Source organism: Rhizobium deserti, assembly GCF_004358025.1.
In the GTDB taxonomy this organism is placed as follows: Bacteria; Pseudomonadota; Alphaproteobacteria; order Rhizobiales; family Rhizobiaceae; genus Neorhizobium; species Neorhizobium deserti.
This window is the reverse complement of the sequence record NZ_SMTL01000001.1, coordinates 55791-110823: the sequence shown is the minus strand read 5'-3', so window position 1 is coordinate 110823 and position 55033 is coordinate 55791. Positions and strand designations below refer to the sequence as shown.

Sequence of the window (55033 nt, the reverse complement as noted above, 5' to 3'; positions counted from 1 at the left end):
CCCAGCTCAACCATCTTACGCACCGCCTCATAGGCATAGGTCTCATTGTCGAAGTCATGATAGGGGTGCTCAATTCCCATGTCGCTGCGTCCATGCGTGGCGAAGGGAAGATTGCGCTCCGTCAGCAGTCGTATGCGGGGATCCTCAGGCTCGATACGTGAGATGATGACGCCGTCCGCCGACCCGGTATCGAGGATATACCGCACCGGACCCATCGCGTCCTTTTGGAAGGAGTGCGGCGTCACCACAAGGTGATATTGGGTGCCGGCCAGCGCTTCCGAAATGCCGTGCACCATCTGGCTCGTAAAGCCCATCAGTTCCTCGTCGATGCCAAGCACGAGCGCGATCACATTGGTCTTTCCCGTCCTCAACCTGACGCCGGCTCTGTTGGGCTGATATCCCAGCTGTTTTGCAATCAGGCGTACTCGCTCTTTGGTATCACTGCCGATATCAGGCGCGTCTTTTAGTGCCCGAGATACGGTGGTGATGCCGAGGCCGGTCATGTAGGCGATGGTTTTCAGGGTAGGGCGCTCCCGCGGTAGCCCGTCTGCAATATGTCTGCCGTCTTCGTCCATCTTGATCTTTCCGGCCTCGCAGTCTTGCGGTCAGCCACCTCTCGAAACATACATATACAGCAAAACCTGTAACGATACAGTACGACTACATAAGCAATTTTCCGGATCTCATTTCGTTTACACATCGTAAGGTTGTAATTGGCGGATCCAGAGTGAACTTTTTCAGCTGCGAGATCGTATCCTTATCTTTTTGCAGATCTCCGGGATCTACAGAGCAACTCGCAGCTTGGATCCGGTGACGGCTGCTGCTGTGTTTGCATCTGATGATTGAATATATCTCTGGCAATAAGAGGTTCGCGCATTTGTGGCTTGCTTGTCCGGCAGGATTGGCCTAGCTTTTTACTGCAACGTTTCAGTGAGGGAGGAGACTCAATGAATATTCGTGCAGTCGCAGCCGTATTGGCCGCAGCCGTCGCCATGCCGCTGGGAGCGGCCCAGGCGACGGATCTTGAAGTGACCCATTGGTGGACTTCCGGCGGAGAGGCCGCTGCAGTCGGAGAGTTTGCTAAAGCGTTCAACGCGACCGGCAACAAATGGGTCGATGGCGCTATTGCCGGCTCCGGCGGCACCGCCCGTCCCATCATGATCAGCCGCATCACCGGTGGCGACCCCATGGGCGCGACACAGTTTAATCACGGTCGTCAGGCCGAGGAACTGGTGCAGGAAGGCCTGATGCGCGATTTCACGGATCTGGCCCAGCAGCAGAAATGGGCAGAGATCGTCAAGCCGACCAGTCTTTTGAAGTCCTGCACTTTCGAAGGCAAGATCTATTGCGTGCCGATCAACATCCATTCCTGGCAGTGGCTGTGGCTCTCCAACGAGGCCTTCACCAAGGTCGGCGTGGCGGTTCCCAAGAACTGGGACGAGTTCGTGGCCGCCGCCCCGGCGCTGCAAAAGGCAGGCCTGGTGCCGCTGGCGATCGGCGGGCAGCCCTGGCAGGTCAACAACCTCTTCAGCGTGCTGGTGATCTCGATCGGTGGCAAGGACCTTTACCAGAAAGTATACGCCGACAAGGATGCCGCGGTGGCCGGCGGTCCGGAGATCGCCAAGATCTTCAAGGCGGCAGACGATGCCCGGCGCATGTCCAAGGGCAGCAATGTCCAGGACTGGAACCAGGCAACGAACATGGTCATCACCGGCAAGGCCGGCGGCCAAATCATGGGTGACTGGGCACAGGGCGAATTCCAGCTTGCCGGCAAGAAGGCGGGCGTCGATTACAGCTGCCTGCCGGGCCTCGGCCTCAATGAGGTGCTAACCACCGGCGGCGACGCGATCTACTTCCCGCTGCTGGAAGATGAAGCGAAGTCGAAGGCTCAGGAGGTGCTGGCATCCACGCTTCTCGACCCCAAGACCCAGGTCGCTTTCAACCTGAAGAAAGGCTCGCTGCCAGTGCGCGGTGACGTCGATCTCGAAGCTGCCAATGACTGCATGCGCAAGGGTCTCGACATCCTCGCCAAGGGCAATGTGACGACCAGCACCGACCAGCTGATCTCGCAGGACACCCAGAAGCAGCTTGAGGATCTCATGGCTCAATTCTTCGCCAGCCCGTCGATGACACCGGAAGCAGCGCAAAAGCGCTTCGCAGAAGTCATCGCCTCGGCGGATTGAGGACATCGCGCCCCGCCAGCCCAAGCATTGGCGGGGCGCCCTCCAACTCTAGTCGTGACGAGAGCTTCAAAGGCTTGCAGTGGTCGCTCGTACAAGCGGCTAGCTAAAAGTCTGCACGTCGCAATCTTCAACCGTTCTTCGCCCATGGGCGCAAGGAGGCGTTCGACGATGACACTTCCCATCAGTATTTCCGCCGCCCAAGGCGCGCAAGTGAAACGGCCAAGCCGCTACCTGCGAAACCTGAATTCGAAGATCGCCTCCATTCCCATGGTGCTAACCGCGGTCGTGGTCTTTCTCGGGGGCACGATCTGGACCATCCTTTATTCCTTCACCAATTCCAGGCTGCTGCCGCGGCTTTCCTTTGTCGGCATCGACCAGTATGAGAGGCTCTGGTCGACGGCACGCTGGATGGTGTCGATCCAGAACCTTGCCACCTACGGGATCCTGTCCCTGATCTTCAGCCTGACGATCGGCTTCCTTCTGGCGGCGCTGATGGACCAGAAGATCCGGTTCGAAAATACCTTCCGGACGATCTTTCTTTATCCCTTCGCCCTGTCCTTCATCGTCACCGGCCTCGTCTGGCAATGGATCCTCAATCCGGAATTCGGGGTCCAGGCGGTGGTGCGCTCGATGGGCTGGACGAGCTTTGCCTTCGATCCGCTCTATGATTCCGACATCGTCATCTACGGCATCCTGATTGCCGCCCTGTGGCAGGGGACGGGACTGGTCATGTGCCTGATGCTGGCGGGTCTGCGCGGCATAGACGAGGATATATGGAAGGCCTCCCGGGTGGACGGTATTCCCATGTGGCGGACCTATATCTTCATCGTCATTCCCATGATGCGGCCGGTGTTCGTCACCACGCTGGTGATCATCGCCAGCGGCATTGTTCGCATCTACGACCTCGTCGTGGCGCAGACCAGCGGCGGTCCCGGCATCGCGTCCGACGTGCCGGCGAAATATGTCTACGACTATATGTTCTTCGCCCAGAACCTCGGCCAGGGCTTTGCCGCATCCACCATGATGCTGCTGACGGTGGCGATCATCGTCGTACCCTGGGCCTATCTCGAATTTGGAGGGCGCAAGCGTGGATAAGTCTCTCACCGCGATGCCAAACCTTGCCGGCGCCGATCGGCTTTCTGCCGGGCCGCAGGGCAAGCGCCCGCGTAAGGTGCTTTCGGGCCGCAATATCATGGTCTATGGCGCCCTGACCTTTGCGGCAATCTATTACCTCCTGCCGCTCTATGTGATGGTCGTGACATCGCTCAAGGGCATGCCCGAAATCCGCATGGGCAATATCTTTTCGCCGCCGATGGAGATCACTTTCGAGCCCTGGGCCAAGGCCTGGGCCAGCGCCTGCACCGGCCTCAACTGCGACGGTCTTTCTCGCGGCTTCTGGAACTCGGTGAAGATCATGGTGCCGTCGGTGATCGTGTCGATCGCCATCGCTTCCGTGAACGGCTACGCGCTCGCCAATTGGAAGTTCAAGGGTGCCGAACTGTTCTTCACGATCCTGATCATCGGCGCCTTCATCCCTTATCAGGTGATGATCTACCCGATCGTCATCGTGCTGCGGGAACTGGGTCTCTACGGCACGATCTACGGGCTGATCCTGGTGCATTCGATCTTCGGCATGCCCATCCTGACACTGCTCTTCCGCAACTACTTCGTGTCGCTGCCGGAGGAACTGTTCAAGGCAGCCCGCATTGACGGGGCCGGATTCTGGCAGATCTATTTCCGGATCATGCTGCCTATGTCGCTCCCCATCTTCGTGGTGGCGATGATCCTGCAGGTCACCGGGATCTGGAACGACTTCCTGTTCGGCGTCGTATTTACCCGCCCGGAAACCTACCCGATGACGGTGCAGCTCAACAATATCGTCAACTCCGTCCAGGGCGTGAAGGAATACAACGTCAACATGGCGGCGACGCTGCTGACCGGTGCCATTCCGCTCATTGTCTATTTTGTTTCCGGCCGGCTTTTCGTCCGCGGTATCGCCGCCGGCGCAGTCAAAGGGTAAGCCATGATGCACAACACTGTTCCCCTTCGCTCCCAGTACAGCGTCTCGATCCGAGAACTCTCGCTCTCGTTTGGCGCGGTCAAGGTGCTGGAAAATCTCAACATCGATATCCATGACGGCGAATTTCTGGTGTTGCTCGGCTCTTCCGGCTGCGGCAAGTCCACGCTGCTCAACTGCATCGCCGGTCTTTTGGAGCCGACCGAAGGTCAGATCTTCATCAAGGACAAGAACGTCACTTGGGAAGAGCCGAAGGATCGCGGGATCGGCATGGTCTTCCAGTCCTATGCACTTTATCCGCAGATGACTGTGGAAAAGAACCTGTCCTTCGGCTTGCGCGTGGCGGGCGTTCCCAAGGACGAGATCGACCGCCGGCTGACCCGAGCTGCCGGGATTTTGCAGATCGAGCCGTTGATGAAGCGCAAACCGGCAGAGCTTTCGGGCGGTCAAAGGCAGCGCGTCGCGATCGGCCGGGCACTGGTGCGCGACGTCGACGTGTTTCTCTTCGACGAGCCGCTCTCGAACCTGGACGCCAAGCTCCGGTCTGAGCTGCGTGTAGAGATCAAGCGCCTGCACCAGTCGCTCAAGAATACGATGATCTACGTTACCCATGACCAGATCGAGGCGCTGACGCTCGCCGACCGTATCGCCATCATGAAGAGCGGAGTGATCCAGCAGCTCGATGATCCCGTGACGATCTACAATCGGCCGAAGAACCGCTTCGTTGCCGGCTTCATTGGCTCGCCGTCAATGAATTTCATGCAGGGCGTGCTGGCAGAGGAGGGCGGCCGCTTCCTCTTCCAGACCAACGGCGTCAGCTTCTCGCTCGAAGGCTATCAGGCGTCGGAGACGCTGATGCCGGGCCGCGCTGTCATCCTCGGCGCCAGACCGGAGCATATCAAGGTCGATGGTGATATCGTCGGCGGCGAAGTCCACGAAGCCATTGTCGATATCGAGGAGCCGATGGGGGCCGACAACCTGCTTTGGCTGAAGCATGCCGGACACACTATGTCGGTTCGAATCGGTGGCGCCCGGCGGTATGCGCCGGGGAGCAAAGTTCGGCTCGCCTTCGACATGACCATGGCATCGCTGTTCGACGCGACCACGGAGGAGCGGATCTGATGATCCGGCAGCGCACGGTTTGACCCATTCGCGGGCACCGCGCCACCATTTTGCATCCACAGGCTCAATTCCTGCCAGCGGCGGGTTGACGATTGATTTCAAGGGAGGATCATCATGACGAAACTTGGTTTTCAGCTTTACTGCGCGCGCAATTTTCCGCCGCTTGCCGAAGTTTTGAGGAAGGTGGCCGGAGCCGGCTATACGGAGGTCGAAGGATATGGTGGCATCTACGGCACCCTGGTCGAACTTTCGCTGAAGACACTGCGCTCCGATCTTGATGCCAACGGGCTGACCATGCCGACGGGCCATTTCGGCATCGATCTGCTTGAAAAGGAGCCGGAGCAGACCCTGCTGATCGCCAAAACACTCGGCATGGAAGCCATCTATTGCCCCCATCTTGCTGCCGACCAGCGGCCAAACGATGCCGCGGGATGGTTTGCTTTCGGCCAGCGGCTAGCGGAAGCGGGCAAGCCGTACCGCGATGCCGGCTATACGTTCGGCTGGCACAATCATGATTTCGAGTTCAAGCCGCTGGAAGACGGTTCGACGCCGCAGGAGCAGATCCTTGCCGGCGGCCCGGACCTTGCTTGGGAAATCGATGTGGCGTGGGTGATCCGGGGCGGGGGGGACGTCAATTCCTGGATCGAAAGCTACGGGAAGCGTATCACTGCCGTGCATGTCAAGGATATTGCACCGGCCGGCGAGAATGTGGACGAGGATGGCTGGACCGATGTCGGTCACGGCACCGTGGCCTGGCCGGAGCTGATGGCGGCGCTACGCAAGACGCCCGCCAAGCATTACGTGCTCGAACATGACAATCCCAAGGATCTCGACCGGCTTCTGTCACGCTCGATGGCTTCCTTCCAGACCTATTGATCACCGCAAATTTTGGAGTTCTCCATGTCCAAGGAACTTGGCGTCGGCATCATGGGATGCGGCAATATTTCCACCACCTATTTCAAGCTGGCGCCGCTTTTCAGGGGACTGAACGTGGTGGCCTGCGCCGACCTCAACGCGGAAGCCGCGGCCCTGCGCGCGGAGGAGTATGGGGTGAAGGCGCAGACCGTCGAGGAGCTGCTTGCCAATGACGAGGTTGACGTCATCGTCAATCTCACCATCCCAGCGGCGCATTTCACCGTCTCAAAAGCCATTCTCGAAGCAGGCAAGCACGTTTATTCGGAAAAGCCCCTAGCGATCACCTTGGAAGAAGGCAAGGCGCTGCAGGCGCTTGCAAAGGAAAAGGGGCTTGCCGTCGGCTGCGCGCCCGATACGTTCCTCGGCGGCTCCCATCAGCTGGCGCGCAAATACATCGACGTGGGCGGGGTAGGGCGCATCACTTCCGGTACCTGCCATGTGATGAGCCCGGGCATGGAAATGTGGCATCCCAATCCAGGCTTCTTTTTCGTGGAAGGCGGCGGCCCGATCCTTGATCTTGGACCCTATTATATCGCCAACCTGATCAACTTCCTCGGTCCGGTTCGGCGGGTCGCTGCGCTGACGTCCATGGCCAATCCGACCCGCACCGTCACCAGCGAGCCGCTCAACGGCCAGACGATCCCGGTCGAGACGCCGACCAATATTCACGCGCTGCTGGAATTCGTGAACGGCGCGACGATTACCCTGTCCGCCAGCTGGGATGTTTGGTCGCACCGCCATGCCAATATGGAACTCTACGGCACCGAAGGCTCGATCTTCGTGCCGGATCCGAACTTCTTCGGCGGGACCGTGGAAGCCAGCGGCCGCGACAAGGACATCCAGCCGCTGGAAGCCTGGGATCATCCCTTCGGCGTCGCGAACCAGGAACATCCGCAGGGGCCGCGCGCCAATTATCGTACCGCGGGACTTGCCGACATGGCTATCGCGATCATCGAAGGGCGCGATGCGCGATGCTCGCTGGATCGCACGCTTCATGCGGTGGACGTAATGACCTCCATCCTGAAATCCGGCAGCGAAGGTCGCTTCATCGAGATGACCACGACATGCACCCAGCCTGCCGCACTTGGCATAGATGAAGCTCTGGCGCTTCTGCGCTGATCCGCTATGACTCCGCCTGGCGCCGAGGTGCGCCAGGCTTTTCATTGGAGGAAATCAAACATGGCATGGCAACCCGCGCAAAACCGCTATGAGACCATGAAGTACAATCGCTGTGGTCAGTCGGGCCTCAAGCTGCCCGCAATCTCGCTCGGCCTTTGGCACAATTTCGGTGACGACACGGCGCATGAGCGCAAGGTCGCCATCTGCCGCAAGGCCTTCGACCTCGGCATTACCCATTTTGATCTCGCCAATAATTACGGCCCGAAGCCCGGCAGCGCCGAGACCGCTTTCGGCCAGATCCTGCGGGAGGATTTTCGAGGCTATCGAGACGAGCTGATCATCTCGTCGAAAGCCGGCTACAACATGTGGCCGGGTCCCTATGGCGAATGGGGCAGCCGCAAATATCTGATTTCGTCCTGCGACCAAAGCCTCAAGCGCATGGGGCTCGATTACGTCGACATCTTCTATTCGCACCGCTTCGATCCGGAAACGCCGCTGGAGGAAACCTGCAGCGCGCTTGACCAGATCGTCCGCTCGGGCAGGGCGCTCTATGTCGGCATCTCGTCTTACAATTCCAGGCGCACCAGCGAGGCGGTGGCGATCCTGAAGCAGCTGGGCACGCCCGTCCTCATCCACCAGCCGAGCTATTCCATGCTCAACCGCTGGGTCGAGGAGGACGGCCTGCTTGATACGCTGGAAGAAGCAGGGGTCGGCTCGATCGTCTTTTCGCCGCTGGCGCAGGGCATGCTGACGTCGAAATATCTGGGCGGAATTCCGGAAGACAGCCGCGCTGCACAGGGCAAGTCGCTGCGCCCGGCCTTCCTCAACGAGAAGAACGTCGAGAACCTGCGCGCCTTGAATGCCATTGCGGAAAAGCGTGGCCAGACCCTGGCGCAGATGGCGATTGCCTGGGTCCTGCGCGGCGGCCGCGTGACCACGGCCCTGATCGGTGCGAGCCGGCCGGAACAGGTGGAAGATTGCGTCAAGGCGCTCGAGCGGCCGGACTTTACCGCAGAAGAGCTGGCCGCGATCGACGTTCACGCCAAGGAGGCGGATATCAATATCTGGGCGGCCTCTGCCGAGCGTGAGGGGCCTTCCCGCAACAAGTAGCCACAGGGCCCGGCCGTCCATCTGCCGGGCCTTTTTTGCCTATCCATCTCGCATATCTACGGGAGAAGATATGATCCGCAACCCGATCCTGCCGGGCTTCAATCCCGATCCATCCATCTGCCGTGTTGGCGAAGATTATTTCATCGCCACTTCGACCTTCGAATGGTTTCCGGGCGTGCAGATCCATCACTCCCGCGACCTCGTCAACTGGACGCTGGTTCGACGGCCGCTCGATCGGCCGAGCCAGCTCGACATGCGCGGCAATCCCGACAGCTGCGGCATCTGGGCGCCCTGCCTTTCCTATGCCGACGGGCTGTTCTGGCTCGTCTACACGGACGTGAAACGCTATGACGGTAGCTTCAAGGATGCCCATAACTATATCGTCACCTCGCCGACGATCGAGGGTGACTGGTCGGATCCGGTCTACGTTAATTCGTCCGGGTTCGATCCGTCGCTCTTCCATGATGGTGACGGTCGTAAATGGTTTCTCAACATGCAGTGGAACCACCGTGGCGAAGGTTTTGGCGGTGCCGCGAAACATCCGGCTTTCGACGGGATTCTTCTGCAGGAATGGGATCCGCAGGCGAGGGCGCTGACCGGCCCGATCCGCAACATATTCGCCGGAAGCGCGCTTGGCCTTGTGGAGGGCCCCCATGTCTTCAAACGCAATGGCTGGTATTACCTGACCACGGCCGAGGGCGGCACGGGCTATGACCATGCCGTCACCATGGCGCGGGCGCGGACGATCGACGGCCCCTATGAGATGCATCCGCAAACGCATTTGATCACTTCCAAGGATCATCCCGAAGCGGAACTTCAACGCGCCGGCCATGGGCAATATGTGGAAACGCCGGAAGGCGAAGCTTATCACACCCATCTCTGCAGCCGCCCGCTGCCTCCGCACCGCCGCTCCTGCCTGGGTCGCGAAACGGCATTGCAGAAATGCATATGGCGGGACGACTGGCTTTATCTGGCCGAAGGCGGCGTCGTGCCGGAAACCGAAGTGGCGGCGCCTCGCCAGACAACCCGGAGCGAGCCGCCTGCGCGCATAGAGCGGCGCTTCGACCAGGCGCAATTGCCCGGCGAATTCCAGTGGCTGCGCAGTCCCTATCCGGAAAGGCTGTTCAACCTTTCGGACAGGCCGGGCTATCTGCGTCTTCATGGACGCGAAAGCCTCGGCTCCTGGTTCGAACAATCGCTGGTGGCCAGGCGGCAGGAGCACCATTCCTTCCGGGCCGAGACAGCGGTCGAATTCCTGCCCGACACCTATCAGCAGGCGGCCGGCCTCACCCATTACTATAACCGGCACAAGCTCCATGCCCTGGCCGTGACCCTGCATGAAAAGCTGGGGCGGGTGGTGACGGTGTTTTCCTGCCCAGGGGATTTCCCGCATGCGAAGATGACTTATCCGGCGGGCAGCGGCATGGCGGTTCCGGAAGGGCCGGTGCATCTGGCGATGGAAATCCGCGGCAATGACCTCGCCTTCTTCTGGCGCAGCTCCGCCGATCACGAATGGCAGCAGATCGGCCCGGCTCTCGATGCCGGCGTCGTCTCCGACGAGGGCGGACGCGGCGAGCACGGATCCTTCACCGGCGCCTTTGCCGGCATGTTTGCCTTCGACACGTCCGGCCGTGCGCAGCCCGCCGATTTCCAGTTCTTCAGCTATGAGGCGGTGGATAATGTGTAACTTTATAAAGGTTACGGATAACTATGATTTACAGGATAATATTTTGACGAATTATCCTGCGCCGGGGGGCGATCTTCATCAATCGCACCCCGGAAAGCTGTGTTACATCCCCTGGGACAGGCACTGCTTCATGGAGCTTGCCAGGCCGCGCATCAGCTCGAAATAGAGATCGGGCCCGGCCTTGAAGGTTGCGGCTTCCGGATCAAGCGTTCCGGAACGGGCCTTCGTTCCTTCCGTCACCACGGCCACCAGCTTTGGTTCAAACTGCGGTTCCGCAAAGACGCAGGTGGCGCCAAGCGACGTGACCTTCTTGTGGATCTGGCCGATGCGTTCGGCGCCCGGCATGGTTTCCGGGCTGACGGTGATCGAGCCGGCAATGGCCACGTCATAGCGATGCTCGAAATATTGGTAGGCGTCGTGGAAGACCACGAATGGCTTGTCCTTGACGGGCGCGAGCGTGGCCGTGATCTCGGCATCAAGGGCATCCACCTGCCTGATCAATGCGGCGCCGTTTGCCTGGTAGGCGGCTGCGTTGGCCGGGTCCGCCTGGACCAGTACCCTCTCGATTTCGACGGCCATGGCCTTGGCATTCATTGGGTCAAGCCAGAGATGCGTGTCGAAGCCCTCGTGATCATGATCGTCGTGATCGGCGTGTTGGCCGCCTTCCGCCTTGTCGTGGCCATGGGCATGTTCTTCGCCATGTTCATGTTCGCCGTGATCATGGGCTTCGAACGCGCCGCCCTCGCGGAAAGGAAGCTTGACCAGGCCGGGCACATCCTCGAGCGTCACTACCTTGGCATCAGATGCCAGCGCGGACAGCGGCTTTTCGAGGAAGGCTTCCATGCCGTGACCCACCCAGAACACGAGATCCGCCTTTTCCAGCGCCTTGGCATTGGAAGGCTTCATCGTGAATGTATGCGGTGAAGCCGCGCCATCGACGATCAGCTGCGGCTCGCCGACACCCTTCATGATCGATGCCACCAGGGAATGGATCGGCTTGATCGACACGACGACATCGGGCGCTGCAAAGGCGCTTGGCGCCATGGCGAATACGGCCGAGGACAGCAGGGCGAGGGAAGCAAATTTCATCGACGATCTCCTTGTTCTGCAATGTAATGTTATTACATCAATTGCGTTATGCTATAACGTGTGGCATGAGGGCTGACAACAGGGTGTTTGGAAAAAATGCTGATGAATGTGCGAGGCGGTGGCGACCGGGCTGAGGACCAGCTGGTATCGCTGAAGGGCACCGGCATCCGCCGCGACGGCAGATGGCTGGTGCGCGGCATCGATCTGTCCATCCGGCGCGGGGAAGTCGTCACGCTGATCGGACCAAACGGCGCCGGCAAGTCGACGACGGCAAAGCTCGCAATCGGCGTGCTGCGGCCGGACGAGGGCTCGGTCGCGCGGATGCGTGGCCTGCGGATTGGTTATGTACCCCAGAAGCTTGCTGTCGACTGGACCATGCCGCTATCTGTGCGGCGGCTGATGCGGCTGACGGCGCCGCTCGCCGACGCCGAAATCATGACGGCGCTGACGGCGACCGGCATTGCGCATCTGCTCGATGCGGAGGTGCGCCATCTGTCGGGCGGTGAGTTCCAGCGCGCCCTTCTGGCACGCGCCATTGCCCGCAAGCCCGATCTTTTGGTGCTCGACGAACCGGTCCAGGGCGTGGACTTTGCCGGCGAGGCTGCACTTTACGAGCTGATCCGCTCGATCCGCAACGCGACGGGATGTGGTATCCTGATGATCTCCCACGACCTTCACATGGTCATGGCCGGAACCGACACCGTGATCTGCCTGAACGGCCATGTCTGCTGCCGCGGCACGCCTGAAACGGTAAGCCAGAGTTCCGATTACATGAAGCTGTTTGGCGGCAGCGCCCGCTCGATCGCCGTCTACAACCATCATCACGACCATACCCATCTGCCGGACGGACGCGTGGAGCATAGCGACGGCTCGGTCACTGATCATTGCCACCCGCAGGACGGCCACCATCACGACAAGGGCGGCCACGATCATGAGGGGCATGATCACCCTCATAACGGCGATCATGCCCATCAACATGGCCATAACCACCACCAGTCCAGCCAGACGGGAGGAAGCGCACGTGCTTGACGACTTCTTTACCCGCGCCCTGCTTGCCGGTATTGGCGTTGCACTCACCGCCGGTCCGCTCGGCTGTTTCGTGGTCTGGCGCCGCATGGCCTATTTTGGGGACACGATGGCGCATTCGGCGCTGCTCGGCGTCGCGCTTTCCCTTTTCTTCCAGATCAATCTGCTGCTTGCCGTCTTTGGCGTGGCGGTGCTGGTGTCGCTACTCCTCCTCGTGCTGCAGCGCCGGCAATCGCTATCGGCCGATGCGCTGCTCGGCATTCTTTCCCATTCGACGCTCGCCATTGGCCTTGTTCTGGTCGCCTTCATGACCTGGGTGCGCATCGACCTGATCGCTTTCCTGTTCGGCGACATCCTGGCAGTCACTCCCGCCGATATTGCGCTGATATGGGGCGGCGGCATTGTCGTGGTTGCCGCGCTCGCCCTGCTTTGGCGACCGCTCATCGCCTCGACGGTCAGCGAGGAAGTGGCGGAAGCGGAGGGAATGAAGCCTGCCCAGACACGGCTTTTCTTCATGCTTTTGATGGCGCTCGTCATCGCCATTGCGATGAAGATCGTCGGCATCATGCTGATCACCTCGCTGCTGATCATTCCGGCAGCGACAGCCCGGCGCTTTTCGTCCAGCCCGGAATGGATGGCGGTGCTTGCCTCGCTCATCGGCGCGCTTGCCGTCATCGGGGGCCTGTTCGGCTCGCTGCAATACGATACGCCGTCGGGGCCTTCGATCGTGGTCGCGGCACTTGCGCTCTTCATTCTAAGCCTGCTGCCGGCGATGCGGAAGCATCCGGCCGGGCCGGCCGCCAGCCAGGGAGTGCGATGATGAACGCACCGATATCGCCGCCTGCATTGACCAAGAACCAGACGCTCGTCTTCGGCGTGCTGAGCGAGGCGGAAGCGCCGGTCAGTGCCTATACCATTCTCGACCGGCTCCGCGACCACGGCTTCCGGGCGCCGCTCCAGGTCTACCGCGCCCTCGACAAGCTTCTTGAATTCGGCATGGTGCACAGGCTCGAAAGCCTCAACGCCTTTGTCGCCTGTGCGCACCGAGAAAGCCAGTGCTGCGGCGCCGGCCACGGACATGGCACGGTTGCCTTTGCGATCTGCGAGAGCTGCGGGCAGGTGGCCGAATTCCACGATCACGAGGTCGATCATCGCCTCGAAGGCTGGGCCAGGCAGAAGGGGTTCAGGCCGGTGAAGACGGCCATCGAGATCCGTGGCCTGTGCAGCAGTTGCGCCGCCTAAAGCGGCCTAAGATCACGGGCAAAGCGCTTCCAGTTGTCGATATAGCGCAAGGCGGAAGCCTTCAGCTTAGCGACTGCGTCATCGTCCAGCGTCCGGACTGCCTTCGCCGGTGATCCGACGATCAGGCTATTGTCGGGGAATTGCTTGCCTTCGGTAACGAGCGAATTGGCGCCGACCAAGCAATTGGCGCCGATCCGGGCGCCGTTGAGGATCGTCGCACCCATGCCGACCAGCGAATTGTTGCCGATCGTGCAGCCATGGACGATGGCATGATGGCCGATGGTGCAGTGGGTTCCGATCGTGACCGGGAAGCCCGGATCCGTGTGGATCATCACACCCTCCTGGATATTGGAGCCGGCACCGACCGCGATCAGCTCGTTATCGCCGCGCAAGACCGCGCCGAACCATATGCCGACATCTTCGCCAAGTACCACCTGCCCGATGACGCTAGCATTCGGCGCCAGCCAGAAGCGGTCTGCGGCCGGCGTGGTCGGCGCAAGATCTCCAAGAGCGAAGAGCGGCATGGGATGGTCCTGATCTGGAGGTTCGATGACGGGCAAAGCGCCTGTATCTCTACTTGGCCAAATGGGCGCGCAGATTGTTATGAAAACCTTCGTAAAGCAGCTGTGCCGGTCCCGGCAGGGATGCCGGCGATTCCTCGATGTTAAGCGTGATGCCCATGGGCCAGCGCGAAAACAGCGGCTCGATATGCTGCTTGACTGCTTCCATCATCCTGTCGCCGGTCCTGGCGACGATCTGAGCCGAGCGACCCGGATTGATCCGGAGATTGATGTAGACGAAGCCGTAATCGCCTTTCCCGTCGCCTACCGCGAAATGGGCGGCCGGGAAGGCCATGACCCGCATACCGCCCGGTGGAAAGACCGCTTTGTCTTCGTCATCACGGATGCCGAGAACCGTATCCAGCAGCACGTGGCAAAGCGCGTCCATATCGGTATCGACGTTCGGCGTGTAGTGGATGGTGAGATGGGGCATCTGGCTCCTCGCTGGCGGGCGTTGATCCCTGCGTGGGTGCCATCCGTGGCTTCCGCTGTCAACGCGGTTGGCGGTTCATTCCCGAATGCCGAACAGGTGCCGGTTGAACAGGTGGCAGCGTTGCACCAAGCTGCGTCTCGATTTATGGCGTCGCATGCTGTATAGGCCACGTTCTCAAAAAACGCAGCCAGACCGATACCGGACAGCCTTCTCATGAACCATTACCAGACGGGCAAAATCTTTGCCGTTGCACCGATGATCGACTGGACGGATCGGCATTGTCGTTTCCTGCACCGTCAGCTGTCGAAAAAGGCGCTGCTCTACACGGAAATGGTGGTGGCGGATGCGATCATTCATGGACCGCGCGAAAGGCTGCTTTCCTTTTCTGAAGTCGAGCATCCGGTGGCACTGCAGCTGGGCGGCTCCGACGCAGGCAAGCTGGTGCAGGCGATCGAGATCGCCGCCGGCTATGGGTATGACGAAATCAATCTCAATGTCGGCTGCCCGTCCGATCGGGTTCAGTCCGGCACGTTCGGGGCCTGTCTGATGCGCGACCCCGCGCATGTGGCGCATCTCGTTGCCGCCATGAAGCGGGTGTCGACGGTTCCGGTGACGGTCAAGTGCCGCATCGGCGTCGACGATCAGGAGCCCCAGGAGGTTCTGCCGGAGTTTCTGGCACGGGTGATCGGCGCCGGAGCGGATGCGGTCTGGATCCATGCCCGCAAAGCCTGGTTGCAAGGGCTTTCGCCAAAGGAGAACCGGGAGGTTCCGCCGCTTGACTATCCGCTCGTCTACGCGATGAAGCGCGAAAATCCGGACGTCTTCATCGGCATCAACGGCGGCATTACGGATCTTGCTCAGGCGGCCAAACATCTGGAAGTCATGGACGGCGTCATGCTGGGGCGCGCGGCCTATTACAATACCGGCCTCCTGGCGGGGGTCGACGCCATGCTCAGCGGGGATGCGGATCCGAGCCCAGCAGAGCCTGATTGGTTGACCTTGCGCGATAGCATGATGGCCTATGCGGAGAGCGTGATCGGCACGGGCGGACGGCTGAACCATGTGACGCGCCACATGGTCGGGCTATTCCAGGGCTATGCCGGCGCACGCCGGTTCCGCCAGATCCTGTCTTCGGAAGCGACCCGTCCCGGTGCCGGTCCGGAAGTCATTGCCGCGGCTTTCGACGTCGTCGACATTCAGGCAGGGCAGAAGATGCTGGCCGGCTGACTTCCGCCACCACAGGATCGCCGAGCTGGAACAACCCTTGCTCTTCCCGGTTCGGGACGGAAGATGCAAGGAGACCCTATGGCAACCCAACTTCCGCTTGGCCCCCAAGACCTCGCCGCGATTTCTGAGACAGACGACGGAACTAAGGCGTTCGCGCCAGACCTTGCCTACCGGCGGCTATCCATCGTCAACGTCATCTTTTACGGCAAACCTTCCGGCAATGGCGAGTGGGTGTTGATCGACGCCGGCCTGCCGACCTCCGAAAGCACGATCGTCGAATGCGCCGAGAACCGCTTTGGCGAAAATACCCGGCCGGCCGCGATTGTGATGACCCACGGCCATTTCGATCACGTCGGCTCGCTCGAGAGCCTTTCCCGACGATGGGATGTTCCCGTCTATGCCCATTCTTTGGAACTGCCTTATCTTCGTGGGGAGGCCTCCTATCCGCCGGCCGATCCGCCGGTGGGCGGTGGAGCCATCGCGCTTCTGTCGCCGCTCTTTCCACGCTCGCCGGTCGATGTCGGAACCAGGCTGAAGGCGCTGCCCGAGGATGGAAGCGTTCCGGGCATGCCTGGCTGGAAATGGCTGCATACACCCGGTCACGCGCCGGGCCATATCTCGCTTTGGCGCGACAGCGACCGAACGCTAATTGCCGGCGACGCGATCGTCACGACGGGCCAGGAATCGGTCTACGAGGTTCTCACCCAAGAGGCAGAAATGCATGGTCCTCCGCGTTACCTGACGCCGGATTGGGAATCAGCCGAGCAGTCGGTTCGTTTGCTGGCTGCGCTTGAGCCAGACCTCATAATTTCGGGGCACGGAAAACCCGTTCAAGGAGCGCACATGCGTGCAACTCTCCACCGGTTGGCTGCCGAGTTCGGCGAGATCGCGGTTCCGCAGGGTCGGCACTATGATCGAAACCCGGCAAAGCCGGGCAAGAGTGGCAACGACGTCTACCGTTGACTTTGACACTTTGGAGTTGGACCTCCGCCCTTGGAGCGGAGGCCCGGTTTCGTTATTCAGCCGCTTCGGCGTAGTCTTCCATCGGCGGGCAGGTGCAGATCAGGTTGCGGTCGCCATAAACATTGTCGACGCGGTTGACCGGCGACCAGTATTTGTCGACGCGGAAGGCGCCCGGCGGGTAGCAGGCCTGTTCGCGGGAATAAGGACGATCCCATTCGCCGACCAGGTCTTCTACCGTGTGCGGGGCATTCTTGAGCGGGTTGTTCGTCCGGTCCATGCGACCTTCCTCGATGGCGCGGGCTTCCTCGCGGATTGCCAGCATGGCGTCGCAGAAGCGGTCAATCTCCGCCTTGGTCTCGCTCTCCGTCGGCTCGATCATCAGCGTGCCGGCGACCGGCCAGCTCATGGTCGGCGCGTGGAAACCGCAGTCGATCAGGCGCTTGGCGACATCGTCGACCGTGACACCGGCCGAGGCGTTGAGCGGACGCGTATCGATGATGCATTCATGGGCGACGCGGCCGGCCTCGGACTTGTAGAGCACGTCATAGGCGCCCTTCAGCCGGGCGGCAATGTAGTTGGCGTTGAGGATCGCAACCTTGGTTGCCTGGGTCAGGCCTTCGCCACCCATCATCAGGCAATAGGACCAGGAGATCGGCAGGATCGACGGCGAGCCAAATGGCGCTGCCGAGACCGCGCCTTCGCGGCCATCCCATTGAGGGTGGCCCGGCAGATGATCCGCAAGATGCGCCTTGACGCCGATCGGTCCCATGCCGGGACCGCCGCCGCCATGGGGAATGCAGAAGGTCTTGTGCAGGTTGAGATGAGAGACGTCGGAGCCGATGTCACCCGGGCGGGACAGGCCGACCATGGCGTTCATGTTGGCGCCGTCCAAATAGACCTGGCCACCATGCTGGTGCGTGATGTCGCAGATTTCCTTTACCGTCTCCTCGAACACGCCATGGGTGGACGGATAAGTGATCATGCAGCACGAGAGGTTGTCCCTGTACTGCACTGCTTTCGCTCGGAAATCCTCAAGATCGATGTCGCCGTTTTCGCGCACCCTGACGACCACGACCTTCATGCCGACCATTTGGGCCGAGGCCGGATTGGTGCCATGCGCCGAGGTCGGGATGAGGCAGACGTCGCGATGGGTGTCGCCATTGGCGATATGGTAGTTGCGGATCGTGAGGAGACCGGCATATTCCCCTTGCGCACCGGAATTCGGCTGCATGGAAAAGGCGTCATAGCCGGTGATCTGGCAGAGTTTTGCCGAAAGGTCGTCGATCATCTCCTTGTAGCCGAGCGCCTGGTTTTCCGGAACGAAGGGGTGGATGTCGGAAAATTCAGGCCAGGTGATCGGCAGCATTTCGGCCGTGGCGTTCAGTTTCATCGTGCAGGAGCCGAGCGGGATCATCGCCCGATCAAGTGCGAGGTCGCGGTCCGAGAGGCGGCGGATGTAGCGCGTCATCTCGCTTTCGGCGCGGTTCATATGGAAGATCGGATGCGTCATGTAATCCGATTTCCGCAGCAAGGCATTCGGCAGGCGATACTCCACCTCGAATTCGGAGACGGTGAAATTGCCGCCAAAAGCGCGCCAGACGGCTTCCAGCGTCGCCGGGCGCGTTCGCTCATCAAGCGACATGCCGATCCTGGTTTCCCCAACCTTGCGCAGGTTGACGCCTTCGGCAACGGCCGCCCGCAGGATGAGGCCCTGCATGTGCCCGACTTCGACGGTGATGGTATCAAAGAACGTATCCGGCTCGATCGTGTAGCCGAGCTTTTCCAGCCCCTTGGCCATGAGCACGGCCTTCTTGTGGACCTGCTGGGCAATCGCCTTCAGGCCCTGCGGACCATGGAAGACGCCGTACATGGAGGCCATGACGGCAAGCAGGACCTGGGCGGTGCAGATGTTGGACGTGGCCTTTTCGCGGCGGATATGCTGTTCACGGGTCTGCAGGCTGAGGCGATAGGCGCGGTTCCCGCGGGCATCGACGGAAACACCGACAAGACGGCCGGGCATTGCGCGCTTATGCGCATCCTTGACAGCCATGTAGGCGGCATGGGGACCACCATAGCCGACCGGAACGCCGAAGCGCTGCGAGGAGCCGATCGCGATATCGGCGCCCATTTCGCCCGGTGACTTCAGCAGCGTCAGAGCCAGGAGGTCGGCGGCGACGGCGGCAACCGCGCCGGTCTGGTGCAGGCGGGAGATCAGGCCGGTGAAGTCGCGTACCTGGCCGTGGGTGCCCGGATACTGGAAGATGGCGCCGAACACGTCGACCGGATCAAGATCGCTCATGGGATCGCCGACGATGACGGTCCAGCCGAGCGGTTCGGCGCGGGTCTGGATCAGCGCAATGGTCTGGGGATGGCATTCCGCATCGACGAAGAAGGCCGTGGCTTTGGACTTGGCCTGGCGCTGGCACAGCGCCATGGCTTCGGCGGCGGCAGTGGCTTCGTCGAGCAGCGAGGCATTGGCGACGTCGAGGCCCGTCAGGTCGCAGATCATCGTCTGGAAGTTCAAGAGCGCTTCGAGACGGCCCTGGCTGATTTCCGGCTGATAGGGCGTATAGGCCGTGTACCAGGCAGGGTTCTCTAGAATGTTGCGCTGGATGACGGGCGGCGTGATCGTGCCGTAATAGCCCTGACCGATCAGCGAGGTGAGGACCTGGTTCTTGTTGGCGGTTTCGCGCAGCTTGTCGAGCGCTTCCCGTTCGGTCAGGGCCGCGCCCCAGGCCAGCGGGGTCTGCTGACGGATGGAGGAGGGCACGGTCGCGTCGATCAGCGCGTCGAGGGACGGATAGCCGATCACCTTCAGCATGTCGGCCATTTCCGACGGCGAAGGGCCGATATGGCGCCGGTTGGCGAAGTCATAGGGCTGGTAGTCGGTGAAATGGAAATCGGTGCTGTCGGTCATCAGGCGATCAGCTCCTTATAGGCGGCTTCGTCCATCAGGCCGTCGGCATCGGCAACGTTTTTCAGTTTTAGCTTGAAGAACCAGGCCCCGCCCTGGGGATCGGAATTGACCAGGGAGGGATCGTCAACGATCGCTTGGTTGACTTCGGTGACTTCGCCGTCGAGTGGACAATAAACGTCGGAGGCGGCCTTGACGCTTTCGACGGTGGCGGCATTGCCGTCCTTGGTCAGCTCGGCGCCCACATCTGGCAGCTCCACGAAAACCAGGTCGCCGAGCTGGTCGGCTGCGTGCTGGGTAATGCCGACGGTGGCGACGCCGTCTTCGAGCTTCAGCCATTCGTGTTCAGCAGTGAATTTCAGCATGAGTTCTCTCCGGAGGATTTCTTAGCGTTTGTAGGTGGGAGTGATGAAGGGAAGGGCAGTCACAGTGAGGGGCAGGTATTTGCCGCGGACTTCCGCAAAGACCCGCGTGCCTGGTGCTGAAAGCGACGCCGGAACATAGCCCATGGCGACCGGGCCTTCCGCTGTCGGACCGAATGTGCCCGACGTTACTTCGCCAATCGGCGATTCGGGTGAGTCCTCGGCAAACAGGGCAGCATGCGCTCGCACGGGAGCCTTGCCTTCAGGTTTCAAGCCGACGCGACGCCGCACGGGTCCACTCTGCAGATCCTCCTCGACGCGGGCTGCGCCCGGATAGCCCCCGGCGCGCTCGCCGCCCGAGCGCCGCACCTTTTGGATCGCCCACTCGAGCGAGGCTTCGATCGGCGAAGTCGTGGCGTCGATATCGTTGCCATAGAGGCACAGCCCCGCTTCAAGCCGCAGCGAATCGCGGGCGCCGAGGCCGATCGGCTGGCAGTCGGGATGATCGAGAAGCGCCTTGGCCAAGGCTTCTGCCTTGTCCGCAGGAACGGAGATCTCGAACCCGTCTTCGCCGGAATAGCCGGAGCGCGAGACAATGCATTCCGCGTCGAGAATGGTTGCGTCACGGACATCCATGAATTTCATAGTGGTGACGTCGGGCCAGAGTTCGGCGAGCACGGCCTCGGCCCGAGGTCCCTGCAGTGCCAGAAGAGCGCGATCATCGAAGAGAGTGACGCTGCAGCCCGGCATATTTGCCTGCATATGGGCAAGATCGGCTTTCTTGCAGGAGGCGTTGACGACGACGAAAAGGTGGTCGCCGCGATTGGCGATCATCAGGTCATCAAGAATGCCGCCATTGTCGGCCGTGAAGAAGCCGTAGCGCTGGCGGCAGGGCTTGAGGCCGAGGATGTCCACGGGAACAAGGGCTTCCAGCGCAACCGCTGCATCCTCATAAGTGCCGGATGCGGCGGTTATCCGGACCTGGCCCATATGGGAAACGTCGAAGAGACCGGCGGCGGCGCGTGTATGAAGATGCTCTTTGAGGACACCGGCGGGATATTGTACCGGCATGTCATAACCGGCAAAGGGCACCATCTTTCCGGCGAGCGAAAGGTGCAGGGCGTGGAGAGGTGTTTGCTTGAGAGCGGAATGATCGTCCAAAAAGGCCTCCAGGTTCCGCGCGGATTCCGCGCTGCTCATTGTCCGGCACTGCCGCGCCGTGGTCTTTGAGCCCCCTCTGTCTTTGGCGCCTGAGATTGTTATCCCTTCGGCGAGCCTTCTTTTGGAAGACTTCTCTCCAGAGTCCTGTCAGTCACCCGCTGGTTCTTTTGCCTGAGAGTTTCCGGGGCGGTTGCTCCTTCGGCACCGCATCGAAGCGGCTTCTCCCATTGGGTCGGCTGCATTATCGGCTTGGCAGCCGGTTTGACAAGCCCCTAATGTCGCTGTTGGATTTAAAATCGTCGCATGATCAACAGGATGATCGATACGTTGACAGCTGGCTTATGCGCGGCAAGAACTTCGTATATGCACGGCAAGCGGTGGATTGGCTCAAACCAATCGTGTCAAGTCAAGGGCAGGAGACGGCAGATGAAGCTCATTGGTAAACTGGCGCGCGCAGGCGCTCTGACGGCAAGTCTGGCGGCTTTGCCTGGAGCGAATACCGGCCTGGTACACGCCGCTGCGACAAGCGCCGAAGCGACGCTCGGTGTTCCGGTCAAGGTCGGCAATCTTGAGATAACCGGTGCCTTCACCAAGGCCATGCTGCCCGGCCAGCCCGTCGGCGGGGGTTACCTGACCATCAAGAATAGCGGCACCGCGGATGATGTCCTCGTTTCCGCCTCTTCCCCTGCCGCCGCAGCGGTTGAATTACATGAAATGGCTATGCAGGGCGAAGTGATGAAGATGCGTAGGCTGGACGACGGCATCGTCATTCCCGCTGGCCAGACGGTGAAGCTTTCGCCGGGTGGGCTTCACCTGATGTTCCTGAAGGTCAAAGAACCTTTCAAGCAGGGCGCTATCGTTCCTGTAACGCTGACCTTCAGGGCAGCCGGCAATGTGGACGCAGCTTTTCCAGTAGAGGCCGCCGGACCGGGCCAGCCTGCCAGAAACTGAAATCGATCACGGCAAAGCCGGACCAGGTCTGACCCGGAACGGGCAGTGGCGCAGTCTCAGATGGCACTGTTCAGGAGCGACTTTCTATCGGCGCCGCGCCAAGCTGAACATTCTCCTGCCGCTGTCGCACATATTCTTCGCAGACCTCTATCAGTTCGTCGCGCGTGGTCTTGCCAGTTTTGTATGCTTCAAACATCAAACCAGCAGACTGATGACCGACAGGGCTGTCCACGTCTATCGACTGCTCCGCGCACCAGTCCCGGTGGGCGTCGCGGATCACGTTCATCTGTTGGAAGTCGAAGATTCCGCTGGCCGTATCGCTCATAATGCGTCCCTTGTTGAAGGCGTCGATGCGGCCAGTCACACTGCGTGCCGCGCCGTTTCGGGATAAGCGAGGTAAGGGCTCTTCAGTTCCCGCGGTGCACAGAATTCCTAGATACTTACGGGGGGCAGTCGTCCAGTTCTTGATAAGCGGCTTGAGCTTCCCGAATTGTCGCCTGCTGGTGGGGCTGCTGGCCGGTCGTCAGCAGATCGAGAGAGACATTGGCTGCCGGTATCATTATCTCGACGGCTTCTGTCTCGCCGGCATTCTCCGCACGCTGTGCATTGCGGTCGGCATCGGACTTGACGTCTGCGACGCGGTCCTTGACAGATAGCTGGCGCGGCACCTTGAGCACTTCCATGTTCAAAGCGGCAACGTTGGCCGAGACTGACAGTGTTCCCATTTGTGTCATGTGCATTACCATCCTGTAATCGAATAAGTATAGCCTGCGCACATGCAGGGGGTTTTAAACAAAAGGCCGGCATTTTAACGGACTTGCTTTATTCGAGACGCTATTCATGAACAATCTTGCTCTTGTTGCATTCGGCGGAGCTGCCGGCTCGGTTTGTCGCTATCTGGTCGGGCTCTGGACCCTGCGCCAATTCGGCGCCAATTTTCCCTGGGGCACTCTGGCGGTCAACGTTGTCGGCTCATTCGCTATTGGGGTTCTCGCTGAGCTGATCACCCGCCGGTTCGACGCTTCTCCGGAAATGCGCCTTTTGCTGATCACCGGCTTCTTAGGCGGGTTCACGACCTTTTCTGCCTTCTCCCTGGACGTCATCGCGCTTTTCGAACGGGGATCGGTGACTGCCGCCGGAGGCTATGTGGTCGCTAGTGTGGCGATCTCCCTCTGCGCCGTGTTTGCCGGGCTGGCGCTTGGTCGGGCAATGCTCTAAAGGGCAGGCTAGACCCAAGAAGAATTAGAAAGAGCTTTGATGGCAGGCATCGAGCATATCCTTGTCGAAGCGGACGAGGCGGGAATGCGTCTCGACCGTTGGTTCAAGATCCATTACCCGGGGCTCGGCTTCGGGCCTCTGCAGAAATTGCTGCGTTCCGGCCAGGTTCGCGTCGACGGTGGCCGCGTGAAGTCGGATGCACGGGTGCAGCCGGGACAGACGGTACGCATTCCCCCGCTGGAGGTCGACGCCAAGAAAGCCGGCCCGATTGCCGGCAAGGATCTCAAGCATTCGAGCGATTTCGAATTGCTGTCCCGCATGGTCTTGCATGAGGACGAGAAGGTCATCGTTCTCAACAAGCCGGCCGGTCTAGCCGTTCAGGGCGGATCGGGTGTTGCCCGGCACATCGACCAGATTCTCGACAGCTGGGTCAGTCCGAAGGGCGAAAAACCCCGGCTCGTGCATCGGCTCGACCGCGATACCTCGGGCGTCTTGGTGATCGCCCGCACGCGCGGCGCCGCTCAGAAGCTGACCGCCGCTTTTCGGGAGCGCCACACGAAAAAAACCTACTGGTCGCTCGTCAAGGGGACGCCGCGAAAGCAGGAGGACAAGATCTCGACTTGGCTCGTCAAGGAGCAGACGCCGGATGGCGATCGCATGCGGATCGCCAAGCATGGCGAAGACGGTGCAGATCATGCGGTGTCTTATTACCGTGTTTTGGAGACGGCGGCGCAGACGCTCGCCTGGCTGGAAATGGAGCCTTATACCGGCCGCACCCATCAGTTGCGTGTCCATGCCTTGCATATCGGCCATCCGATTATCGGCGATCCCAAATATTTCGACGACGACCACAACTGGCCTTTCCCGGGCGGCATCCAGAAAAAGCTGCACCTGCATGCCAGGCGCATCGACATTCCGCATCCGAATGGCGGCCGTCTCAAGATCACGGCGCCGCTGCCCCCGCATATGGTCCAGACCTGGAACCTTCTGGGCCTGGATATGGAAAACGGCCGCACGGATGATGATGAATGAAGCTTGTCCTGTTTGACTGTGATGGCACGCTTGTCGACAGCGCCGCGCTGATCCACGAGACCATGCGCCGCACCTTTTTGCATTTCGGTAAGCCGGAACCGCATCTGGACGATACTAAGGCTATCATCGGCCTGACCCTCGACATAGCGATTGCCCGCATGCAGGGTAAGCAGCATGCCGATGATGAGGCGGTCGAAATGATGGCTTACTACAAGTCGCTGTTTTCGACGGTCCGGACCGACCTCGATTATCATGATCCGCTGTTCGACGGGATCAATGACCTTCTTCACATGATCGGTCCGCGCAAGGACTTGGTCATCGGAGCAGTGACCGGAAAATCCCGCCGTGGCCTGGATACAATCTTGGAAACCCACGATTTTGGGCGCTACTTTGTCGTGTCGCGCACCGCCGATGATTGTCCTTCCAAGCCTCATCCGGCCATGGTCAACGAATGCTGCGAGGAGGCCGGTCTTCCAGCGGACCAAACCCTTGTCATCGGCGACGCGATTTACGATATGCAAATGGCGAAGGCTGCCGGCGCGACCGCGATCGGCGTCGCCTGGGGCTATGCTTCCGTGGACGAACTTCGACGGGCAGGCGCCGACGCCATTGTCCATCATCCCAGCGAGATACTGGCCCATATTGGCTGAGGTACTTGAATGCGTGAATTGTTTCCTGATCCCTCCCAGGCGCTGAGCCATGCCGATCCGACGCGGCGGGCGCAGATCCAGATGCAGAAACCGCTTCCGAAGCGCTTTTATACCGAAGTGTCCATAGATCGAGGCGAGGGTAGTTTTGCCATCCTCCTGGATGGCCGTCCGGTCAAAACCCCTGCGAAGAGTGCGCTTGCCGTGCCGACTTCGCAGCTGGCCGAGCTGATCCGCGATGAATGGGCGAGCCAAGTCGATGTCATCGACCCGCGCACCATGCCGATAACGCGGCTGGTCAATACGGCGATCGACGGGATTGCGGCGGATCCCCAAGCCGTATTCGAGGACATCCTCCGGTTTTCGGCTGGCGATATGCTTTGCTACCGGGCCGAGAGCCCAGAAAACTTGGTCGCGCGCCAGAGCGAGCAATGGGATCCGATACTCGATTGGGCCGCGGCTGCGCTTGGTGCGCGTTTCATCCTCATCGAGGGCGTCATGCCGCAGGAGCAGCCTCGCGAAACGATCGCTGCCTTCGCCGCGTCGCTTCGCCGCCACGACAGCCCGATCGCCCTTGCAGCGCTTCACACGATCACGACGCTGACCGGCTCGGCGATCCTGGCGCTTGCCTTTGCAGAAGGGCAGGTGACGGCTGACCAGGCCTGGCAGCTTGCTCATCTCGACGAAGACTGGACGATCGAGCATTGGGGCTCTGATGCCGAAGCGGAGCATCGCCGCGCCAAGCGACTGGAGGAAATGCAGGCTGCAGCCGCAGCTTTCCAGGCGCTGCAAGGCTCCGCTTAATGCTTCTCTAACCCTGTTGGGGGAACATGCGGAGACACTGTACTCCGGGTTCCTTCATGCTCCGCCGCTCGCTTCGCAACGCGCTGATCCTGTTTTTTGTTCTGCCGCTCGCGGCGTTTAGAATGCCGAGTTCCGACGGAAGCCGGCAAGGACTTATCTATGACGTGCGCGGTGCCTTCGTCACAGCCAAGCCCGATGTTCCCCGAGCGCTGGTGACCGAGGTCGACTCATTGGTGGATGTGGCCGTCCGCGCAACCATACGGTCTTCCATACTGCCGCGCACCATCCTGTGCGTGCGACTCAGCAACGTGTCCGGCACGGCCGTGCTTTTCGGCATGCGTCATTCGGCCAAGGTCACCGTGCAAGCCGTTTCGGTTGCGAGCGGTGAACCGGTCGCGGAAGGCAGCTTCACGACATCCGTCTTCGTATTTGATCGGACCGCAGCCGATCGTGCGCTTGCAGAAAAAGTGGCCGCACGCATCGCAGGCGAATTTCGACTAGACGCCGGCGCCCATGGCTCGCTGGCGAGTGCATTCGCAAAGTGATCCTCGGCGATCCCGGCCTTGTTCGTTCGCTCACAAGCTATATCAAGTAGATGTGAAACTCTGTCAGTATGCATAGCCCTGCAAGAATAGTAGGCGTCGCTGACGCTCTGGGGAATCGAGCGCATCTTAAGGGGTATCAAATGTTATTTTTTCAACGCCTGTCTCCATACCAGCCGCAAGCCTTAGCCGTTCTGCGGATCATGACGGCTCTCCTGTTCATCGAACACGGAACAATGAAGCTTTTCGCCTTTCCTGCGCAGGCTGGTGATGGCACGCTTTCCACACTTTCGCTGATCGCGGCTCTGCTCGAACTCTTCGGCGGGATCCTGATCCTTTTGGGCTTCCTGACGCGGCCGGTCGCCTTCATCCTGAGCGGTGAAATGGCTGTCGCCTACTTCATGGCCCATCACCCGAAGTCGTTTTTCCCGGTGCTGAACGGCGGCGATTCGGCTATTCTGTTCTGCTTTGTCTTCCTTTACCTGGTTTTTGCCGGTGCTGGAGCATGGTCGGTGGATAACCGTCGCGCGTAAGGCGCCTGCCAGAAACCGCATGACGCGACCTGGCTGATCCGGGTCGCGTCACCGTCCGCCCAGCGCGACAACCGCATTGACGGACGCGGCGACCAGGACGGTGTTGAAGAAGAACGAAACCACCGCATGCACCAGGTTGATCTTCCGCATGTCTGTCGTGGTGATGCTGACATCCGAAGTCTGTGCGGTCATGCCGATGATAAAAGCGAAATAAAGGAAGTCGTAGGCACCGGGACTGGCCGTTTCCGGGAAATCGAAACCGCCCCGCCTGGCCTCGCTTCCGTCCTTCTGGGCGCGTGGCCGCCAGTAGAGATGGGCATAGTGGAGAGCGAACATGGTGTGGATCGTGAGCCATCCCAGGACGACGGAGCCGAAGGCAAGGGCGACTTCCAGACCCGCTGGCCTGTCCCCATTGAGGGCGTCGAAGAGCGAGACGACCGCGGCAACCGCCGCCAGGATGGTCACTGCGAGTAATGCTATCGCCGGCTCATCCTCATTTTGACCGCGGTTTTTGAGTGTTGGCCCGTCCAGCCGCGGGATACGCAGCCCCATCATGACCAGATAGATCAGGAAGAACACGATAGCTGTGACGCCCGGCGCGAAGTGCGGCGCCCAATTCAGCATGACCGGAAGGCAGATCAGTGCGGCAATCGTGCCGATGAAAAATGGTCCGTGCCGATGATGCCGCAATCTTGTCCAAGCCGCTGGCATGCATGCCTCCCGTTTATGCGCCGGACTTGACACGGCGGCAGAGCCTGTCGAGCGTTTCCAGAAACTTCGAACGGTCACGTGGCGAAAAGGCGGCGTTGTAGCCCTTGCTCTCGCCGGTTTCGCGCAGGTGCGCTCCAAGATCCCGCATCGCGCTCGCCATGCCGATATTGCCCTGGTCAAAAATCCGGCCGGTTGGTCCCGTCACCTGCGCACCGGCAGCGACGCACCGGACGGCGAGCGGAACGTCGGCGGTGATGACGATATCTCCGGGGCTGGCACGTTCGGCAATCCAGTCGTCGGCCGCGTCGAAGCCGGAAGAAACGATGACGTTATGAATCATCGGATCGCGCGACGGCCGCAGGCCGGAATTGGCGACGAGCGTCACCTCGAAACCATGCCGTTCGGCGACCTTCAGGATCTCCGGCTTTACTGGACAAGCATCAGCGTCGACATAGATCATTGGGGCGACCTCAGCATGTCTACATGCGGGATGTCGTCCTCGAGATATTCATCGGATATCGGCGTGAAGCCGAGAGAGCCGTAGAACTTCTGCAGGTGGCTCTGGGCTGAAATCTCGATCACCATATCCGGGTAAGCGTTTTGGCATTCGAGAATCGCCTCGCGCATGACGGCTTCGCCCAGACGCTTGCCGCGATGATGCGGCGAGACCGCGACGCGGCCGATACGGGGACGATCTGCCGGCGTCGGGCGCCACAGGCGTGCGCAGGCGAGAAGATCACTACCGTACAGCAGGCGCAGATGCAGGCAGTGTGGGTCATTGCCGTCGATTTCCGGATAGGGGCATTTCTGCTCGACGACGAAAACATCGACCCGCAGTTTCAGCATGTCATGCAGTTCGATGGCGGAAAAGTCTTGCAGTCTACGCACATCGACTTTGTAGGTGGGCGTGGCCGTCAATACACCACCACCCCGCGGATGCTTTCGCCGTTGTGCATCAGTTCGAAGCCCTTATTGATGTCCTCGAGCGGCATGGTGTGGGTGATCATCGGATCGATCTGGATCTTGCCGGCCATGTACCAGTCCACGATCTTCGGCACGTCGGTGCGGCCCCGCGCGCCGCCGAAGGCCGTGCCCATCCAGTTGCGGCCCGTGACCAGCTGGAACGGGCGCGTCGAGATCTCCTGGCCGGCACCGGCCACCCCGATGATGATCGATTTGCCCCAGCCGCGATGCGAAGCTTCCAGCGCCTGACGCATGACCTTGGTATTGCCGGTGCAGTCGAAGGTGTAGTCGGCGCCGCCGATCAGGTCGTTGCCCCGCTTGGTAAGGTTGACGAGGTAAGGCACGATGTCATCGCCGACCTCCTTCGGATTGACGAAATGCGTCATCCCGAATTTTTCACCCCATTCCTTGCGATCGGGGTTGATGTCGACGCCGATGATCATGTCCGCCCCTGCTAGCCTCAGACCCTGAAGGACGTTGAGACCGATGCCGCCCAGGCCGAAGACGATCGCCGTCGAACCGATCTCGACTTTAGCAGTGTTGATGACGGCGCCGATGCCGGTCGTCACGCCGCAGCCGATATAGCAGATCTTGTCGAAGGGCGCGTCGGGATTGACCTTGGCGACGGCGATCTCCGGCAGGACCGTGAAATTGGCAAAGGTCGAGCAGCCCATGTAATGGTGGATCTTGTCCTTGCCGATGGAAAACCGGGACGTGCCGTCCGGCATCAGGCCTTGCCCTTGCGTGGAGCGGATGGCGGTGCACAGATTGGTCTTGCGGCTGAGGCAGGAATAGCATTCGCGGCATTCCGGCGTGTAGAGCGGGATGACATGGTCGCCCTTCTTCACCGAAGTGACGCCCGGTCCGACATCGACGACCACGCCGGCGCCTTCATGGCCGAGGATTGCGGGAAACAGGCCTTCCGGATCGGCGCCCGACAGGGTGAAGTCGTCCGTGTGGCAGATGCCGGTCGCCTTGACCTCGATCAGCACTTCGCCGGCCCGCGGCCCTTCCAACTGCACGGTCATCACTTCAAGCGGTTTGCCAGCCTGTACGGCAACGGCGGCGCGGACATCCATGATGTTTCTCCCTGATGCTTGGTTTTGAGTCGAGCGACCTTCGCACAGCCAGGCCTAAGGCCTCAAGCCGTCGTGAGCCATCCGCAGTCGCAATCTCGTCAGAACGCGCTAGGCTCGATCAATGGAATATGCGGTGATGCAGTTCGCGGCAACACGCCGCCCAACCGCGGATCGTCGATTATCTCGACCATGAACCGGTATGGGGTAAAGCCGGAGCGTTGGTAGAAGGGCAGCGCTGCCGGCGAATCGAAATGGCAGGTGTGCACCCAGAACCGCGTGATCGGCTTCGACCATGCCTTCGCGATCGCATTGCTCATCAAAAAACGTCCGGCACCCTTGCCGATCGCATCTTTGACGAGGCCGAAATAGCCAAGCTCGCACTCGCCCTCCTGCCGGAAGTCGAGTTCCAGCAGGCCGATCGGGCGGTCTCCATCGCGCAAAACATAAATTTCGACAGCGGGATTTCGGAGAATGGCATTGAGCGCCTCGTCCGACATCACGAGCCGGGATACCCACATCCAGTTTTCGCCGACAGCGCGGAAGATAGCACGGTAGGCTTCCAAGGAGGGCGATGCCCAATGATCCAACGCAAACCTGCTCTCGGTCTCGGGAGACGGTCTCGGTTTTGGTGGCGCGAACATCTGCAGGCAAGTCACCACGGTCGCGAGCTTGCCTGGAGGGACGCTGGAATAGCCATCCGGTAAAATAGGATTTTCTTTTTTCATGATGCTTTTCAAGCCGCCTGGCGCGGTCGTGTCAATGCCCATGCACCTTTGCGGCTCGCCTATGCAGCGCGGCCCTCCTGGCAGAACCGTGCCTGGTCACTGATCGAATAGCGCAAAGACGCTAGAGCGTCGTACGGGTGCGTCTGAGTCGCGACCTGCGCCATCAGTTCATTCCAGCCGGCATGATTGTGAAGCGGAGATGCAAGCATGTTAATCTCCACCAGAACTTCCGTCTCCCGGGGTGAAGCAACAAGTTGGCCGTGATGGACGACGCGGCGCAAGACGCGCCAAACATAGGCGAGATCATAAAGCGTGACGGCGTCTGCCGGTGGGCGACTTTCGGCATAGCCACACTGATCGGCGGCCAGGAGTGCATATCTGATCTGGTCCAGCGCGAAGGCCGACAGACGGTCCGGCACATCTGTCGCAACCTCCATGGCATGCAGCAGCAATTCCAGCTCCAGAGGCGTCGGAACGACACCGTCGCATGCCAGCAGGTCGATCAGCCAATCGGCCTTCGCGTCGTTAAACGCTCCTTTTGGGCTGATCTCATGAACGACGAAGGAAGTTAGTGATTCGACGAAATAGCGCTCCCACTCGGCACATGGGTTTTGGCAGGCGCGGTGGAGAGCCAGCAGGGCATCGGCATCGTCTGGACAGGCAATGCCATCTGGAAATGCGTATTTCCGCATCAGGATGACGTCTTCGCGGTCAATGTGCCCTTTGCCGACGATCAGACAGGCAGGGAAAGAAAAGCGGTACTCGCTCATCTTCGTATCTCCGTTTCATCATGAAACTGAGGGCGGACCATATGGTTCACCAGTTGAAGGAAAGACAAGAATGGCAGTTAAGACGGGTTTACCAGACGGCTCAGGCGAGAACTTCCTGCTTCGATCTGACACGTTCGCGCCAAATGATGAAAAGACCGGAGCCGACGATGATGCCTATGCCGAACCATTTCGATGCCGTCGGGAAATCTCCGAACAGCGCGTAACCGAGCACAGTGGCCGAGATGATCTCGAAATACTGAAAAGGTGCCAGCAATGAAAGCGGCGCCAGGCGAAAGGCGCGCACGACGAGAAGGTGCATGTACCCCGAAAGCGATCCCAGCAGGATCAGGAGGAAGAGGCCGGCCAGAGATGCCGGCAGCGATAGCTCGAAGTCCGTTGCACCCATGCCGCTGCCCGCCGCCAGGGCAGCGCCCATGAACAGAGTGCCGCCGAGTCCCGCCAAGGTCTGCATGACCAGGGGCGTGTCGGCATCACCGATGGCGCGATTGAGAAAGAGGTAGAGCGTGAAAAGAAATGCGCAGGCGATTGGCAGAAGTGCCGTCCAGCCGAAGATTGTATAGCTCGGCTGGATGACGATCATGGCACCACCAAATCCAATAGCAATCGCCAGCCACCTGCGCCATCCGACCTTTTCCCCGAGGAAGAGCGCAGACATCATGGTGAGCATGAACGGCTCCACGAAATAGATCGCGAAGACATCGGCGAGCGGCATGTATTTCACCGCAGCGAAGAACATCAGGCTGGCGGCCGCATGCAGTGCGCCGCGCAACAGGTTCATCCACGGCCGTCTTGCTTGGAAAAGGTTACGTGTGCTGACAATCGTCAATGGCAGGAGGCAGACCAGCTGGAAAAGAAACCGGTAAAATGTGACTTGCCCCGGCGACATGGCTTCAAAGGTTGCCATGTATTTCGCGATAGCGTCCATGACAGGCAGGACAATCATGCAGACGGCCATGATGGCCATGCCCTGCAAGGGGTTTTCGGTTGTCGAAGGGGAAGTCATGCGGGCACTTTCGAAGGATGACCCCTTCAATCACAGCGCCCGATGATGTTCAAGCAGCATGCTCTGGATCGGCTGCTTTCAGAGAGGATCTGTAAGAGACTCTGATCCATCTTTGGTCGCCCGTTCCGGCCAGAACTTAACTGATTGCGGAAGTAGCAATAGAACGTCGATCGGCCTGGCTGGCGCAAACTGCATCGTGCCGCGCCATGAGGATCTGGCAGTCGCACGATTATGCTTGTATGCTGACGTCTAGATACCCTCCTAGCGGAGAGAATGGTGCGGTCGAGAAGACTCGAACTTCCACGGGTTGCCCCACAGCGACCTCAACGCTGCGCGTCTACCAATTCCGCCACGACCGCATCGTGGTAGGCGCCGATTTTGCGTCGGCGGGGCAGCATGTAGCAAAAGGATTTGGGGTGCACAAGGGCGCCATGACAGATTTTTGAAGGATAAAAAAATCGCGTTTGGATCCCTATATCAAGCGCCAATAAACAGGCCTTGCCGCTGCATTTCCTTTTTGCAAGAAGACACCCATGCTGACACGAACAGAACTGCACGCTTCCATGTTGCCGCAGCCGGGCTCTCCCCCGGTGCGCTGGCGAATCTCCGACGATCCGGTCCCGTATGAGGAGGCGGTGGCGGAGATGGAGCGGCAGGTTGCGGCCATAGCCGATGGCGAAGCAGACGAACTGGTCTGGCTGGTCGAGCACCCGCCGCTTTACACGGCAGGCACGAGCGCTGATGTCGCAGACCTGATCGAGCCGGATCGCTTTCCGGTATTTTCGACCGGTCGCGGCGGAGAATATACCTATCACGGTCCAGGCCAGCGGGTCGTCTACGTGATGTTGGACCTGAAGCGGCGGCGCCAGGACGTACGGGCCTATGTGGCGGCGCTCGAGGACCTGGTAATCCGGACGCTGGACATGATGAACGTGCGCGGCGAGCGGCGTGAGGATCGCGTTGGCGTTTGGGTGAGGCGGCCAGAAAAGCTGCTTCGGCCGGATGGATCGATGGCGGAAGACAAGATTGCTGCGCTCGGCATCCGGCTGCGCCGCTGGGTGAGCTTCCACGGACTTTCCATCAACGTCGAGCCGGACTTGTCTCATTTTTCTGGCATCGTCCCCTGTGGGATCAGCACTTACGGTGTGACGAGCCTGGTGGATCTCGGTCTGCCGGTCATGATGGCGGATGTCGATATGCGCTTGCGGGAGGCATTCGAGGAGATATTCGGCCCGTCCCGGATGGAAGCCAAGGAAGTCTGAATCATGGTCGAGGTGAAGATCAAGACGCGGCCGATCGGCGCAACCGCTGCTGTCGGGCGTTTCGGCCATCCGCGAGTAACCAGTGATACGGGCGGCGAGGTGGGAATAGTCACGGGAGCCGCCGAACCCGGCTTTAACCCCCTTGACCTGATGTTCTCGTCGCTGGCCGGCTGTCTCGTGCTGAGCGGCCGCATCGCCGCGAGCAAACTCGGCTTGCTGGACAGGCTGAGCGAAGTGCGGGCACATGTGACGGGAGATAAGGCCCAAGAGGGACCTTCCCGGATTATGCATTTCAGGATTTCGCTGGCGGTAGACGGCGATCTGAGCATTCACGAAAAGGCGCAGATCTCCCATATGGCGGAAGAGATCTGCACCGTCAGCAACACCCTCAAAGCGCTGCCGACATTCTCGGTCGCTGCCAATTAGTCGTCATCGGGAATGCGGGTATCGACGCCGGCAAGCGTGAGGTTGTTGGTGACGGCACGGACACCGGCTATGCCCTGGATCGTTCTTCCGATCTTGCGGGCCGTCGACGCCTCGTCGACAGTGCCTTCGACGGTGACCTTGCCGTCTTCGACATGGACATCGATCAGGTCCATCTCGATAATCTCAAGTGCATCGAGGGCGTCGGTAATCCGCTCTTCAAGATCGTCGGCTTCTTCCAGCCCCTGGGTGGCCGGCACTGCGCTGTCGACAATACGTTCTTCCATGCCGTCAGCATCGACTTCGTCGACTCGGTAGCCCTTGTTTCGCTCCCTGTCGAAATTGGCTTCCGGATCTCCGTAAGCGGCGTTCTCGACCGGATCAGAGGTTGCGCCCGGCTGGTCGGCATAGGGCCAACCTTGGTCAATGTTGCGGGTATCGTAATCGCGATAGTCTTCCTCACGCGATATATCGTCTACCTTCCTTTCGGCCGTCATGGTGATCTCCTGTCTTCTTCCGGTTTACGGGCGGTCCGACCTGCTGATCGTCACGCGGTAGTCATAGAACCCGGTAGAACTTGGTCGGTTCCCTGAGAGAATGGAAAGCCTGCGGTGAATTCTGCAGCTGCCAGGAGCACCGGCTTCAATCCGACATGGCGATATCCTTTTCCCAGCGACGGACCAGACGATCCCGCTTCAGTCGCGACAGCCTCCGCAGCCAGAATAGGCCATCCAGCTGATCGATTTCGTGCTGCATGCAGATCGCGTAGAAACCCTCTGCCTCTTCCTCGTGCACCAGCCCGCTGAGATCCTGATAGCGGAAGTGGATCTTTCGAGGCCTTTCCACTTCGGCAGTAGCGCCGGGCATGGACACGCTTCCCTCCATGTGACGCATGGTTTCCGCTGAGGCGGAAAGGATCTGCGGGTTGACGTAGAAGCGCGATTCTCTGGCCGGCTCCAGTTGCAAGACCACGAGCCGTAAGAAGACACCGACATGGGCGGCTGTAATGCCGACCCCGGGCGCCGCCCGCATAGTTTCGAGAGGTCGTTCGCCAGCGTCACCAGGTCTGCGTCGAAGGTGGTCACCGGTCGGCAGGATGTGGAAAGACCAGGATCGGGATAACGCAGGATTTTCATGACGGTCATGTTGGCAGCCTCGCTGAACTTCGCGACCCGTCTGCACCTCTACCGAATTCGCAACGCGGCAGCAGACTGGACCCGCAGAGCCATTTGCTCTAGCAGACGGGCGGCGGCAAGAGCTGGACGTCAATGTCTACCTATCCGGTTGTTGACAATAAGTTTTCGACCGCCATTCTCCTGACGGTCAGGTGCAGGAAACGAGGGCGCAATGAGCGATATCGGCGAAGACAAGCGCGTCCGCACCAGAAGGGAAGAAGCCGGCGACGACATCTACGCTGAGGATGGCTCGATCCGTGCAGATTTTCTCGCCATGGTCGGAGCCTCCATCGCAGACCGTGACGTGCTTTTCCTGCGCAACCACGTTGCCCGCCTGCACGAATCAGAATTGGGTGACCTTCTGGAGTCCATTTTGCCAGACCAGAGACGAGCGCTCGTGCGCCTTCTCGGAAAGGATTTTGACCTCACGGCATTGACAGAGGTGGACGAGGCGATCCGCCTCGAGATCGTCGACCAGATGCCCAATGCGCAGATCGCCGCGGCGATCGGTGATCTCGATTCCGACGATGCCGTCTACATTCTGGAGGATCTCGATCAGGAGGACCGGGAAGAGATCCTCGCGCAGTTGCCGTTTACGGAGCGGGTACGGTTGCGTCGGGCGCTCGACTATCCGGAAAGTTCGGCCGGCCGTCGCATGCAAACGGAGTTCGTTGCAGTGCCGCCGTTCTGGACCGTTGGCCAGACCATCGACTACATGCGCGACGAAGAAGATCTGCCGGACAGTTTTACGCAGATCTTCGTCATCGACCCGACGTTCAAACTTCTCGGTGTTGTCGATCTCGATCGCATTCTCCGGACAAAGCGTCAGCTCAAGATCGAAACGATCATGCGGCAGACGAATTACCCCATCCCTGCCGATATGGACCAGGAAGAGGCAGCCCAGCTCTTCGAGCAATATGACCTGCTATCGGCCGCAGTGGTGGACGACAATGGACGGCTGGTCGGCGTGCTGACCATCGACGACGTCGTCGATGTGATCCAGGAGGAAGCGGAAGAAGACATTATGCGTCTCAGTGGCGTCGGCGACGAGGAGCTTTCCGATACGGTCGTGGACACTTCCCGGTCGCGCGTTCCCTGGCTGCTGGTCAATCTCGTGACCGCTTTCATTTCCGCTTCGGTCATCTCTCTCTTCGAGGCGACGATCGAGCAGGTTGTAGCACTTGCGATCCTCATGCCCATCGTTGCCGGAATGGGCGGCAATGCCGGCTCGCAGACGATGACGGTGACGGTGAGGGCCCTGGCCACCCGCAACCTCGACATCCACAATGCCTGGCGCGTCGCCCGGCGCGAGGCCGGCGTCGGCCTAATCAACGGCTGCCTCATCGGCTGTCTGGTAGGGTTGGTGGCTGGGTTGTGGTTTCACGACATCCATATTGGCGGGCTGATCGCGACCGCCATGCTGATCAACATGTTCGCCGCCGCCATGGCCGGCATCATGATCCCGCTGCTGCTCGACAGGGCAGGCGCTGATCCTGCCGTTTCCTCGGCCGTTTTCGTGACCGCAATCACGGATACGACGGGCTTTTTCTCCTTCCTCGGCCTTGCCACATGGTGGTTTGCGATCCGCTGAATGTCTCCGAAAATTGACTGTTACGTAAAAGTCAATTACGGTTCGGCTTAGACAGCAGGAAGCCATTGTGGACAAGTTTTATACGATCACGGAGCTGACGCGGGAATTCGGCGTTTCGACCCGCACCCTTCGCTTTTACGAGGATGAGGGGCTCATCCATCCAGAGCGGCGTGGCCGTACGCGGCTTTTCCGGATAGCGGATCGCCGCCTGATCCAAGAAATCCTGCGCGGTCGGCGCATCGGCTTCACCATCGCAGAAATCCGCGAGATCATTCAGATCTACAAGGAACCGCCAGGTGAAATGGGGCAGCTGAAGCTGCTGATGAAGCGCGTTGACGAGAAGCGCGACGAACTCCGCCAGAAGCGCAAGGATATCGACGATACGCTTTCCGAGCTTAATAATGTCGAGGAAGCCTGCCTGACGCGTTTGGCCGAGATCGGCGTCGGCACCTGACTTCACTCACGGCAGGGGCTCGCTAATCGAGCACTGCTCGGCGATCGTCTGAATGCGGTCGTCCTGCGCCGAGATCGCTCCGGTCTGCAACGGCGTCATCAATTGACCTGCGATCAAACGGTCTGCAGTGCAGCTGCAGAAATGCCGGCATAGAGGCTGGTCGCCGCCTGTCTGGCGGCAACTCATCTCACAGCTCAAAACATAATTCTGGCGCGGATCTGTTGGCGGAGCCGGGTGAACGAGCGATATCAGGTAGACGATGGCGATCAAGATGGGCTGGTGGACAAGGTAGATGATGAGGCTGTGCCGCCCGGCCTTTGAAAGCAGATTGGGTTTCGTTTGTACCGCCGCCAATCTAGGCAGCCATTGCTGCGCCAGAGCAAGGCGGGCAAGGGCAATGCCCAGCAGCAGGGCGGCAATCCACGGGAAAAGCGGCACATAATCATTGGAGCGGGGAGGGATCTCCGCAAATCCGATCCAGCTGAGAAAGCGCGTATTGAAGACGGGCAAGTCGAGCATGCCGGGCATCAGGCTGTAGTCGACGACCATGCCCAAGATGACCAGGAATGCCAAGGCTGCGGGAATGAAGATCGGCAACCGCAGGAAGGCGATGCCGATGAGACTGGATATGGCGATATTATGCAGGATGCCGAAATAGATCCATTCGCTCGGGAAGACGATCAGTGTGGCAAGGCTGATCGCGGTGGCCGCTCCAGCGACTACGGCGAACCGTTTCCAGAACCAACGCCAGCGGACATGCGGGTAATGTGCCAACACGAGGCTGATGCCTGCCAGGAAGAGGAAGGAACTCGCAATTGATCGGGCATAGATACGGAAAAACCCTTGCGTCGCCGTTCCCGGCTCCACGTAGCCGAAGAATTCCAGATCCCAGGTGAAGTGATAGGTCGCCATGGCGATCAGTGCCACGCCCCTTAATGTGTCTATGAGGGTAATGCGAGGCACGCGTGGTGATGGGGTCTGGCTATCGGAGGCGGTCACATTCAATCTTTCTGATCTATTCAGGATCGCGATCCATGATTGCCAGCCGCGCCTGCGAAAAATACTGGCGCCGGGTCAGCACGATGATGACCACCAGCGTCATGGCGATGAACATATAAGGGCCGACAAACCAGCCGAGATATCCGATCGACAAGAAGATCGCCCTGAGGCCCGCGTTGAAATTGGCGGCAGCGATTGTGTTCATCCGCACCACCTGATCCGCAGCCCGTTCAGCTGCGCGCCGGTCGCCGGCTGCCTCCGACATCATCGGCAGGCCGCCGAACAGGATCGTACAGTAGTTGAACAACCGGTAGGACCAGCCGAACTTGAAGAAGGCATAGCCGAACAGAAACGTCAGGCCAGCAACCTTGAGCTCAAAGGCGGTGCGGCCTCCATAGGCCACGAAGGGCAGATTGCCAAAAATGGCGTCCACCTTGTCGGTTGCGCCGAGGAGGGCAAAGCAGCCGCCGATCGCGAAGATCGATGTGGATGCGAAGAAAGCCGTGCCGTTCTGCAGCCCTGCCATGATCTGCGTGTCGATCATTTTGAGGTCGCGGTTCAGCGAATTGTAGATCCACCGCTTGCGTCGTTCGGCCATGGCGCGGTTGAGGCTGAGGCGCGGGAAGAGTTTGGCGCCACCACCTGCCGTCAGCCAGGAGTAGACCGCCCAAAGCAGGGCAAAGAGTGCAAGCGCAATATAGTCAGCGGCTGTCATTGGCTCACCGGGACTGGAGCTGTCTTCGTTGCTCCCCTCATGCTTTGTTTCCGTCATAACGGCAAGACGTGCTATAGTATTCTGGTTCGTTCCTATCTATCTCAAGGATGTCGCGCGCATCAAACAGGATGTCGGGCTGCCGCCCGAGGCCCGTTCTCGTTTGACTTAGGCTGGCCATGATCTTTCACTGTGCGTGTTTGTAATGTTTCTTTCCGTTTTCGACGTCTTCAAGATCGGCATTGGCCCATCGAGCTCCCACACGATGGGTCCGATGTCGGCCGCCAATCGGTTTCTGGCATTGGTCTTGTCCAATGAATGGCCGCGGCCGATCAGTGCGCGTGTCGCGGCGTTGAAAGTCAGCCTGCATGGCTCGTTGGCATACACCGGTATCGGCCATGGCACGGGCAGAGCCGTCATCCTGGGGCTGATGGGCGAGGAGCCGCATGCCGTCGATCCCGACCGGATGGACGAGATCATTGCTCTGGTGGAGCGAACCGGGCGTGTGACGCCGCCAGGGCATCCAACTTACGATTTCCAGCCAAAGACCGATCTGATCTTCGACAGAAAGCAGCCACTGCCCGGCCATGCCAACGGCATGAGCTTTTCCGCTTTCGATACCGATGGCCGCCTGCTCCTCAAGCGCATCTATTATTCCATCGGCGGTGGCTTCGTGGTGACGGATACCGAACTCGATACAATGCGCGGGTCAAGGAAATCTGACACCGACACCCGCGTTCCTTACCCCTTCTCGACCGCAAGGCAGATGCTGGAAATGGCCCGGGCGTCCGGTCTGACGATCGCCCAGATGAAGCGTGCCAACGAAGAAACCAAGATCAGCAGCACCGACCTCTATCAGGGGCTCGACCGGATCTGGGAAGCGATGACGACTTGCATCGACCGGGGCTTGAAGGTCGACGGCATCATGCCCGGCGGTTTGAAGGTCAAGCGGCGCGCGCGCGCCATCCATGACAAGCTCAACGAGGAGTGGCGCAGCAATCGTCTCAATCCCTTGCTCGCCAACGATTGGCTGAGCGTGTACGCCATGGCCGTCAACGAGGAAAACGCGGGGGGTGGCAGGGTCGTAACCGCGCCCACCAATGGCGCAGCAGGGGTCATTCCGGCAACGGTACGATATTACCTGCATTTTCACGAGGACGCGACGCGTGAGGACATCCACAATTTCCTGCTGACGGCAGCTGCCATTGGAGGTATCATCAAGCACAATGCATCGATTTCTGGAGCCGAAGTCGGCTGCCAGGGCGAAGTCGGTTCTGCTGCGGCCATGGCTGCGGCGGGCCTTGCTGCTGTCCTGGGAGGTTCGCCCGAGCAGATCGAAAACGCCGCTGAGATTGCCCTGGAACACCATCTGGGCATGACTTGCGATCCGATTGCCGGGCTGGTTCAGGTACCTTGCATTGAACGTAATGCGCTGGGGGCGGTGAAGGCTGTCACCGCGGCGTCGCTCGCCATCAAGGGAGACGGTACCCATTTTGTGCCGCTCGACGCCTGTATCGAGACCATGCGCCAGACGGGCAATGACATGAGCGAGAAATACAAGGAAACCTCGACCGGCGGCCTCGCCGTCAATGTGGTCGAATGCTGAGTGATACCGTGACTGTGGAGCACGGTCGCCAAAGCTTGACCTGCGGCGCCGACAGGTCTTGAAGAAGACATGGCTCTTCATTTGATCAAACTTTGCGTCGGCGCCGATTCAATCCAGGATCTGCAGGACTGGGTGTCCGAACGTGCCCTGAACGCGATCGCCGCCGGGCTTGAACCGCATAGCATCCATACCACGCGCATGGTGCCCAAACGCGTCGAGGAATTGCTGAGCGAGGGCTCGCTTTACTGGGTGATCAAAGGACAGGTCATGGCGCGTCAGAGCCTGCGTGACATCAGGACGGCGACCGGCGCTGATGGCATACAGAGATGCCAGCTCATTCTCGGCCCGGAAGTGATTGAGACCGTCCCTCAGCCACGCCGCCCTTTCCAGGGCTGGCGCTATCTTCAGGCGGAGGATGTGCCCGAGGATCTTGGGACGCTCGGTCAGGGCATGGCCCAGATGCCGGAAGACCTCAGGCGGGAGCTTGCCGCCTTGGGACTTCTCTAGATCAGCGTAGCCTGAGCCGCACGGGGGAGTGTCCGCCGCGTTTGCCAATGTGAAGATGGACGCTCGCCTCCGGCTGCGAGTGACGCCACGCGCGCGCCCCATGGCTCAGAAGCATAGCGACGAGATCCTTGGTCTTTTCCTTCGAGCGGTTGAGGCCAAGGCCTGCCAGCCGCATGGCTGCTTCATGAAGAGGGTTGAGGGCAACGCCCCTGGCCTTGCTCCTGGCACCCGACGCGAACGCCAGGTCAGCGCTGTTTTCATTCATTCCCATGGGAAACCCCGTTACGCATTACATTCGAGATTTCACCGCGCCGAACAAGGCGCGGTCACTAAGTCGACCGCTGACGGATGCTTACTGCATCGAGGCCCAGCAGCTGATGCCCTTCTTCTTTAGGATGCCGCAGGCATCGCTTGCCGTCTTCTGGTCATCGAAGCCGCCGAAGCGCGCGCGATAGACCTGGCCGCCACTGCTGCTGAACGCGACGGTGAAAGGTTTGGCGGAACGCAATACCTTGCCGCCTTTATCCTGCGCAGTCTGCAGGAGATCGAGAGCCAATTTCTCGCTCGGAGAAACGCCGATCTGGATAACCCAGCCGGAAGCCGCGCGAGATACAGACCTGGCGGGTTCGCCCGTGGAAGCGGTTGTTACCTGATCGACGGCGGCTTTTTCGCTGACGCTGTCGGCGACGACGATCGCCGCAGCGCGCTTGGGGAGGTATTCCGGAGCCGGCGTGGGCACAGCCGGGGAGTTCGCCATGGCTGCATTCAACACTTGGCTTGCGGTCTTCTTCTGCGACGATTCGCCGATATAGGCCGAAGCTGGTGCGACAGGCTGCTCCGTATAGCGGGCACCGGGAACCGGGCCGCTATTGGGAAGATCGAGCGCCGTCAGCTGCCGGGCATCGGAGGCCGAGGCGGCAACACGAGGCTGGGATACCACCGGCATGGTGGGGACGGGCGCCGCAACGCGGGCAGCCGGAGCCAGCGCGACAAGATTGCTGTCGCCGGCGCGGGATGCCTTAGGGAGATATTCAGCCACGAGCTTGCGCATGGTGGCATCACGGGCAGCACTGGAGCGACCACCGAGGACAACGGCGACGATGGAGCGGCCATCGAGCTGTGCCGAGGTCGCCAGATTGCTGCCGGCAGCGCGGGTATAGCCGGTCTTGATGCCGTCAACGCCCTTTACGGTTCCCACGAGACGGTTGTGGTTGCCGATGACCTGCTTGCCGAAATTGAAGGTACGGATCGAGAAGTAGCCGTAATACTGCGGGAAATGCTGACGCAGGGCGATACCAAGCCGCGCCTGGTCGCGGGCGGTGGTCATCTGTGCTGTGTTGGGCAAGCCGTTGGCATTGCGGTAGGTGGTGCGTGTCATGCCAAGCGCGCGTGCCTTGCTCGTCATCATCTGCGCGAAACGCTCTTCGGAGCCGCCAACATACTCGCCGAGCGCCGTAGCCATGTCATTGGCCGAACGGGTGACGAGTGCCCGAATTGCCTGATCCACGGTGATCGCGCCGCCGGGACGCACACCGAGCTTGGAGGGAGGCTCGGCCGCCGCATGTGCAGATACCGGAACCTGCGAATCAAGCGAAATGCGACCAGCCTCAAGCGCCTCGAAGGTAAGGTAGAGCGTCATCATCTTGGTGAGGGAAGCAGGATAACGCAGACCATCCGGATCTTCACCGTAAAGAACCTTCCCGGTCTTTGCGTCCACAACGATGCCGGCATATTTTGGCTCAGCATGCGCAGGCTGCGCAAAGAACGAAAACGCCAACGCGATTGTCAGGATATATCCGAGATACCGTCCCTGGACGGCCGCACGACCCTTGGGGAGGGAAGTGGAGAACATGCTTTTCGACACTGCCGCACTCATCGTTTGCATGAGGTATGTATTATTTCCGGACGCACCCCCGTCGCGACCGTTGCGGCCAATCTAGGGGAATAGCGTTACCAAGAGGTTTATGATGAACGGCGGCTTATGCCGGCCGCCGACATTTTAACGATCACTGCCCGCCACCGTTCGCGCTTCGGCAAGGCGGGTTTCGACAAATGATCCAACTGCGGCATCAATATGTTGCCAGTCCTTCAAAAGAGCGCTGGAAAAGCGGTAAAGCACAATCAAATCCTGTCCCAAACGGATGTCCCGCTGGCAGTCACCGCTGGTGGGTCTTTCGCCGGCAGCGGGAAGAATGCAGCGGACGACGTAGTCAGGTGCCGTGCCCCGCGAGGCCGTGAGGATCACCTCGCGGCCATAGCCGCTGTCTCCGCGCAAGTGATGGAGCGTCAGTCCGGCCACGGCTGGCTGCGGCGGTCCCTCAAAGAGATGGGTGTAGATCGGCTCCAGCCGGCCTGACATGTCGCGTGACATCGTGCTCTGCGAAAGCTGCAGAAAAATCAACGATTCGGGTCGCGAGACGTCATCGAACCTCGGCCTCAGGTCTTTGCTGTAGCCCTGCAGTTCCGGCCAGGCTAGGTAGAGGTCGATGCGTTCGGCGCTTCCCGAGTGGCGCTGCTCATGAAAGCGAATGGCGTTCGCTGGAAGCTTGAGATGGTCCTGCCCGGTCTCAACGAAATATTCTTGTCTGCTTTCGGTATGACCGCCAAGTGCAATCCTCTTGCCGAACCACTGTCCGCCGACGCTGATTGCTGTAGTCAGGAGCGCAAGTGCCGCGACTGCAGCCGTGAGCTTGTATATGAAGCGGCCGGAGATGAGGGCCTGTTCAGGCGCCTGAGAAGACGCTGGCTGTACGCTTGCCATGAGTGCTCCGTTCCCGCGTGAAATCCTAAACCCGTGCGCAGGATTGGAGCAGTCTCTCAAACTTGCCGGCGCGGGCGCGTCGGCAGTTTCCGTTTTACATGGTTAATTTCAGGTTAAGCGCATCAGCCGACGAGATTGCATGGAGAGACTGCATAGTTTCCTCGGCGGGCGACTTCGAGTGTTGTGGGGGTGTGGACGGGCGGTTTACTTGCCGACGCTGCCGACGGCGACGGCACGGCCGTCCTGGAGCTTGACCCAGCGCGCCGGGTCTTCGTTCGACTGGCGCTTCAGGAACGTATATTCCGTGTCCGACCACAACAGGACCTTGTTGCGCATGTTGTCGAGCACGAAATCTCCGCGGTCGGTGCGAACGGTGAGCACGGCATGGCCTTCGCCATTCGGCTGCAGAACCACCGTGATCAACAGGTCGGAGGCGTCAAAGCCCTTGGCCATCAGCATCTTGCGCTTGAGGAGGGCGAAGTCTTCGCAGTCGCCAACCGTACGAGGATAGGCCCAGCGCTCTTCGATGCCAAAGATTTCCTGGTCCGTCATCGGCTGGATCGCTGTGTTGACGCTGTAGTTGACGTCCAGAAGCGTCCGCCACTTCTCTTCCGTCAGGGCCGCAGGGCCGGCGTCTTTATAGGTCGTGGCGCATTCGCTGACATAGGTCTTGCAGAACTCGTAATGGCCGATCGGCGGGTTGGCCTGGCCGATGACGCGCATCGCGCCATTGGACATGCCGAAGGATGGCATTGTGGAAGAAACTGCGACGACTGCGGTTGCGATGGCGAGGCCAAGAGCCTTAAGACATTTCATTTTTCTGTCTCCCGTTCTTGGGATGACAGTGCCACACAGACTTTGAGCGACCGCAAAATAGCGTAGTAAAATCAAACGCTTATTATAATCAAACTTGTCTAAAACACGCGTAAAATACGCGCAAAATTTAGTTCAAATTGTACTGAAAATCAGCCAGCCGAGCGGTATATCGGATTTGCTTCCGGTCAAGTTAAAGCCTTGCGTCCAATGGCTTTTTAGCGCCGTCGGCTGGTTCTAACCGGATGTCATGACAAGCCTGACTGATATCGGTTGAGCCGGCCCTGGACCCGGCAAAGTCCTTCCGCCGCAGAAATCAGCTGGTCGGATAGGGGTTCACCCGCCAAAAAAAATTCCCAAAAAGATACAGAAAAATCCGCGGCCAGTCAGCGCAAGGTCACCTTCGGTAGGCAATGATATCGCGGGACGATATCGGGAATGCGCGTTAGCTCTGCACGAAGGCGGGGTTAGGCGTTGACGTGGCTCCAGGGCCGGGCAGTTACACTCATTCGTCCGTGCGCCGGAGGCCGAACACTTTTACAGATGGTGGTGGGTACGGGAGATTTGGGGAGAGTCGCGACGAGGCGCTTCCCTGGAACGGCCTGAAGGCCGTGACGGCGTTACAGGAATTCCGTCAGCGCTTCGCGAGACTGCACCGAGCTGAACTCGATGGCGACGCCTTCCATGAAGTGGCGGACGACCCGACCACGCATATTGCCGAGGCGCACCGGCGTGCCGAGGTCCGGTCGGATCTCGAGATCGACAGCTGCACCGGAGAGCGAAAGGTCCATGATCCGGCACTTGTAAAGGCGCCCGTCGTCGAGCGTAAGGTCGCACAGAGTGTTGCGCGGCGTCAAACGGTCGTGGCGGCGGTCTTCCGGCAGGCCGAGTTCATGTTTGTTGGCGATCCAGGTCAGCTGCGCCGCAAGCTTTTCCCGTTTACGGTCGGTCGCGTTGATCGTCATGGTGAAGCCTTGGTCGGTAACGGCAACAACCGTACCTTCGAGCCTTCCGATGTGATCCAGATAAGCAATGACGCGTTCGCCAGACCGGGGCCGGCCGATGCAGGCAAAATGTACATCGCCTGGCGACATATCAACGACCGAGCAAGGGAATTCCTCTTGGCTGGCCAGCATCAGTCGTCCGGAGACGTTGACCGAGACGCGCTGAAACGACCGCTGAGCGGGGACGTTCTGCGTCGACGGACTGGCGGCCGGCTGGAAGGAAAACATAAACAGCTTCTCTGAAGGGACCTGCGACGGAGACTATAGCGGCGGCCAGTTAACATAACGTTCCAGCCAAGAGTCGCGGTTCAGGGCAGGCGGTTGTGGCTGACGAAGGTAGCCGGAAGCGATCGCCAGAAGCGCGAGAAAGGACCGTCATCTCCGCCAGCCCCGTCCATCTGCGGCTCTCCACTATCGCTTCCGAGCAAGGTCCAGCTTTCAAGCGCAAGACCGACTGCCGGAAATGCTGTGTCTGGGACTGGCTCCTGCTGGGGCAGGAGCGCGCCAAGGACGCGGTCGCTGTGCGACCCTCCTGAACGAACGGGGAGCAGAAGCATCTCATAATGATATGCTTCCTCATCCTTTGCGACGTTGACTTGAAGCAAGGCCGGCTGCTCGTAATGGATGACGTTCTGAACGATCTCCAGAGATCGGCTGCTTTCCCCGTCCGTCCAGATGGCGCCGAAAGAACTGCCGCGAAACTCTCGGTCGAACAGGTCGCAGATACGTGTTCCTGCGAGGCGGAAGGAGAGCGTTTCTTGAGGGCCACTTTCGGCAATGAACAGATGCGGCAGAATGCGGCGCAAAGCCACGGGATCGATTTCCGTGCGCAGCGGTGCAGGGCGGCTGCCGCGCAGCTGGATCCAGTAGTCGAAGACCTGTCTGCTTGCCTGGTTTTGCATTCGGTATGCGTGCTCCATTCCAATACAGGTCACGCCACAGACGCGACCGGAAACTGAACTGCAGCGAAAATCGTGCCACGAGCAGGTGGCTATGGTTAAGGATTGGTAGCAGGTTCCGTTGTTGAGCATCTCCGCTACCGGTCTGCGGGAGTGACCTGCTTCCTTTTCAAAATGCCCTCCTGTAAGGCTGAAGCAATTACGGAAGGACAAGCATGGACGAGAAGCGCAATCTGGCTCCGGAAGAGGGTGAGAGGCAGGCTCAGGCGGTTGCTTCGCAGCCGATTTTCAACCTGCCGCGCAGCCTGGTTGCAACGCTATCCCTGCTGGTCGCAGTTTATGCTGTCTGGGCTTATTTTCTTAGCGAAGACATGCAGGCTTATGTGATCGTGCATTTCGGCTTTACGCCGTTGCGTTATGATTATCTGAGTTCCGGGCAGCCCCTGGAATGGCTCTGGACCCCGGTAACCTATTCGCTGCTGCATGGAAGCATCGAGCATATCGGGTTCAACGCCCTCTGGCTTGCCGCATTCGGAGCTCCTGTCGTTCGCCGGATCGGCACCGTCAGATATGTCCTTTTCTGGATCTTTTCGGCGGCAGCATCGGCGTTCTTTCACGCAGGTCTGCATTGGGGGGACGAGACGCTGCTGGTTGGGGCCTCTGGCGTTGTATCAGCCCTGATGGGTGCCGCATGCCGCTTCGCCTTCCCCGTGGGGCGGGGCTATGATCGGGTGTCGGGCCATCTTTACCCGCGCCAGCCGATCCTTGCCGCATTCCGCAACCGGACGGTCATGATCTTCATGGCCATGTGGCTGCTCGGCAATGTTCTGATTGCGCTGGGGCTTCCGCTCATGGGTGCGGAATCGGGTGAGATCGCATGGGATGCCCACATTGGCGGCTTCCTCTTCGGCTTCCTGCTTTTTGCTCTGTTCGACGTGAAGCGCCCGGCGCGTACCGTGATCACCACGCCTTGATCTCTTTGTAAGGCCGTTCTAAAGTTTCAGCCGCAGGAGGACTGCGCGCTTTTGGCGAGCTGGAGGGGTCGCCGAGTGCGAACTGATTGGTGAGGAGAGAGCCATGTCGACAACCGTCAAGACTATGCTGGACACCAAGGGGCGCGACGTCGTCACCGTTGATCCCGACCGGACTTTGCTCGAGGTGGCGCAGATCCTGAACGACAAGAAGATCGGCGCGGTCGTCATCACCGGAATGGAAGATCGAATTTCCGGCATCTTCACGGAACGAGACCTTGTGCGAGCCATCGCGGTGAATGGTGCTGATGTGCTGGCCCAACCTGTGAAGGCGACGATGACGACGAATGTCGAGCGTTGCCGCGAAGAGCAGAGCGTCGACGACCTCATGGGAATGATGAGCGCAGGTCGCTTCCGTCACGTGCCTGTCGAGCAGGATGGAAAACTGATCGGCATCATTTCCATCGGCGATGTGGTGAAGTCGCGGATCCGCGAGGTGGAACTGGAGGCCGAGCACATCAAGGCTTATATTGCAGGCTGACGGGGTGGCGGTATAGAGTCTGCGCTAGAGAGCGAAGACTTCCTGCATGCGCTTGAGCGCCGAGATCTGCGCCATTGTCTCGTCGTAGCCTCGCTGGATGGCGTCGCCGGCACGATGAAATTCCGACAGGCCGATGTCGCTCAGGCGGGGATGCAGGGCAAGGTCCGGTGGGTCGCCGGCGAGCCTGGCGCGCGATATGCGCTCCTGGATGATGTTGAAGGCTTGGACCATGGTTCCTGTGACGCCGACACGGACGTTGCCGGCTCGGTTGCGCTGCTCCATCTCGATCGGCTGGATGCTCGCGCTGTGTTTGACCACGGCTGAACGTCCAAAAATTTCATAGTTGAGGTTGACGGCAACCACAAGCGGCTGCTCGTAGGCACGGCAGACGGAAGTAGGGACGGGATTGACGAGTGCACCGTCGACCAGCGTGCGGTTGTTGCATTTCACCGGCTCGAAAATCCCCGGAAGCGCATAGGAAGCCCGCAGGCCCGTGATCAGTGAGCCGCTCGATATCCACACTTCATGACCCGTGTGGAGTTCGGTCGCGACGGCGACGAAGGGGCGTCCGAGATCCTCGATGGCCAGCCCCTCCACGTGCTCCTGCATCCGTTTGGTCAGCCGCATGCCGCCCAACAGACCGCCACCGCCAATGGTTAGGTCGAGCAAACCGGCGATGCGCCGCATGGTGAGCGAGCGGGCGAACTGTTCCAGTTCGTCCAGTTTACCGGCAAGGTAACAACCGCCAACCAGTGCCCCGATCGACGTGCCTGCGATCATTCCGACCTCAATGCCGGCCTCGTCGAGCGCCTTCAAGACGCCGATATGCGCCCAGCCGCGCGCTGCGCCACCGCCAAGTGCAAGTGCCAGTTTGGCCTTGCGGGGAGGTTCGATCTTGGCAGGGGGAAGCGGAGCCGATGCACGACCACCTCCGCCGTCGGCAGCGACAGTCTGCCGATCAGGGCGGTTCCAACTCCAGTTCAGCATCGACTAACACCCTTCCGGCCAATCGCCACGGCGACAACCAATTTAAACACTGGCAGGTTGCGAAACCGTTTATCAACGAAATGCGGCAGGAAGCGTGCGGCTCTACTCGGTGCTCTTGCTAGAATAGACCATTGTTGGATCAAAATGACGCTGATCGTCTCCGATTTCAAGCAGCGGTTGACCTTCGGTCACTTTGACCTTTCTATAAAAGCAGGAACGGCGACCTGTATGGCAGGCAGCATCATGACCGCTGACGGACACTTTCAGCCAAACCGTGTCTTGATCGCAATCGGTCCGTATTTCGTGGACAGTCTGCAGATTGCCGGACGTCTCCCCCTTTTTCCACAATTTGGCGCGCGAGCGGCTGTAATAGTGGGCGATCCCTGTTTCCAACGTCAGCCGCAGGGCTTCGGCATTCATATGGGCCACCATCAGCAGTTCGCCATCGCGGATATCGGTCACCACCGCGGTCACCAATCCAGCACCGTCGAATCGCGGAGTGAAGGCGCCGGCGCCTTCGAGCGCTGCCTTGTCGACGGGAGGCGGGGGAAATAGCACTGTCATAATCGGTCCAAGCGATCAGCGGTTTCGCGCGAGCGTAAAGAAGCGAGCCTGCTCGGCGGCATTGGTCTTGAACTCGCCGGTAAAGGTCGTCGTCAGCGTTGTCGAACCCTGCTTCTGCACGCCGCGCATCTCCATGCACATGTGCTGAGCCTCGATCACCACCGCGACACCGCGTGGCTGCAGCGTGTCTTGGATGGCAGCGGCGATCTGCGCCGTCATGTTCTCCTGCGTCTGCAGCCGGCGGCCGAAAATCTCGACCACGCGCGCAATCTTCGACAGGCCGAGAACCGGCCCCTTGGGAAGATAGGCGACTGTGGCTTTGCCGATGATCGGCAGCATGTGATGTTCGCAGTGGGAGAAGAATGGAATATCCCGCACCAGCACGATATCGTCGAAACCCGACATCTCCTCGAACGTGCGGCCGAGGACGTCTTCAGGCGCCTGATCATAGCCTGCGAATAGTTCCTGGTAGGCGGCAGCAACGCGCTTCGGCGTATCGAGAAGGCCTTCACGGCCAGGATCATCACCCGCCCAGCGCAAAAGGACTCGAACGGCTTCCTCCGCCTCCTGTTGCGTGGGGCGGACCTGTTCTCCCTTGGACGACGGGAAATTCTTCACAATGGCATCCATTTAACATCTCCCGATGCGGTTCAAGGCCACATCCGACCGACTAGCTGTAATATCAAACCAGTACATTCCGCTGGTCTCGGATCGACTGCCGCTTTTTGATCCGCGAACATCGGTTATTGCAAGGCATTCCGTTTCCATTACCGCAGGATTTCATGAAAACAATGTTTCCTTGATGATCGCCGCTTTCCACCACATATAAGAGCGAGATCATTTTTTCGATAGGCCGCCGCTGTGGATGATGTGTTCACTGCTCAGGGCTGCCAAGCGAGCGTCCATGGAAGACATTTATAATACCAAGATCCTTGAGTTCGCCGGCAATATTGCCCTCACCGGTGCCATGCCCAACGCCCAGGCCGTTGCCGAAAAGCATTCCAAGCTCTGCGGCTCGAAAGTGCGCGTCTACGTCAAAATGGATGAGGGCGTGGTGACGGATTTTTCCCATGAGGTGCGGGCCTGCGCGCTGGGCCAGGCTTCATCCTCCATCATGGCGCGACATGTGTTGGGAGCAAGCGCCGACGAGATCCGCAAGGCGCGCGACGAAATGGTCGCCATGCTCAAGGAGGGCGGTGAGGGCCCCACGGGACGGTTCGAGGAAATGCGCTACCTGAAGCCGGTTAAGGATTATAAGGCACGCCACCCGTCGACCATGCTAACCTTCGAAGCGGTCGTGGATGCAATTGCTCAGGTCGAAGCACAGAACGATACCGCGACTGCCACGGCCTAGTCATGTGTGAAAGCCATGACGCCAAGAACTCTACAATCTCAGGCAGGCGAAACCTGTCCCGCAACTGGTCGGGTGCCTTCGCGAAGACGCCGGGACGGCTCTTGGGCATGGCGTTGATCAGGTTCTACCAGCTGACTCTCTCCGGATTCGTGGGCAATTCGTGCCGGCACATCCCGACCTGTTCCGAATACGGTTATGAAGCGATTGCCCGTCACGGACTATGGCCCGGCGGATGGATGACGCTTTTCCGGGTGGCCCGCTGCGGCCCGGGTGGGACAAGCGGACTGGATCCCGTTCCTGGCGAGCTGACGCCCCGGCAGCACTGGTGGACGCCTTGGCGCTACCTGCGCTCCTGATGGTCCGCCAGCTTTACTAACGGGGCAAAACCCACTATCACGGCGCCCGTTAACGCCGGCCATTTCGCTCCGCCGGCCTATTGTCACCACCCGCATTCGTTGGCGGGACTGGACAGGAGATCGTCATGTCGCAATCCGTTTCCCTTACATTTCCCGATGGCTCCGTTCGCCAATTCGCCGCTGGAACGACCGGCCGGGACGTTGCCGAATCGATTTCGAAATCTCTGGTCAAAAAAGCCGTTGCCGTTGCAGTCGACGGTAGTCTTCGAGACCTTTCCGACCCGATCGTCGACGGAAGGATCGAGATTGTCACCCGCACTGACCCGCGCGCCGTGGAGCTTATCCGGCACGACGCGGCGCATGTGATGGCGGAAGCGGTACAAAGCCTGTGGCCGGGAACGCAGGTGACGATCGGCCCGGTCATTGAAAACGGCTTCTATTACGACTTCAAGCGCGTGCATCCTGAAAGCCAGGAGGATTGGCCCTTCACGCCGGACGATCTGCCGAAGATCGAGACGAAGATGAAGGAGATCATCGCGCGCAACGACGCCTTCACCAAGGAAATCTGGCCGCGCAACAAGGCCCGCGAGACCTTCGCCGATATGGGCGAAGCCTACAAGGTGGAACTGGTCGATGCGATTCCTGAAGATCAGGATCTGAAGATCTACCGGCAGGGCAAGTGGTTCGACCTTTGCCGCGGCCCGCATATGGCCTCAACGGGTCAGATCGGCACGGCGTTCAAGCTTATGAAGGTTGCCGGAGCCTATTGGCGCGGTGACTCCAACAACCCGATGCTGACGCGCATCTACGGGACTGCCTGGGCGACGCAGGAAGAGCTTGACCAATATCTGCATGTGCTGGCCGAAGCGGAGAAGCGTGACCACCGCAAGCTGGGCCGGGAAATGGACCTGTTTCATTTTCAGGAAGAGGGTCCGGGCGTCGTCTTCTGGCACGGCAAGGGGTGGCGTATTTTCCAGGCCCTGACATCCTATATGCGCCGTCGGCTGGCTGGAACCTATGAAGAGGTGAACGCGCCGCAGGTGTTGGACAAATCGCTTTGGGAAACCTCCGGTCACTGGGGCTGGTACAACGAAAACATGTTCGGGGTTAAGTCCGCGCATGCCTTCGTCAACCCGGACGACAAGGAGGCGGACCAGCGCGTCTTCGCCTTGAAGCCGATGAACTGCCCCGGCCACGTTCAGATATTCAAGCATGGGTTGAAGTCTTACCGTGAACTACCTATACGGCTTGCCGAATTCGGTCTGGTACATCGCTATGAAGCATCCGGCGCATTGCACGGATTGATGCGTGTCCGTGGCTTTACCCAGGATGATGCACATGTCTTCTGCACCGATGAACAGCTGGCAGGCGAGTGCCTGAGGATCAACGAGCTGATTCTGTCGGTTTACGAGGATTTTGGCTTCCATGAAGTCGTCGTGAAGCTCTCGACCCGGCCGGAAAAGCGGGTCGGCTCGGATGCGCTTTGGGATCGTGCTGAAGCGGTCATGATGGAAGTCCTCAAGACGATCGAGGAGCAGTCGGAAGGCCGTATCAAGACCGACATTCTGCCGGGCGAGGGGGCGTTTTATGGTCCCAAGTTTGAATACACGCTCAAGGACGCCATCGGTCGCGAATGGCAGTGCGGTACGACGCAGGTGGACTTCAACCTGCCGGAACGCTTTGGCGCATTCTACATCGACCAGAATTCTGAAAAGCAGCAGCCGGTGATGATCCACCGCGCCATCTGCGGCTCCATGGAGCGTTTTCTGGGCATTCTGATCGAGAACTTTGCCGGACATCTGCCTTTGTGGATGGCGCCGGTACAGGTGGTGGTCGCGACCATTACCTCCGAAGCCGACGACTACGGACGCGAAGTGGCTGAGGCGCTTCGGGACGCGGGTCTGCTTGTGGAGACCGACTTCCGCAACGAGAAGATCAACTACAAGGTCCGCGAGCATTCGGTCACCAAGGTGCCGGTCATCATCGTCTGCGGCAAGAAGGAGGCTGAAGAGCGCTCCGTCAACATCCGCCGCCTGGGATCCCAGGCACAGACGCCGATGCTACTCGACGAGGCAATCACCTCTCTGGTGGAGGAGGCAACGCCTCCGGACGTCCGCAGGCGCCAGCTGGCACGGCGCAAGGTGGCTTAAGCTACGTTGACAGCGCTCCTCATCAGGGGCGCTGTCAGAATCCTGTAACATGCTTGCCATATTCCAATTACATTGCGACAGGCACATGTGCCGCGGAGACTGGCTTGCGGTTCAAGGAACTTTCATACTCGAACGAAAAAGATCCGCGCTTCAAGCGCTGGTTCATCCGCTCTATCGAGGGCCTTTCCGGCCGTGACCGCTATGCCAGGCTCTACGATATCTGGCGCAGCGACATTGTCGGAAAAACGGATCGGGTCTTCGGCAAGATGCTGGATCTCATCGACGTCGATCTAGCAATCGACGGCACTTGGCCGCCCGCCATCGCCCCGGATCGGCCGCTGGTGATTGTCGCCAACCATCCATTCGGCATAGGCGATGGAATTGCGGTGCTGACGCTTGCAGAGCAGCTGGGCCGGCCGTTTCGAGTTCTGATCCATAACGAACTTCTGAAAGTGCCTGAAATGGGCGCTTATTCTCTGCCTGTCTCTTTCGACGAAACGAAGGAGGCGGTCGCACTCAATATGCAGACACGCCATGAAGCGCTGCGCCTCCTGAAAGAGGGTACGACGATCATCATCTTTCCGGCAGGTGGCGTTGCAACGGCCAAAAAAGGTTTTGGGCGGGCCGAGGATCTGCCGTGGAAAATCTTCCCGGCCAAACTCATCCAGGCTGCGCGTGCCAATGTGGTACCTATCTACTTCGAAGGGCAGAATGGCAGGCTGTTTCATATCGCCAGCCGCATATCGATGACCTTAAGACTTTCCCTGCTGATCCGCGAGTTCAAGCGCCTCTCCGGAAGCTCGATCCGTGCTCGGGTAGGCGAGATGATGACTTGGGAAGAAATGGCTGGGATACAGGACCGCAAGGATCTCTTAGCAATGCTCCATGATGCCGTCTTCGTCATGAGGCCGGCTCGCAAGCAACGCTTGCTGCAAAAGGCCGTCTGATCGATCAATCCTGCGGTTCGGCAGCATTTAAGTTGGATGCGGTCGTCTTTGCGTCACGCATCAGGACTTCGACATCCGCATTCAGACCCGCCTTCACGCTGAATTCGCGCTGGTAGATCTTGTCCTTGTTCCGCGCGATCGCCAGATAGCCGCCCTCGGACAGAACCATGGTGGGGAAAGCGCTAACGCTTTCGTTGACGATATCCCCGGCAGCGGTCAGCACCGACCAGGCCGTGTCTGCAATAGCCTCGCCGCCAGTCTGAGATACGAGCTTCAGGGTGATCTGCGCCGCCTTGTGCTGCAATACAGCCTGGGTGAGCTTGCCAGCCTCGACCTGGATGTCGGCCCGCACCACGGCGTTGATGTCGCCATATTCCGAGACAACGTGATAGGTGCCCGCAGCAAGCCGGACGATCGTATTCGGTTTGACCTCGGACATGACCAGGGCCCTGTCACCATTGTCGCGGACTTCCGACGAATAAACGGAAAAGCTTAACTGCGCCGGCGGAATGCGCTGATCCGATCCTGCCACGGCATTGAGGATGAAGCCGCCGGCATCGAGAATCAGGGTCTGCTTCTCGACGTTGCCCTCGGCCGGAACCGTGACCTTCTTGGTCACACCGGCGCGCCCGAAGGCAACATTGACGAAGTAGTCGCCAGGAGCGAGCTGGAAAGCCGCCGAACCACCGTCCGAACTGGCAACCAGCGGCAGCTTGCCATCCTGGCCCGCGAGCGGACTGAAGACGCGCCAGGCAAGACCGTCCTGCATCACGTCGCCATTGGCGGTCAGCTTGGCCTCGAAGCGCACATCTTTCGCAGCGACACCCG

General features: G+C 59.9%; 61 protein-coding genes, 1 tRNA gene, 1 pseudogene and 2 riboswitches (2 of these 65 only partly in view). Of the genes and pseudogenes, 32 read left to right on the top strand and 31 right to left on the bottom strand.

Features of this window, described 5'->3' with window-relative positions:
* Positions 1–575, bottom strand: the 5' portion of a protein-coding gene (locus tag E2F50_RS00595; protein ID WP_133314138.1) for a LacI family transcriptional regulator. 469 nt of this gene lie to the left of the window's left edge; only the first 575 of its 1044 coding nucleotides appear in the window; the start codon lies at positions 573–575; its stop codon lies beyond the left edge, outside the window.
* Between the two features lie 372 nt (positions 576–947).
* Between E2F50_RS00595 and E2F50_RS00590 the strand changes: the two genes are divergently transcribed.
* From E2F50_RS00590 to E2F50_RS00555, 8 genes are all read left to right on the top strand, one after another.
* Positions 948–2183, top strand: coding sequence for an ABC transporter substrate-binding protein (locus tag E2F50_RS00590; RefSeq protein ID WP_133314137.1), 1236 nt, complete (start codon positions 948–950; stop codon positions 2181–2183).
* A 168-nt stretch (positions 2184–2351) separates the two neighbouring features.
* On the top strand, positions 2352–3278 hold the full coding sequence (locus tag E2F50_RS00585; protein WP_133314136.1) for a carbohydrate ABC transporter permease: 927 nt from the start codon (positions 2352–2354) through the stop codon (positions 3276–3278).
* Positions 3279–3291: 13 nt separating this feature from the next.
* Positions 3292–4203, top strand: a complete 912-nt coding sequence (locus tag E2F50_RS00580) for a carbohydrate ABC transporter permease (RefSeq protein WP_133315174.1) — start codon at positions 3292–3294, stop codon at positions 4201–4203.
* A gap of 6 nt (positions 4204–4209) precedes the next feature.
* Positions 4210–5322, top strand: a complete 1113-nt coding sequence (locus E2F50_RS00575; protein ID WP_133315173.1) for an ABC transporter ATP-binding protein — start codon at positions 4210–4212, stop codon at positions 5320–5322.
* A gap of 114 nt (positions 5323–5436) precedes the next feature.
* Complete coding sequence (locus E2F50_RS00570; protein WP_133314135.1) at positions 5437–6198, top strand: sugar phosphate isomerase/epimerase family protein; 762 nt, start codon at positions 5437–5439, stop codon at positions 6196–6198.
* A 24-nt stretch (positions 6199–6222) separates the two neighbouring features.
* Positions 6223–7356, top strand: a complete 1134-nt coding sequence (locus tag E2F50_RS00565; RefSeq protein WP_133314134.1) for a Gfo/Idh/MocA family protein — start codon at positions 6223–6225, stop codon at positions 7354–7356.
* Between the two features lie 60 nt (positions 7357–7416).
* Complete coding sequence (mgrA, locus tag E2F50_RS00560) at positions 7417–8466, top strand: L-glyceraldehyde 3-phosphate reductase (protein ID WP_133314133.1); 1050 nt, start codon at positions 7417–7419, stop codon at positions 8464–8466.
* Positions 8467–8536: 70 nt separating this feature from the next.
* Positions 8537–10153, top strand: coding sequence for a glycoside hydrolase family 43 protein (locus E2F50_RS00555; RefSeq protein WP_133314132.1), 1617 nt, complete (start codon positions 8537–8539; stop codon positions 10151–10153).
* Between the two features lie 102 nt (positions 10154–10255).
* Here E2F50_RS00555 and znuA read toward each other — a convergent pair whose 3' ends face one another.
* Positions 10256–11242, bottom strand: a complete 987-nt coding sequence (gene znuA / locus E2F50_RS00550; RefSeq protein ID WP_133314131.1) for a zinc ABC transporter substrate-binding protein ZnuA — start codon at positions 11240–11242, stop codon at positions 10256–10258.
* Between the two features lie 96 nt (positions 11243–11338).
* Between znuA and E2F50_RS00545 the strand changes: the two genes are divergently transcribed.
* The 3 genes from E2F50_RS00545 to E2F50_RS00535 are packed head-to-tail and all read left to right on the top strand — an operon-like array spanning position 11339 to position 13510.
* On the top strand, positions 11339–12271 hold the full coding sequence (locus E2F50_RS00545; protein ID WP_133314130.1) for an ATP-binding cassette domain-containing protein: 933 nt from the start codon (positions 11339–11341) through the stop codon (positions 12269–12271).
* Entirely contained in the window at positions 12264–13088 is an 825-nt protein-coding gene (gene znuB, locus E2F50_RS00540; protein ID WP_133314129.1) for a zinc ABC transporter permease subunit ZnuB, read from the top strand. Before E2F50_RS00545 ends, znuB begins: the two co-directional genes overlap by 8 nt.
* 11 nt (positions 13089–13099) lie before the next feature.
* A complete protein-coding gene (locus E2F50_RS00535; protein WP_133315172.1) occupies positions 13100–13510 on the top strand; it encodes a Fur family transcriptional regulator in 411 nt (136 codons plus the stop codon).
* On the opposite strand, the gene E2F50_RS00530 is transcribed toward E2F50_RS00535, so the two are convergent.
* Together E2F50_RS00530 and E2F50_RS00525 are read right to left on the bottom strand one after the other, a co-directional pair.
* On the bottom strand, positions 13507–14034 hold the full coding sequence (locus tag E2F50_RS00530; protein WP_133314128.1) for a gamma carbonic anhydrase family protein: 528 nt from the start codon (positions 14032–14034) through the stop codon (positions 13507–13509). The genes E2F50_RS00535 and E2F50_RS00530 overlap by 4 nt on opposite strands.
* Positions 14035–14083: 49 nt before the next feature.
* Complete coding sequence (locus E2F50_RS00525) at positions 14084–14503, bottom strand: 5-carboxymethyl-2-hydroxymuconate Delta-isomerase (RefSeq protein ID WP_133314127.1); 420 nt, start codon at positions 14501–14503, stop codon at positions 14084–14086.
* A 213-nt stretch (positions 14504–14716) separates the two neighbouring features.
* Here E2F50_RS00525 and dusA point away from each other — a divergent pair, with 213 nt between their 5' ends.
* Both dusA and E2F50_RS00515 read left to right on the top strand, forming a co-directional pair.
* Positions 14717–15730, top strand: a complete 1014-nt coding sequence (gene dusA, locus E2F50_RS00520) for a tRNA dihydrouridine(20/20a) synthase DusA (protein ID WP_133314126.1) — start codon at positions 14717–14719, stop codon at positions 15728–15730.
* 78 nt (positions 15731–15808) lie between these two features.
* The gene (locus E2F50_RS00515) at positions 15809–16693 is read left to right on the top strand and encodes an MBL fold metallo-hydrolase (RefSeq protein WP_133314125.1); all 885 of its coding nucleotides are present in this window, start codon (positions 15809–15811) and stop codon (positions 16691–16693) included.
* Between the two features lie 52 nt (positions 16694–16745).
* Here the strand turns inward: E2F50_RS00515 and gcvP are convergent, their stop codons facing one another.
* The 3 genes from gcvP to gcvT are packed head-to-tail and all read right to left on the bottom strand — an operon-like array spanning position 16746 to position 21130.
* A complete protein-coding gene (gene gcvP / locus E2F50_RS00510) occupies positions 16746–19610 on the bottom strand; it encodes an aminomethyl-transferring glycine dehydrogenase (protein ID WP_133314124.1) in 2865 nt (954 codons plus the stop codon).
* On the bottom strand, positions 19610–19972 hold the full coding sequence (gene gcvH, locus E2F50_RS00505) for a glycine cleavage system protein GcvH (protein WP_133314123.1): 363 nt from the start codon (positions 19970–19972) through the stop codon (positions 19610–19612). Before gcvH ends, gcvP begins: the two co-directional genes overlap by 1 nt.
* Before the next feature lie 21 nt (positions 19973–19993).
* Positions 19994–21130 (bottom strand): glycine cleavage system aminomethyltransferase GcvT, encoded by a 1137-nt coding sequence (gene gcvT, locus E2F50_RS00500; protein ID WP_161973926.1) that lies wholly within the window; start codon positions 21128–21130, stop codon positions 19994–19996.
* Between the two features lie 66 nt (positions 21131–21196).
* A riboswitch (glycine riboswitch) is annotated at positions 21197–21280 on the bottom strand.
* Positions 21281–21283: 3 nt separating this feature from the next.
* A riboswitch (glycine riboswitch) is annotated at positions 21284–21367 on the bottom strand.
* Positions 21368–21556: 189 nt separating this feature from the next.
* Between gcvT and E2F50_RS23310 the strand changes: the two genes are divergently transcribed.
* Positions 21557–22081, top strand: a complete 525-nt coding sequence (locus E2F50_RS23310) for a copper chaperone PCu(A)C (protein ID WP_425375338.1) — start codon at positions 21557–21559, stop codon at positions 22079–22081.
* A gap of 70 nt (positions 22082–22151) precedes the next feature.
* Here E2F50_RS23310 and E2F50_RS00490 read toward each other — a convergent pair whose 3' ends face one another.
* On the bottom strand, positions 22152–22445 hold the full coding sequence (locus tag E2F50_RS00490; protein WP_133314120.1) for a hypothetical protein: 294 nt from the start codon (positions 22443–22445) through the stop codon (positions 22152–22154).
* A 76-nt stretch (positions 22446–22521) separates the two neighbouring features.
* Positions 22522–22815: a hypothetical protein gene (locus tag E2F50_RS00485; RefSeq protein WP_133314119.1), complete on the bottom strand. Its 294-nt coding sequence runs from the start codon at positions 22813–22815 to the stop codon at positions 22522–22524.
* A gap of 106 nt (positions 22816–22921) precedes the next feature.
* Between E2F50_RS00485 and crcB the strand changes: the two genes are divergently transcribed.
* The 6 genes from crcB to E2F50_RS00455 all read left to right on the top strand — a co-directional run bounded on the left by crcB (position 22922) and on the right by E2F50_RS00455 (position 26857).
* The gene (gene crcB / locus E2F50_RS00480) at positions 22922–23299 is read left to right on the top strand and encodes a fluoride efflux transporter CrcB (RefSeq protein WP_133314118.1); all 378 of its coding nucleotides are present in this window, start codon (positions 22922–22924) and stop codon (positions 23297–23299) included.
* Positions 23300–23338: 39 nt separating this feature from the next.
* Positions 23339–24331 carry an RluA family pseudouridine synthase gene (locus tag E2F50_RS00475; RefSeq protein WP_133314117.1) on the top strand — a complete coding sequence of 331 codons (993 nt, stop codon included), beginning with the start codon at positions 23339–23341 and terminating at the stop codon, positions 24329–24331.
* Positions 24328–24981 (top strand): HAD-IA family hydrolase, encoded by a 654-nt coding sequence (locus tag E2F50_RS00470; protein WP_133314116.1) that lies wholly within the window; start codon positions 24328–24330, stop codon positions 24979–24981. The genes E2F50_RS00475 and E2F50_RS00470 overlap by 4 nt, the downstream gene beginning before the upstream one ends.
* A gap of 9 nt (positions 24982–24990) precedes the next feature.
* A complete protein-coding gene (locus E2F50_RS00465; RefSeq protein WP_133314115.1) occupies positions 24991–25782 on the top strand; it encodes an ATP12 family chaperone protein in 792 nt (263 codons plus the stop codon).
* Between the two features lie 56 nt (positions 25783–25838).
* Positions 25839–26327 carry a hypothetical protein gene (locus E2F50_RS00460; protein ID WP_133314114.1) on the top strand — a complete coding sequence of 163 codons (489 nt, stop codon included), beginning with the start codon at positions 25839–25841 and terminating at the stop codon, positions 26325–26327.
* A 140-nt stretch (positions 26328–26467) separates the two neighbouring features.
* Positions 26468–26857, top strand: a complete 390-nt coding sequence (locus E2F50_RS00455) for a DoxX family protein (protein ID WP_133314113.1) — start codon at positions 26468–26470, stop codon at positions 26855–26857.
* A 48-nt stretch (positions 26858–26905) separates the two neighbouring features.
* On the opposite strand, the gene E2F50_RS00450 is transcribed toward E2F50_RS00455, so the two are convergent.
* The 8 genes from E2F50_RS00450 to E2F50_RS00415 all read right to left on the bottom strand — a co-directional run bounded on the left by E2F50_RS00450 (position 26906) and on the right by E2F50_RS00415 (position 32488).
* On the bottom strand, positions 26906–27568 hold the full coding sequence (locus E2F50_RS00450) for a DUF1345 domain-containing protein (protein ID WP_133314112.1): 663 nt from the start codon (positions 27566–27568) through the stop codon (positions 26906–26908).
* Between the two features lie 13 nt (positions 27569–27581).
* Positions 27582–28028 carry a YaiI/YqxD family protein gene (locus tag E2F50_RS00445; RefSeq protein ID WP_133314111.1) on the bottom strand — a complete coding sequence of 149 codons (447 nt, stop codon included), beginning with the start codon at positions 28026–28028 and terminating at the stop codon, positions 27582–27584.
* The gene (locus tag E2F50_RS00440; RefSeq protein WP_245515241.1) at positions 28025–28486 is read right to left on the bottom strand and encodes a GNAT family N-acetyltransferase; all 462 of its coding nucleotides are present in this window, start codon (positions 28484–28486) and stop codon (positions 28025–28027) included. Before E2F50_RS00440 ends, E2F50_RS00445 begins: the two co-directional genes overlap by 4 nt.
* Positions 28483–29610: an S-(hydroxymethyl)glutathione dehydrogenase/class III alcohol dehydrogenase gene (locus tag E2F50_RS00435; RefSeq protein WP_133314110.1), complete on the bottom strand. Its 1128-nt coding sequence runs from the start codon at positions 29608–29610 to the stop codon at positions 28483–28485. Before E2F50_RS00435 ends, E2F50_RS00440 begins: the two co-directional genes overlap by 4 nt.
* A 98-nt stretch (positions 29611–29708) precedes the next feature.
* Entirely contained in the window at positions 29709–30377 is a 669-nt protein-coding gene (locus tag E2F50_RS00430) for a GNAT family N-acetyltransferase (RefSeq protein WP_245515240.1), read from the bottom strand.
* Positions 30378–30394: 17 nt separating this feature from the next.
* Positions 30395–31105 (bottom strand): hypothetical protein, encoded by a 711-nt coding sequence (locus E2F50_RS00425; RefSeq protein ID WP_133314109.1) that lies wholly within the window; start codon positions 31103–31105, stop codon positions 30395–30397.
* Positions 31106–31205: 100 nt separating this feature from the next.
* Complete coding sequence (locus E2F50_RS00420) at positions 31206–32129, bottom strand: DMT family transporter (protein ID WP_133314108.1); 924 nt, start codon at positions 32127–32129, stop codon at positions 31206–31208.
* Between the two features lie 274 nt (positions 32130–32403).
* Positions 32404–32488, bottom strand: a tRNA-Leu gene (locus E2F50_RS00415).
* A 174-nt stretch (positions 32489–32662) separates the two neighbouring features.
* On the opposite strand from E2F50_RS00415, the gene lipB reads away from it, so the two are divergent.
* Together lipB and E2F50_RS00405 are read left to right on the top strand one after the other, a co-directional pair.
* A complete protein-coding gene (lipB, locus tag E2F50_RS00410; protein WP_133314107.1) occupies positions 32663–33391 on the top strand; it encodes a lipoyl(octanoyl) transferase LipB in 729 nt (242 codons plus the stop codon).
* Between the two features lie 3 nt (positions 33392–33394).
* A complete protein-coding gene (locus E2F50_RS00405; protein WP_202615388.1) occupies positions 33395–33817 on the top strand; it encodes an OsmC family protein in 423 nt (140 codons plus the stop codon).
* Here the strand turns inward: E2F50_RS00405 and E2F50_RS00400 are convergent.
* Entirely contained in the window at positions 33814–34311 is a 498-nt protein-coding gene (locus tag E2F50_RS00400) for a BON domain-containing protein (protein ID WP_133314105.1), read from the bottom strand. The two genes, E2F50_RS00405 and E2F50_RS00400, sit on opposite strands and share 4 nt — an antisense overlap.
* 145 nt (positions 34312–34456) lie before the next feature.
* Positions 34457–34959 (bottom strand): annotated as a pseudogene (locus E2F50_RS00395) (peptide deformylase).
* A gap of 202 nt (positions 34960–35161) precedes the next feature.
* On the opposite strand from E2F50_RS00395, the gene mgtE reads away from it, so the two are divergent.
* Both mgtE and E2F50_RS00385 read left to right on the top strand, forming a co-directional pair.
* A complete protein-coding gene (gene mgtE, locus E2F50_RS00390; protein ID WP_133314104.1) occupies positions 35162–36580 on the top strand; it encodes a magnesium transporter in 1419 nt (472 codons plus the stop codon).
* A 67-nt stretch (positions 36581–36647) separates the two neighbouring features.
* Entirely contained in the window at positions 36648–37034 is a 387-nt protein-coding gene (locus E2F50_RS00385; RefSeq protein ID WP_133314103.1) for a MerR family transcriptional regulator, read from the top strand.
* A 6-nt stretch (positions 37035–37040) separates the two neighbouring features.
* Here E2F50_RS00385 and E2F50_RS00380 read toward each other — a convergent pair whose 3' ends face one another.
* Together E2F50_RS00380 and E2F50_RS00375 are read right to left on the bottom strand one after the other, a co-directional pair.
* On the bottom strand, positions 37041–38033 hold the full coding sequence (locus tag E2F50_RS00380; protein ID WP_133314102.1) for an acetyltransferase domain-containing protein: 993 nt from the start codon (positions 38031–38033) through the stop codon (positions 37041–37043).
* Between the two features lie 16 nt (positions 38034–38049).
* Complete coding sequence (locus tag E2F50_RS00375; protein WP_133314101.1) at positions 38050–38748, bottom strand: DUF599 domain-containing protein; 699 nt, start codon at positions 38746–38748, stop codon at positions 38050–38052.
* A 202-nt stretch (positions 38749–38950) separates the two neighbouring features.
* Between E2F50_RS00375 and E2F50_RS00370 the strand changes: the two genes are divergently transcribed.
* Entirely contained in the window at positions 38951–40351 is a 1401-nt protein-coding gene (locus E2F50_RS00370) for an L-serine ammonia-lyase (protein WP_133314100.1), read from the top strand.
* A 69-nt stretch (positions 40352–40420) separates the two neighbouring features.
* Positions 40421–40858, top strand: a complete 438-nt coding sequence (locus E2F50_RS00365; protein WP_133314099.1) for a DUF1489 family protein — start codon at positions 40421–40423, stop codon at positions 40856–40858.
* Between the two features lies 1 nt (position 40859).
* Here the strand turns inward: E2F50_RS00365 and E2F50_RS00360 are convergent, their stop codons facing one another.
* The 6 genes from E2F50_RS00360 to E2F50_RS00335 all read right to left on the bottom strand — a co-directional run bounded on the left by E2F50_RS00360 (position 40860) and on the right by E2F50_RS00335 (position 46338).
* A complete protein-coding gene (locus E2F50_RS00360) occupies positions 40860–41129 on the bottom strand; it encodes a hypothetical protein (protein ID WP_133314098.1) in 270 nt (89 codons plus the stop codon).
* 81 nt (positions 41130–41210) lie between these two features.
* Complete coding sequence (locus tag E2F50_RS00355) at positions 41211–42743, bottom strand: D-alanyl-D-alanine carboxypeptidase (protein ID WP_133314097.1); 1533 nt, start codon at positions 42741–42743, stop codon at positions 41211–41213.
* Positions 42744–42857: 114 nt separating this feature from the next.
* Positions 42858–43619, bottom strand: a complete 762-nt coding sequence (locus E2F50_RS00350) for a hypothetical protein (protein WP_133314096.1) — start codon at positions 43617–43619, stop codon at positions 42858–42860.
* Positions 43620–43823: 204 nt separating this feature from the next.
* On the bottom strand, positions 43824–44372 hold the full coding sequence (locus E2F50_RS00345; RefSeq protein ID WP_133315169.1) for a transglutaminase-like cysteine peptidase: 549 nt from the start codon (positions 44370–44372) through the stop codon (positions 43824–43826).
* 680 nt (positions 44373–45052) lie between these two features.
* Positions 45053–45664 carry a PilZ domain-containing protein gene (locus E2F50_RS00340; RefSeq protein WP_133314095.1) on the bottom strand — a complete coding sequence of 204 codons (612 nt, stop codon included), beginning with the start codon at positions 45662–45664 and terminating at the stop codon, positions 45053–45055.
* Between the two features lie 80 nt (positions 45665–45744).
* Entirely contained in the window at positions 45745–46338 is a 594-nt protein-coding gene (locus E2F50_RS00335) for a PAS domain-containing protein (protein WP_161973922.1), read from the bottom strand.
* Positions 46339–46550: 212 nt separating this feature from the next.
* Here E2F50_RS00335 and E2F50_RS00330 point away from each other — a divergent pair, with 212 nt between their 5' ends.
* Together E2F50_RS00330 and E2F50_RS00325 are read left to right on the top strand one after the other, a co-directional pair.
* On the top strand, positions 46551–47309 hold the full coding sequence (locus tag E2F50_RS00330; protein ID WP_133314093.1) for a rhomboid family intramembrane serine protease: 759 nt from the start codon (positions 46551–46553) through the stop codon (positions 47307–47309).
* 103 nt (positions 47310–47412) lie between these two features.
* Complete coding sequence (locus E2F50_RS00325) at positions 47413–47847, top strand: CBS domain-containing protein (RefSeq protein WP_133314092.1); 435 nt, start codon at positions 47413–47415, stop codon at positions 47845–47847.
* Positions 47848–47871: 24 nt separating this feature from the next.
* On the opposite strand, the gene E2F50_RS00320 is transcribed toward E2F50_RS00325, so the two are convergent.
* The 3 genes from E2F50_RS00320 to folE all read right to left on the bottom strand — a co-directional run bounded on the left by E2F50_RS00320 (position 47872) and on the right by folE (position 50028).
* Positions 47872–48834: a patatin-like phospholipase family protein gene (locus E2F50_RS00320; protein ID WP_133314091.1), complete on the bottom strand. Its 963-nt coding sequence runs from the start codon at positions 48832–48834 to the stop codon at positions 47872–47874.
* A 102-nt stretch (positions 48835–48936) separates the two neighbouring features.
* Positions 48937–49398 (bottom strand): phosphoribosyl-AMP cyclohydrolase, encoded by a 462-nt coding sequence (gene hisI, locus E2F50_RS00315; protein WP_133314090.1) that lies wholly within the window; start codon positions 49396–49398, stop codon positions 48937–48939.
* Positions 49399–49413: 15 nt separating this feature from the next.
* Positions 49414–50028, bottom strand: coding sequence for a GTP cyclohydrolase I FolE (gene folE, locus E2F50_RS00310; RefSeq protein WP_133314089.1), 615 nt, complete (start codon positions 50026–50028; stop codon positions 49414–49416).
* Between the two features lie 274 nt (positions 50029–50302).
* Between folE and E2F50_RS00305 the strand changes: the two genes are divergently transcribed.
* The 4 genes from E2F50_RS00305 to E2F50_RS00290 all read left to right on the top strand — a co-directional run bounded on the left by E2F50_RS00305 (position 50303) and on the right by E2F50_RS00290 (position 54205).
* Complete coding sequence (locus tag E2F50_RS00305) at positions 50303–50752, top strand: iron-sulfur cluster assembly scaffold protein (protein ID WP_133314088.1); 450 nt, start codon at positions 50303–50305, stop codon at positions 50750–50752.
* Positions 50753–50754: 2 nt separating this feature from the next.
* On the top strand, positions 50755–51108 hold the full coding sequence (gene yidD, locus E2F50_RS00300; RefSeq protein ID WP_133314087.1) for a membrane protein insertion efficiency factor YidD: 354 nt from the start codon (positions 50755–50757) through the stop codon (positions 51106–51108).
* A 125-nt stretch (positions 51109–51233) separates the two neighbouring features.
* Positions 51234–53258, top strand: a complete 2025-nt coding sequence (gene thrS / locus E2F50_RS00295) for a threonine--tRNA ligase (protein WP_133314086.1) — start codon at positions 51234–51236, stop codon at positions 53256–53258.
* A 104-nt stretch (positions 53259–53362) separates the two neighbouring features.
* Complete coding sequence (locus tag E2F50_RS00290; RefSeq protein ID WP_133314085.1) at positions 53363–54205, top strand: lysophospholipid acyltransferase family protein; 843 nt, start codon at positions 53363–53365, stop codon at positions 54203–54205.
* A gap of 4 nt (positions 54206–54209) precedes the next feature.
* Here the strand turns inward: E2F50_RS00290 and E2F50_RS00285 are convergent, their stop codons facing one another.
* On the bottom strand, positions 54210–55033 hold the 3' portion of the coding sequence (locus tag E2F50_RS00285; protein ID WP_133314084.1) for a hypothetical protein. 166 nt of this gene lie beyond the right edge of the window; 824 of the gene's 990 nt are visible here — the last part of the coding sequence; its start codon lies beyond the right edge, outside the window; it ends in the stop codon at positions 54210–54212.

Coding starts and splice junctions, on each gene's coding strand:
- znuA (WP_133314131.1), bottom strand. CDS start 11,242: ATGAAATTTGCTTCCCTCGCCCTGCTGTCCTCGGCCGTATTCGCCATG.
- E2F50_RS00450 (WP_133314112.1), bottom strand. CDS start 27,568: ATGCCAGCGGCTTGGACAAGATTGCGGCATCATCGGCACGGACCATTT.
- E2F50_RS00475 (WP_133314117.1), top strand. CDS start 23,339: ATGGCAGGCATCGAGCATATCCTTGTCGAAGCGGACGAGGCGGGAATG.
- E2F50_RS00525 (WP_133314127.1), bottom strand. CDS start 14,503: ATGCCCCATCTCACCATCCACTACACGCCGAACGTCGATACCGATATG.
- mgtE (WP_133314104.1), top strand. CDS start 35,162: ATGAGCGATATCGGCGAAGACAAGCGCGTCCGCACCAGAAGGGAAGAA.
- E2F50_RS00430 (WP_245515240.1), bottom strand. CDS start 30,377: ATGGGCATTGACACGACCGCGCCAGGCGGCTTGAAAAGCATCATGAAA.
- E2F50_RS23310 (WP_425375338.1), top strand. CDS start 21,557: ATGAAGCTCATTGGTAAACTGGCGCGCGCAGGCGCTCTGACGGCAAGT.
- E2F50_RS00485 (WP_133314119.1), bottom strand. CDS start 22,815: ATGACACAAATGGGAACACTGTCAGTCTCGGCCAACGTTGCCGCTTTG.
- E2F50_RS00340 (WP_133314095.1), bottom strand. CDS start 45,664: ATGTTTTCCTTCCAGCCGGCCGCCAGTCCGTCGACGCAGAACGTCCCC.
- E2F50_RS00365 (WP_133314099.1), top strand. CDS start 40,421: ATGGCTCTTCATTTGATCAAACTTTGCGTCGGCGCCGATTCAATCCAG.
- thrS (WP_133314086.1), top strand. CDS start 51,234: ATGTCGCAATCCGTTTCCCTTACATTTCCCGATGGCTCCGTTCGCCAA.
- E2F50_RS00565 (WP_133314134.1), top strand. CDS start 6,223: ATGTCCAAGGAACTTGGCGTCGGCATCATGGGATGCGGCAATATTTCC.
- E2F50_RS00455 (WP_133314113.1), top strand. CDS start 26,468: ATGTTATTTTTTCAACGCCTGTCTCCATACCAGCCGCAAGCCTTAGCC.
- E2F50_RS00420 (WP_133314108.1), bottom strand. CDS start 32,129: ATGACTTCCCCTTCGACAACCGAAAACCCCTTGCAGGGCATGGCCATC.
- E2F50_RS00320 (WP_133314091.1), bottom strand. CDS start 48,834: ATGCTGAACTGGAGTTGGAACCGCCCTGATCGGCAGACTGTCGCTGCC.
- E2F50_RS00345 (WP_133315169.1), bottom strand. CDS start 44,372: ATGCCATCCTTCGGCATGTCCAATGGCGCGATGCGCGTCATCGGCCAG.
- hisI (WP_133314090.1), bottom strand. CDS start 49,398: ATGACAGTGCTATTTCCCCCGCCTCCCGTCGACAAGGCAGCGCTCGAA.
- E2F50_RS00335 (WP_161973922.1), bottom strand. CDS start 46,338: ATGCAAAACCAGGCAAGCAGACAGGTCTTCGACTACTGGATCCAGCTG.
- E2F50_RS00580 (WP_133315174.1), top strand. CDS start 3,292: ATGCCAAACCTTGCCGGCGCCGATCGGCTTTCTGCCGGGCCGCAGGGC.
- E2F50_RS00585 (WP_133314136.1), top strand. CDS start 2,352: ATGACACTTCCCATCAGTATTTCCGCCGCCCAAGGCGCGCAAGTGAAA.
- E2F50_RS00360 (WP_133314098.1), bottom strand. CDS start 41,129: ATGGGAATGAATGAAAACAGCGCTGACCTGGCGTTCGCGTCGGGTGCC.
- dusA (WP_133314126.1), top strand. CDS start 14,717: ATGAACCATTACCAGACGGGCAAAATCTTTGCCGTTGCACCGATGATC.
- mgrA (WP_133314133.1), top strand. CDS start 7,417: ATGGCATGGCAACCCGCGCAAAACCGCTATGAGACCATGAAGTACAAT.
- gcvP (WP_133314124.1), bottom strand. CDS start 19,610: ATGACCGACAGCACCGATTTCCATTTCACCGACTACCAGCCCTATGAC.
- yidD (WP_133314087.1), top strand. CDS start 50,755: ATGTGTGAAAGCCATGACGCCAAGAACTCTACAATCTCAGGCAGGCGA.
- E2F50_RS00375 (WP_133314101.1), bottom strand. CDS start 38,748: ATGACAGCCGCTGACTATATTGCGCTTGCACTCTTTGCCCTGCTTTGG.
- E2F50_RS00570 (WP_133314135.1), top strand. CDS start 5,437: ATGACGAAACTTGGTTTTCAGCTTTACTGCGCGCGCAATTTTCCGCCG.
- E2F50_RS00435 (WP_133314110.1), bottom strand. CDS start 29,610: ATGGATGTCCGCGCCGCCGTTGCCGTACAGGCTGGCAAACCGCTTGAA.
- E2F50_RS00470 (WP_133314116.1), top strand. CDS start 24,328: ATGAAGCTTGTCCTGTTTGACTGTGATGGCACGCTTGTCGACAGCGCC.
- E2F50_RS00555 (WP_133314132.1), top strand. CDS start 8,537: ATGATCCGCAACCCGATCCTGCCGGGCTTCAATCCCGATCCATCCATC.
- E2F50_RS00445 (WP_133314111.1), bottom strand. CDS start 28,028: ATGATCTATGTCGACGCTGATGCTTGTCCAGTAAAGCCGGAGATCCTG.
- E2F50_RS00590 (WP_133314137.1), top strand. CDS start 948: ATGAATATTCGTGCAGTCGCAGCCGTATTGGCCGCAGCCGTCGCCATG.
- E2F50_RS00400 (WP_133314105.1), bottom strand. CDS start 34,311: ATGACGGCCGAAAGGAAGGTAGACGATATATCGCGTGAGGAAGACTAT.
- gcvH (WP_133314123.1), bottom strand. CDS start 19,972: ATGCTGAAATTCACTGCTGAACACGAATGGCTGAAGCTCGAAGACGGC.
- folE (WP_133314089.1), bottom strand. CDS start 50,028: ATGGATGCCATTGTGAAGAATTTCCCGTCGTCCAAGGGAGAACAGGTC.
- E2F50_RS00460 (WP_133314114.1), top strand. CDS start 25,839: ATGCTCCGCCGCTCGCTTCGCAACGCGCTGATCCTGTTTTTTGTTCTG.
- E2F50_RS00545 (WP_133314130.1), top strand. CDS start 11,339: ATGCTGATGAATGTGCGAGGCGGTGGCGACCGGGCTGAGGACCAGCTG.
- E2F50_RS00425 (WP_133314109.1), bottom strand. CDS start 31,105: ATGAGCGAGTACCGCTTTTCTTTCCCTGCCTGTCTGATCGTCGGCAAA.
- crcB (WP_133314118.1), top strand. CDS start 22,922: ATGAACAATCTTGCTCTTGTTGCATTCGGCGGAGCTGCCGGCTCGGTT.
- E2F50_RS00465 (WP_133314115.1), top strand. CDS start 24,991: ATGCGTGAATTGTTTCCTGATCCCTCCCAGGCGCTGAGCCATGCCGAT.
- E2F50_RS00370 (WP_133314100.1), top strand. CDS start 38,951: ATGTTTCTTTCCGTTTTCGACGTCTTCAAGATCGGCATTGGCCCATCG.
- E2F50_RS00530 (WP_133314128.1), bottom strand. CDS start 14,034: ATGCCGCTCTTCGCTCTTGGAGATCTTGCGCCGACCACGCCGGCCGCA.
- E2F50_RS00575 (WP_133315173.1), top strand. CDS start 4,210: ATGCACAACACTGTTCCCCTTCGCTCCCAGTACAGCGTCTCGATCCGA.
- E2F50_RS00355 (WP_133314097.1), bottom strand. CDS start 42,743: ATGCAAACGATGAGTGCGGCAGTGTCGAAAAGCATGTTCTCCACTTCC.
- E2F50_RS00515 (WP_133314125.1), top strand. CDS start 15,809: ATGGCAACCCAACTTCCGCTTGGCCCCCAAGACCTCGCCGCGATTTCT.
- lipB (WP_133314107.1), top strand. CDS start 32,663: ATGCTGACACGAACAGAACTGCACGCTTCCATGTTGCCGCAGCCGGGC.
- E2F50_RS00325 (WP_133314092.1), top strand. CDS start 47,413: ATGTCGACAACCGTCAAGACTATGCTGGACACCAAGGGGCGCGACGTC.
- E2F50_RS00330 (WP_133314093.1), top strand. CDS start 46,551: ATGGACGAGAAGCGCAATCTGGCTCCGGAAGAGGGTGAGAGGCAGGCT.
- E2F50_RS00405 (WP_202615388.1), top strand. CDS start 33,395: ATGGTCGAGGTGAAGATCAAGACGCGGCCGATCGGCGCAACCGCTGCT.
- E2F50_RS00350 (WP_133314096.1), bottom strand. CDS start 43,619: ATGGCAAGCGTACAGCCAGCGTCTTCTCAGGCGCCTGAACAGGCCCTC.
- E2F50_RS00305 (WP_133314088.1), top strand. CDS start 50,303: ATGGAAGACATTTATAATACCAAGATCCTTGAGTTCGCCGGCAATATT.